Origin of the sequence: Gulosibacter molinativorax (assembly GCF_003010915.2) — a bacterium.
In the GTDB taxonomy this organism is placed as follows: Bacteria; Actinomycetota; Actinomycetes; order Actinomycetales; family Microbacteriaceae; genus Gulosibacter; species Gulosibacter molinativorax.
Window position 1 is genome coordinate 1,894,206 of sequence record NZ_CP028426.1, and the last position, 57,671, is coordinate 1,951,876.

The window sequence follows — 57,671 nt, forward strand, 5'->3', positions numbered from 1 at the left end:
CATGTACCCGAGCGCCCGACTCAGCGCCGGACCGGCGGCGTGCAGAATTGCGCCCACGCGCATCCTCTCGCCGATTGGCTCGATCTTCCGCGTCGCACCAACGTGCGAAGACACGAGCGCGAACCGCTCGAGGTGCTGCACCCCGTACCCGAGCGTGAGGGCGTGCCCGCCAATGCTGTGACCGATCGCCGTGATCGGCAGGCCCCGAAACTCCCGACGGGTCCACTCGGCGACGTGCGGCACGTCGATGCCCATCCAGTCGCGCATTCTCACGTTGCGAAACGCTCGCGGGCTGCCGGATGCACCGGTCCCCCGATAGTCATAGGTCACGGCCGCGAGTCCGCGACTCGCGATATAGGCGGCGAGCGCACCGTAATAGCGCTCCGGAGTCGCGGTGGCCGGATGCATGATGACGACACCCGACGGCTCCCCTTCCGGCAACGTAATGGTGCCCGCGATCGCGTCGGAGCTCACGGGAATGGAGACTCGCTGGGTATTCGAAACGACATTGTTCGAGGATGCGTCGGCATGCATGCGATCGATCATAGAAAGAACACGTAATGCGTTTCACATCGTTGTCGAAGGCGGACAAGTTCGGGTTCGCATCCGTGGGCGTTAGATTGAGCTATTAGTCCGCCTGCGGCTCAGTCGTTGGCGACGCTTTGGCAAAGGAGCCAATGATGAGCGTTCGAATTCCACCACCAGTGCTCATGGTCGCGGCCGGAGTGGCGCAGCACCTGCTGGCAGGCAAGCGCAAACCCTCGGGCGCATCCGTCGCGGGCGCCGTCGTGCTCGGTGGTATTGGCGCGTGGCTCGATTTCTCCGCGCTCGCGCAGTTCCGCCGCCACCGCACCACGTTCAACCCCGTCGAGGTGGAGAACGCGAGCGACCTCGTCACGACCGGACCGTATGCCGTCACTCGCAACCCGATGTACCTCGGGGCCGCACTGGAAATGGGCGCCTACGCCACGTACCGCCGGTCCGCGACGGCGCTGCTCCCGGTAGCGCTGTTCGTGGTGCTCATCGATCGTCTGCAGATTCCCGCCGAGGAGGCCGCGCTCGCGCGCAAATTCGGCGCGAAGTACCGGAAATATCAGTCGAGGGTGCCACGATGGGTCGGGACGGCCTCCTTCCGCCCCACCGGGAAAGGATGAGGCGCGACGAGTGATTGAGACGAGGTAATGCCAGAGACAACTCGAGCAACCTCGCGCCCCGCGCCGTCGCCAGGCGCGACGGCCACCAACGGCGTCATCGTCGCGGCTGCGGTGATCGCGGTGCTCACGCTGCCCGTGAGCGCGGTCACGCTCGTGCAGGGCACGACTGAGCCGCTCGCTCCGGGCACCATCGTGGTGATCAGCGTCGCGCTCGTCGCGCTGCAGGCGACGGCCGTCCTGTGCAAGTGGTTCCCTAAAGCAGCGTTCGTGGCGGCCTGTGCGCTCATGATCCTCCTCGCATTCATCCAGGTGCCGGGCATCGCGAGCGCCGCGATGTTCCCCGCATCCCTCGCGTTTCTCGTGCCGCTGTGGCGACTCGCCGCGGGCGACGATCGGGCGTGGTCGTACGGCGCGCTCGGCACGGGCCTCGCCGGGGCGGTGCTAATCACGGCTTCGGATGCGGTCGCGAGCAGCGCATCCGAACCACTCCTGCTCCTCGCCGAGGCCGGCACCCTCATCGCCGCGATTCTCGCCGCGTGGTCGCTCGGTGCGCTCTCGCGCCAGCGACGCCTCGCCGAACAGCAGCGGCTGGATGCGCGCACCCGCCAAGCAGTGTCGGAGGAACGGACCCGAATTGGTCGCGATTTGCACGACATCGTCTCGCATTCCCTGACGGTGATGATCGCGCAGGCCGAGGCGGCGCGCGTCACTGTGGATGACCCGGATGCCGATCGCGCGCTCGAGCAGGTCGCTGAAACGGGCCGCACCGCGATGGGCGGGCTGCGGCGGATGCTCAGCGTGCTCGACGATGCCGCGAACGAGCCGCTCGAACCCGCGCCCGATATCGATGCGATCGCGACGCTCGCCGAGCGGGCCCACACCGACGACCATCACATCCAGCTAACCGAGACCGGCACGCCGAAGCCGCTCGCGCCGGATGCGACGCTCGCCGCCTATCGGATGGTGCAGGAGTGTATTACCAATGCGATTCGGCACGTGCTGCCGCCCGTCGAGATCGAGGTGTCGATTCAGTGGAACACAGAATCCGTGCTGATCACGGTGGAGGACGACGGCGGCCAGGGTGTTCGTCCCCGCTCTGGCTCGGCGCCGGGTACCGGGTTGATTGGCGTTGCCGAACGAGTCGAGCGCGCGGGCGGCCGGTGGGATGAGCGCCAAGGCCGGGGCTGGCGGCTGCGGGCCGAGCTCCCGGTACTGACCGACGCGGATCGGGAGGTGGCGTCGTGAACGAGCCCATCGCGGTGCTCCTCGCCGACGACCAAGACCTGTTGCGCGCGTCGCTCGCGACGGTCATCGGGGCGGATGCGCGCATCCGCGTCGCGGGTGAGGTCGGCGACGGTGACGCTGCGGTCGAGTTCGTCCGCTCGCACCGGGTCGACGTCGTGCTCATGGATATCCGGATGCCCGGTATGGATGGCATCGCGGCGACCGCCGAGGTGCTGCGGCTGCGGCCCGAAACCCGGGTGCTCATCCTGACGACTTTCGACCTCGACGAGAACGTGTTTGCGGCGGTGCGTGCGGGTGCCAGCGGTTTCCTCACGAAGGACATGCGCCCCGCCGAGCTGATCGACGCCATCTGCAAGGTCGCCGATGGCGACGCGGCGGTGTCGCCGCGCGCGACCGCATCCCTGCTGCGGCACGTCCGCCACCAGGTGTTTCCGCAGGGCGATCCGCTCGAGGCCCTGACCCCGCGCGAGCGCGACGTGTTCCGGCTGCTCGCGCGGGGCGCATCCAACGCCGAGATCGGGGCGCGGCTGTACCTCACCGAGAACACCGTGAAGTCGCACGTGCGGTCGGTGCTCGCGGGGCTGCAGCTGCCCGACCGCATCCAGGTCGTGATCTGGGCCTACGAGAACGGACTGATCCGGCCGGGCGAGGCCGGCGATGCGCCGCCGGGCGCCTAGCGCACACGGTCGTTGGGTGAATCGCGAAGCGATTCGTATCGAAACGACCGACCAACACCGACAACTTCACCCGCCCGGGTGGCCCGCTCCCGCCCACGCGGGTGAGGCATCGCGAGCGCCAACGCGGGACCGTTGAGGCATGAATACGCAACGCACTCAACTCAGCAATTTTGCCTCCATCCACCGGATGCGCGCGCTCGCACGGGCGGGCACCGCGCTCGCCCTCGCCGTGCTCGCGAGCGCACTCGTGTGGCTCGTCTGGCCCGAGACCGGGCCGTACGTGCAATTCCCGCTGCCGCTGCAGCAACTCTTCGGCGACGGTGCCGCCGCGGCGCAGGTCGTCGCCCTCGTTCAGGCGCTCATTGGCGCCGCCGCGGCCAGCGCGGGCTTCGGCATCCTGACCGGCCGCCCCGCGGCGGCACAGCCCCTCGCGATCGTGAGCCTCGTATGCGGCGCTCTCCTCGCAATCGGCTTTGTCGGCTTTTCCGGAATCGCGGTGGCCGGCTACCTCATGGCAGCAGCGCTGCCGATTCTCGCGCTCGTTGTCGGGCTCATGGTCGCCAAGCGGCCGCAAACACGGGTCCTCGTGGTCGTGGCTTTCGCGGCCCTCATCGTCATCGCGCTGCTCAGCCCGATCCCGTTCGCGGAGTTTTATGAGCGCCTCGGCGCGAACTTCGCGACTGACCATTTCCGCACTTCGGCCACGGTGCTTTTCATCGGTGCCGCGGGCGTCTGGCTCCTCAGCGGGATGGGCGTCGTCGCGCGCGAACCCGGCCGGCTCGGGGCGTTCGCGCTCCGCCGCCGACGCGCGCTCACGATCGCGGCCGCCGCATGCGCGCTCCCTTACGTGATCGCACGCGCGACGTGGCTCACCCCGTGGCCGCTCTTCGGTGGCGATCAGATCGAGAAAGTCGGCCCCGAGGTGCTCGCAACCGGCCTGTTGCTCGGCGGCGCGATGCTTGTCGGCGCTGTGCTCACCCTCGGCCTCATCATGACGTGGGGTTCGCGCTTCCCTAAGTGGGTCCCCCGCATCGGCAGCAAGCCCGTGCCCGTCGCACTCGCCGTGGTCCCCGCATCCATCGTGGCCGCGCTGTTCACGGCGGGCGGCATCGAGACGCTGATCACACTGTTTGCCGGAATCGGCGTGGCCCCGGTTTCGCAATGGATCCTCGTGATCGCTCTGCCGTTCTGGCTCTGGGGACCGCTGCTTGGGCTCGCGACCTGGGGGTACGCGCAGGCGCGAGCGCTCGAGCCGGATGCACCGGTTAATTCTCGGGGCGGCGTCGTCGCGGCAGCGTGACCTACACGCAGATAGGCCCGACACGTCGAACGTGTCGGACCCATCCGTGCGAGTGGCTGCGGTCCACGAATGACCGCAAGACCGGATACGACGAAAATCTACGCCGAAGCGCTCACTGCCTCGTGTCCCTGCAGCGCCGAAACGACGAGGTTGCTCTTCTCGAGTGCGGCGCCGTCCACGACGGCCGATGCCCACGCATCCGTCGTCGCCACTGCGGCCCAGTTCGAGTGCAGGAGCGCCATGAGGGTTTCGTGCACCTGCTGGGCGGATGCACTGCCCGCCTCATTCGCGATATTGATCGCGCCGGTCGCATCCGACAGCACCTCGACGTTCAAGCCGAGCGGTTCGGCGCCCGCGGCCGATGCGAGCACGCAGTTGTTCGTCATGAATCCGACGAGCGTGACCGTGTCGATCTCGTGGTCGCGTAGCCACGCCACCAGGGCGTCGTCGTTGAAGACGCTGGCGAGCGCCTTCACCGAGTGGAATGCGGCATCGCCCGAACGCTCGGCGATCTCCGGCTGCAGTTGGACGCCCTCTGAGCCCGCGGCAAACACGGGCGCACCCTCGGGGTACTCGTGCTGCACCGTGATGACGGGAATCTCCGCGGCAATCGCGGCGTCGATTGCGCGCACGGCATTCGCGACGGCCGCCTCCCGCGGCGGGTACTGAATCTCGAGCGGCCCGTTCGCGTACTCGTTCTGCACGTCGATCACGATGACGGCGCGTCGTGGCTGAGTCATTGATACTCCTCATTGCTGTGTCGGATTTCGTCGCGTCCTCGCAACGATGCCCCTAGTTTGGCCGTGCGGGGCAGCGTAATGTGAGTGGCAGAAAGGCACAGTATCGATGAGATTGGGACAAGATGCGGATCGTGATCTATGCGTTCGATGGGATCACGACGTTTCATCTCTCGGCTCCACTGCTGACGTTCGGCGAGGTGAGCAAGCGAGGACTCGCGGCTGACTGGGACACCACCGTCTGGACCGCGACAGGCTCGACCGTGAGCACTTCCGAGGGACTCAAGATCGACGATCTGGCCGGGATCGAGGCCGCGGCCGACGCCGACATGCTTGTCTTCCCTTCCTGGCCAGCCGACCTCCCCGAGCCAGACTCGAGCATCCTCGGGCTCATCCGGAACGCCCACGCGCGTGGCGTGCCGATCGCCGGTTTCTGCCTGGGCGCGCTCCCGGTAGTCGCGAGCGGCATTCTCGACGGTCGCAGCGCGGCAACGCACTGGGCCGCGACGGATTCACTCGCGACGCGATATGCATCCGTCGAGATGCGCGACGATGCGCTCTACATCGACCACGGCGACGTGATCACCTCCGCAGGCACGGCCTCAGCGCTGGATGCGTGCCTTCACATCGTGCGCGAGCGGCTCGGCACCGAGGCCGCGACGCAGATCGCGCGGCACATCGTCATCGCGCCCCACCGCGACGGCGATCAGGCCCAGTTCATCGATCGCCCCGTGCCGGATGCGCCGGATAGTCCCCTGGGGCAGACGATCGAGTGGGCACTCGCGAACCTCGACAAGCCGCTGTCGGTCGAGGATCTCGCGGGCCGCGCATCCATGAGCCCGCGAAACTTCTCGCGTCGCTTTCGCGAGCTCACCGGCTCGAGCCCGGCGAAGTGGCTGCAGGCGAAGCGGCTCGCCGAGGCCCGCCGACTCCTCGAGGGCACGACGTGGAGCATCGCGCGCGTCGCGGAAACCTGCGGCTTCAACTCCCCGGTGACCTTCCGCCAGAACTTTCTCGCGCGGTACTCGACGACGCCGACGTCGTACCGGCACCGGTTCGCGGTGTCAGCCTCGCTTGCAACCCGATGAGACGAGTAATGCTGCTATTCCCGATGAATGGACCAGTCCCTTACCGCCCTCGGCAGTTACCTGCTCTGGCGACGCCGGGCCTCAACGCGCAGCACTCTTGGGGAAATCGGCAACAATGCCCGGGGAAATCCGCAGCGACTCCTGGGTAAATCGGCAGCATCACCCGGGCAAATCGGCAGAATTAGCCGGGCAAATCGGCAATGACGGCCGGGGAAATCGGCAACGCTGCCGTAAGATCTGACTTATGAGCAACAACATTCTTCCGCGCAACGTGACACCACTCGCGTTAGAAACACTCTCGGACACGCCAATCACGGTGATCAGTGGAGCTCGACAGGTCGGTAAGAGCACGCTCATGCGAGAGCTGCTCAGCAAGTTCGATGCTCGGGTCTTCAACCTCGATGACCTTTCAGTGCGCGCCGCGGCGGAAGCCGATCCAGACGAGTTTGCCAACCAGTTCCCGCAGGGCCTCCTTGCGATAGACGAGATACAACGTGTCCCGCAATTGCTCACTTCGCTCAAGGCATCCGTCGATCGAGATCGCCGCCCGGGACGTTTTCTCGTGACGGGTTCGGCCGATCTTCTGTCTCTTCGTGGGTCGCAAGATTCGCTCGCTGGTCGAGCCGAGACAATTCGGCTTGAGGGCTTCAGCCAGGATGAAGTTGCAGGGCGCTCTGCCGACTTCGCTTCCTTCGTGTGGTCGCTTCCTGACGGACGCGAAACATCAGACTACGAAGGATTCTCCCGCCGAAAATACCTCGAGATCATCACCACTCCGGGGTTTCCGGAGGCTCGAGCACGCAGCGGTCGCGCGCGCGAGCGTTGGCTAGCCAACTACGTTGAACGACTACTTGCAAAAGATTCAACCGACATCACCGGGATCCAGTATCCCGATCGACTTCGTCAGCTACTCAGCGTCGTTGCTGCCCGGAACTCAGGCGAGTTCGTCGCGTCACGAATCGGTCGAGAAATAGATGTGCCAGCTCGATCCATCCCTGCCTATCTTGACGCACTCCGGAGTGTATTCCTCGTTAGATCGATCGCAGGTTGGTCTAACAATGTCGCTTATCGCGCCGTCGCCACACCGAAAGTCATGATTGCGGACACCGGTCTTGCTGCATTCCTGGCCGACGTAGACGCCGAAGGGCTCGAGAAGCCCGTCTCCGCCACCATTGCGGGAGGACTTGTCGAGGGTTTCGTGGTCGCGGAGCTTGAGCGTCAGCGCGCGTGGAGCGCGAAACCAACCCGCATGTATCACTATCGCGATCACCACAATCGGGAAGTTGACATCATTCTGGAGGATCGTCGCCGGGACGTTGTCGGTATCGAGGTCAAATCGACTTCAAATCCGAGACAAGACGACTTCAAGGGCCTCCATTATCTCCGGGAAAGATTATCGGATCGATTCATTGCAGGGGTGGTGGTTCATACCGGTGAACGGGCATTGTCGTTTGGAGATCGGCTTTGGGCTTTGCCGATTGCGACGTTATGGAACGTATAAGGGGCAGCCACGCGCGTGATTCGAGCATGATGGCATCGCTGGGATGCTTCGGAGTCGCTCACCCATATCGTGGACAATGGCTCGCGTCGAAGGAGTCGCATGCAAAAGGTCGTAGCAAGGCAGCTCCGCTCCCAATTGGACGCGGAGTGGCTCCCAACGCTGCCGTCTGACTGGCAACGGGCCACGCTGTTTAGATGCGCGACGATGCGCTCTACATCGACCACGGCGACGTGATCACCTCCGCAGGCACGGCCTCAGCGCTGGATGCGTGCCTCCACATCGTGCGCGAGCGGCTCGGCACCGAGGCCGCGACGCAGATCGCGCGGCACATCGTCATCGCGCCCCACCGCGACGACGATCAGGCCCAGTTCATCGATCGCCCCGTGCCGGATGCGCCGGATAGTCCCCTGGGGCAGACGATCGAGTGGGCACTCGCGAACCTCGACAAGCCGCTGTCGGTCGAGGATCTCGCGGGCCGCGCATCCATGAGCCCGCGAAACTTCTCGCGTCGCTTTCGCGAGCTCACCGGCTCGAGCCCGGCGAAGTGGCTGCAGGCGAAGCGGCTCGCCGAGGCCCGCCGACTCCTCGAGGGCACGACGTGGAGCATCGCGCGCATTGCGGAAACCTGCGGCTTCAACTCCCCGGTGACCTTCCGCCAGAACTTTCTCGCGCGGTACTCGACGACGCCGACGTCGTACCGGCACCGGTTCGCGGTGCCGTCCACGACGCGACGAGATCACATAATTTCCCGTTAGCGTCCGAGCCAGCTCGGGTCCACCTCAGTTCGTGTCCACGTCAGCTCGCGTTCGTGTCATAGCACCGAATACCAGCGCGGCCACTATCCCTGCGAGGAGCTCGGCGACCACATAGACGGGCCATTCCGCCCAGTTCACCTCGCCACCAAGCAGTGCCTGAACGATCATCGGCCCGGTGTTACGCGCCGGGTTGATGGATCCTCCAGTGGTTGAACCGATCACGATGATGATCGCGAACACGGCAAAGCCGATCGAGACTCCAGCCATGCTCGGGGGCGCCTTCCGGTGAATCGCCCCGAATACGACCAGCACGAGAATGAACGTCCCGATGAACTCCGCAGCAAACGATTGCCACATTGGGATGCCGCCCGACGACGCAATGCCAAGCCCCGCCTCACTCGCAAACATGCCGAGTGAGGCAATGATGGCAAACGCGCCAATGACCGCGCCGATGACTTGGGCCACGATGTACCCCGGCACTTGCTTCCAAGGAAACTTTCCCCCGGCCGCGAGGCCGACCGTCACCGCCGGATTAATGTGACTTCCCGACACGAATCCGAAAATGTAGACGACGATCATCACGATCGCGCCGAATGCAAGCGCGATAAATCCAAGGGTTGCCGCGTTAAACGCTTCGTCGCCCTGCGCCAGGATGAGCGCCGGGATCGACCCGACACCGATGTAAACCAGCAACGCTGTTCCGACCAATTCGGCCACTAGGCGCCGCCAAAATGCGTACTCGTCCATGAGACTCCTTTTTGTACTAAATGGACGAGTCGCGCCCGAGCTGAATGGTCGGGCGCGACTCCAAGTGGTGTGTTCGCCTCGCCGAGACGAACACACCTATTGGTTGCGGCGGCTGGCTAGGCCTTGATGTAGCCGTTCGGGTTCAGCACGAACTTCTTCGCAGCGCCCTTGTCGAAGTCTGCGTAACCCTGGGGTGCTTCGTCGAGCGAGATGGCTGTGGCATTCACTGCCTTCGCAATCTGCACCTTGTCATGCAAAATCGCCTGCATCAGCCCGCGATGGTACTTCATGACGGGGCACTGACCAGTCGTGAACGACAGCGACTTCGCCCAACCGAGTCCGAGGCGAATCGACAGCGAGCCCTCCTTCGCAGCGTCGTCGACGCCACCCGGATCGCCCGTCACATAAAGTCCGGGAATGCCAAGGGCGCCGCCCGCTTCGGTGAGGTTCATGAGTGAGTTCAGTACCGTCGCGGGTGCCTCATGGCTCGAGTCGGAACCGTGCCCACGGGCCTCGAAGCCCACCGCATCCACGCCACATTCAACCTCAGGGACGCCGAGGATCTGTTCGATCTGATCGCGTGGGTCTCCCTTCGACACATCAACGGTCTCGCAGCCGAAGGAGCGCGCTTGCGCGAGGCGATCCTCCTGTAAATCACCGACGATGACGACGGCCGCCCCAAGCAGCTGCGCGCCCACTGCTGCCGCCAGTCCCACTGGCCCTGCGCCCGCGATGTACACGGTCGACCCCGGACCGACACCGGCGGTGTATGCGCCGTGGAATCCGGTCGGGAAGATGTCGGACAGCATGGTGAGGTCGAGGATCTTCTCAAGGGCCTGGTCCCGATCAGGGAACTTCAATAAGTTCCAGTCGGCGTATGGCACAAGCACGTATTCTGCCTGGCCACCGACCCAACCGCCCATGTCGACGTACCCGTAGGCGCTACCGGGCCGATCCGGGTTCACATTGAGACAGATACCAGTCTTGCGTTCCTTACAGTTCCGACACCGTCCACACGCAATGTTGAACGGCACCGAGACAATGTCACCGACCTTGATGAACTCAACGTCACGGCCCACTTCGACGACTTCACCCGTGATCTCGTGGCCGAGTACGAGCCCCTCGGGGCGGTGGTGCGGCCACGAACCATGTGCTGGTCGGAACCACAAATATTCGTTGCGACGGTGCGAAGAATCACCCCGTGTGGGACTTTTCGACCGACATTCGCGGGGTTAACGCCCGGCCCGTCTTTGAGTTCGAATTCTGGGTAATCGGTGTCGATAACTTCGACGACTCCGGGACCCTTGTATGCCACTGCTCTATTTCCAGACATCGTTGTCCTTTCAGCGAATATGGCGGGTTGCCATGCCCTGAGCATCCCCTTGAAAACGCATAGAATCAATCACACGAGGGCATTGCGAAAACTACCCGTTTGGGTAGGTACTGTCTCTTGCATGAACAATGGTGTTCCCCCGATTGGATTATTCCGACGCCTTGCTGACACGCTTTCCGAGCCACTCGCTTCCGTCCCCGCGAGCCTTTCTGGTGTGCTCACACCCATGGTTTCGCACACCGCACTCGTCATGCTCACGGCAGATGCGAGTGGTGGCAGGGTGCAGGGATTCGGCGATCCCCAGTTCACTCGAGACCTCCAGGGTCTTGACTTGGATGCGCTTCGGCGAGCCGCAACCGGGGTGGAAACGGTTCAACGTGCGCCAATTCGAGTAGGCGGCACGATGTGGCCCACCCTCCAAGCGATCGCACGAAATGGGGCTTTGCTCATTCTCGCTAGACCAGGCGCGTGTCCGAGCGACGGCGCCGTCCTCGATCTCTGGACGATTGTGTCGACTCTGGTTCAGGAGCGCGCCGACTCCGCGACGCCCGATTATCTTTGGCAAGCACGTGCGGCCTCCGGAGCCAGACTCACGGCCGTCAGTGAGCTCGAAGACGAGTTCCGGACATTGCTCGAACGGCTCCTCGTCACGCTTCGCTCAAGGCGGCTTTCGGATGCGGAAGCCCGGGAAATTGCCATTGCTCGCGCTTCCGCCGCAATCGCGAACCTCAATCGCATTACGAACGCCGCTCGCGAGCTCACTGAAGTGCCCGTCGCGACTGCCTTTGCGCGGCTTAAATCCGATCTGAGCACCATCTTGGAGCAACGGGAAATCCAAGTGCAATTCGTTGACCCGCCCGCAGACGGGCGACCTCTCCCCGACGAAGTGGCACGCGGAGCGCGTGCAGTGGTGCTCCGCTGCGTGCTCAGTCTGATCGTGACACCCGAGATCCGCCGAGTGCTCGTGCAATGGGACTGTGACGGCACGAACTTGCTTGCCTACGTTCGAACCGATGGGCCAGGCCGCAAGGAAGATGCTGCGCCACTCGACGCGACGCTTGAGCGGCGCGTTCAGGCTCTCGGGGCACGGATGTCGGTCGACACCACCCCTGGGTGGGCCACCGATATTTCGGTGGTCTTCCCTCTCGACCCACCCCGCACAAACCGCGCTAACGCGGCTGTCGCGGAGCTTCGCCCGCGCGAGGTCCAGGTCGTCGACTTTTTGTTAGCCGGCTATCGCAACCGGGCGATAGCCGAGGCATTGGGCATTAGCGAGAACACCGTGAAGTTCCATGTTTCGAGAATTCTGAGCACGCTCGGCGCGGCTTCGCGCAGCGAGGCGATTGCGATGCTGCTAGTCGAGAACTAAGTCGCCGCCTGCGCCACGACAACAGGATGCCCTGCTCGACCACAGCCGCGTATCCGGCAGAGCTCCATGAGGCTGCACTCAATGTGGGAGAATCTCATGTTCGCTTCAGCGGTCGGGCCTGCTCAATTGAATCCGGCGGCCCAATCGCAGCATCATCGTGCCGCGAGGACGGAGACGTTATTCGCCAGCCCCATTCCGCCCATATTGTGGAGTGCTGCAATATTGGCGTTCGGAAGCTGCGCAGCGCCAGCTGTACCGGTGAGCTGCATCGCGGCCATCACGTGTTGCGACACACCTGTGGCGCCCACAGGGTGGCCTTTGGCTTTCAGACCACCCGAGACGTTGACTGGTAACTCACCATCGCGATGAAACCTTCCTGCCTCCAGAGTGGAGGTCGCGTGACCCTCTGCGGCCAGGCCTAGTGCCTCGTAGAGCACGAGTTCGGCGATCGTGAAGCAGTCATGGAGCTCGACGAACGACAGATCGCGCACGCCCACGCCCGCGCTTTCCAAAGCCCGATCCCACGCCAGTCTCGAGCCGGCAAGCGCCAGCGGATCGCGCTGCTCGGCACGAACATAATCGTTTGCCTGGCCCGATCCGATGACGGCCACGCCATCGGTGGATGCGCTCCCCGACCTGTCACTGGTACGCGAGAGCACGACTGCGGCGGCACCGTCAGACACCGGCGAGCAATCCGTTCTTCGCAAGGATCCTGCAACGATCGGGTTTTTCTCTGAGACCGCCTGGCAGAACTCCAACGAGAGCTCCTTCTGCAGATGGGCTAGCGGGTTTAGCAATCCGTTGGAGTGATTCTTGTGGGAGATTGCAGCCATAGCGTCATCAGGCGAGCCTTTCCGTTCTCGGTATCGCTCCGCAACTTGGGCGAAGAGCTCGGCGAAGCCGGTCACCGAGTCTTCGCCCGCCCTGTCGAAGTCTGCGCTCATCAGAGCGCGTCCCACCGTTTCAACACTCGCCGAGGTCATTTTCTCGGCACCGATCACCAGGACTTGGCGTGCCATTCCTGATTTCACGGCTCGCAAGCCCGCATGAAACGCACTGGATCCGGATGCGCACGCATTCTCAACGTGCGTGACGGGGACGCCCCAGAAATCGTTATCAGCGCCCAGTGCGAGGGATGCCGGCGCAGAGAACTCCTGCAGGCCGGCGTTGAAATTCCCAAACCAGATCTCATCGATATCGGAAGCTTCGACGCCTGCCGTCGCCAGCGCATCCTGCACCGCTTCAGTGATGAGCCCTTCGAGACCAAGCGGGCTTCGCCCGAACTTCGTATGCCCCCACCCTGTGATGAGCACGCTGTCCCCGTCACGACCGTTCATCGTTGCATCGATACCTTCGACTCGTTGTTCTCTTGCGCGGCCACGACCTGCTCGACGCTCTGATCAATGCTCTGCTCCTGCTCGTACTCCGAGCGAAGGTCCGGCGGCATGTGCCCCGGGGAGACCGCAACGACGCGAGCGAAGTCAGACTTCTTCAGGATGAGGAGCGAGATCAGTGACACGATGCCCGTCCCGACGAAGAAGTACCAGGGAGCGGTGATGTCGCCATTGATCGAGATCAGCCACGTTGCGATGAGGGGTGCACTTCCACCAAAGATCGCGACCGGCAAGTTGTAGCCCAACGCGATTCCAGTCGACCGGATGTGGGTCGGGAGCAACTCGGTCATGAGTGCGTACGTCGAAGAGGCGTAGAGACCGAACGTGAGCGCGCAGGCCATGAGCGGCCAGATAAACGTCAGTGGCGTCGCCCCGGGTGCCGCCAGGAAGAACCACAGCATTGATACCGTCGCCAGGACACCAATAACAAGGAGGAACGGCTTGCGACCGAAGCGGTCGGTGAATGCTCCGCCGAGCGGCATGACGACGGCGGACACGATTCCGGCGGCCAGGACGTACCAGAACTTCACGGTCGCGTCGAAGCCAAGGTGCGCGCTCATGAAGGTGGACGCAAAGGTAAGCACCAGATAGAAGATCGACGAGTGCAGTGTAATGATGCCGAAGACGAGCGCGATAGCACGCAACCACGAACCCGACTCACGAAGCGGCGATTTGACCTTCTCGCCGCGTTCCGAGATGGCCTCGAATTCGGGAGTGTCCTCAAGCTTAAGCCGAATGAACAGCGCCACCGCACCGAGCGGGCCCGCGATGAGGAACGGGATGCGCCAGCCCCAAGCGAGCATGGTCTCCTCGCCGAGGGCAACGATCAGTCCGTTGGCGATCAGGCTGCCGAGCACGAGACCCATGACTGCGGTGAACATCAGCCATGCGGTGGAGTAGCCGCGTCGGCCTGGTCCCGCATATTCAGCGATGAAGGCTGTCACGGTACCGATCTCCCCTCCCGCGGAGAGGCCCTGGATGCACCTGAGCAGCACGAGGAGGATGGGCGCGAGGACTCCGACGGCACCGTAAGTTGGCAGCAGACCGATAAGGAATGTCGCTCCGGACATCATGATCATGACGGAGACGAGCGTGCCTTTTCGGCCAAGTCGGTCAGCCATCGGGCCGAACACGAGTCCACCGATGGGCCGCATAAAGAAGCTCAGCGCAAACACGGCGAAGCTGCTCATGAGCGCGACGATGGGTTCGTCGGCCGTGAAGAAGAGCTGGCCAACAAACACAGCCAAGAACCCATAGACGCCGTAGTCGTACCACTCAATGGCGTGGCCTGAGATTGCGCCAGCAAACGCGCGCCTGCGACGTGTGCGCTCCTGTCGCGGTGATTCCCCAGCGACTGGGGTTGCAGTGGTTTCAGTCATGGCAATACTCCTTTGTAAATGGTGCGAACGTGCTCGACGCTGAGCCGACGCGGTTGCTGGTTGGTAGCTGGCACCGCCAAATCTCGGGCGGTGCGCAGAGAAGGGGGTTGTTAGCGGACGATTGCGGATCGACGAATCTTCCCGACGCTCGTGCGCGGCAGTTCATCGATGAGATGCCATTCACGCGGCCGCGACGCGGGCGCAAGATTGGTGAGCGCCCAGCATTCGAGGTCTGCGACCGCAGGCGGGTTCGCATGGTCACGGGGCACCACGTAAGCGACTGGAACCACGTCTCGAACCGGATCCGGGATTGTGACCACCGCCACCTCGAGGACGCCCTGAGCCTGAGCAATCGCCGCCTCGACTTCGGTGAGGCTGACGTTTTCGCCCGAGACTTTGACGACGTCATCCACCCGGCCGACAAACCGCCAGGTGCCGTCATCGTTGGTGACGGCCAGGTCGCCCGTCGAGAACCACTCGACACCGGCATCGTCCGTGCGGAATGACCGCGCGGTTGTGTCCGGGTCATCGAGATAGCCGCGGAAGAGGTCAATCCCCCGCACGCCGTGGACGGAAATTATGCCCTTCTCGCCGGCGGCTACCGGTGACTCGTTGTCGACGTCGAACAGGCTCACCGCCCGCCCCGGCGTCACCGTGCCAATCGATTCGGATCCGGGCTGGTTGCTGCTGTCGTACGTGACTACCGCGATCGTCTCGGTCATTCCGTACAGTTGGCGTGGTGCGGTGCCAACGAGCTCGCCGAATTGGCGGTGGTGTGCCGGCGCGAGGTTCTGCGCGAACCACACGTGCTCGAGTTGCAGGGGTGGTGTATCGGCGGGGGTTCGCGCCAGGATCATCCGAATCGGGGCGGCGAAGAGTGAGGCGTGAGTTGCATCAAGTTCCCGACCGATCTCTATCCACTTGCTCGCCGAGAACGTCGCAGCCAGGCCCACGCTCGCGCCGACCGCAATCGCGGAAGCGAAGCAGTAATACTGGGCGTTTGCGTGGAAAAGTGGCAGCGACACGTACCAGCGGTGATCGGCAGAGAGCCGAGCTGCGCTTGCCATGACGTTGCCCACCGTCGCGTAATTCGCCTGGGTGACGTCCACACCCTTCGGTTCGGACGTCGTACCGGAGGTAAACATGATGGCGAGGCGGTCAAGAGGCTCGGGGAGCGGTCGCTCGGCCGGAGACAAGGGTTCTCCGGCCAACGCCCCACCCGCGATAACGTCGACGGCCGTCTCGGTGAGTTCGATAACCGGCATGTTGGCGCCGGCGGCACCCTCCCGATAGACAGAGGCACGTTCAGCCGATGCAAACCCGAGCATAGGACGAACCCGCTCAAGGTGACGTTCAATATCACGCGAGGCTGCACCGGGATCGGCAGGTACCATCCAGGCTCCGAGCCTCGACGTTGCCAGCCAAAGGGCAATGAACGCGGGTGAGTTGCGCAAGCACAGGTGCACGGAGTCCCCCGCTCCTACACCGTACTCCCGCATTTTGCCCGCAGCACGATCGACGATTGCATCGAACTCGGAGTAGGTCCAGTTCGACGTGGTGCCGTCGACGTCACGGAAAACTAGGAATGAACGACCCCCGTGGTCGTTGACGGCCTGATCCCACATTTGCGAAAAGGTGATCACTTGGTCTGCAAGGTTTTCAGTCATCTCGTGCCTTCGAGTGATGCTCAACTTTGAGCATGGTCCGGTCGCTCCACATCGAGCGCTTTGTTGACTTCAAAATTACGAGTCATGTCGCGGTCGAGCCACGGAGCCATATCCGTGATTGGGATTCAAAAACTAGAGAAAACTCCAAAGTGCTGCAAATGCGTGACGGTCGCAGCTACTCGGCAAGCACCAGCGCCAGATTAATGATTACGTCAGTCTCCCTCAGCGACGCACCGGTAAGTTCTTCGAACCGATCGAGGCGATACCGAACTGTGTTCTGATGTACCGTCATTGCTTCCGCTGTTCGGCGAACATTTCGTCCCTCGGTCAGGAACGTCTCCAGGGTCTGCACGATTTCAGACCCGCCAGCCGATTCAGGATGAAGCGGCTCGAGATATGCCTCCACCAGTGCTTCCCGTGTTAACGGATCTAGCGGCAGCGTCAGCCGCCAACCACGATTTGCCGCAGAAAACACTCCGACGACATCCGGCGGCAGGCTTCGGAGAATTCTTCCCGCGAGGACTGTCGATTCGTGCAGACGGTGCAAGGGGCGCAGCGGACCAACGGCCCACCGCCCAGCTTCCCCGAACTCGGTCGTGTCAATGTCGGCGTGTTCGGGCCACACCAACACCGTGCGCCCGTCAATGTCTGCACTCAAGCTTGCCTGTGGGCGCGGAAAATTGGCAGCGCGCATTGAATCTGCAAGCTCGTTGTCGAGGTGATCTCGCATTACGACTCGATACGAGAGATCAAGGTCTACGCCGACGTCGCGCAGTCGATCCTCGAGTCCACTCGGCCAGTCGTCCCCACCAGTGACTTGACGCACAACTTCCGCGTGTTCCAGCGCTTTCCGAACCGCGACATGGGCAGCGTTGTATCTGTACTCTGCCGCGGCTCCAGCGGTAAACCAATCACCGAGCTGCCATAGCAGATGTGATGCCTCGAGGATTTCCGAGGGCGACAGTTGGGAGGCTTCGGCCAACGACAAGAATTCTTCATAGATGACCGTGAGCGAAATCCGATAACCACGGATGATATCCGCCATCGGAACCCCCGAGTCCATGCGCTTCCGAGTGGTGTCCCGGTTCTCAGCATCCTCCTCGAACGGCACCGAGCCGCTCAATAGCGTCCCGGCGCTGCGTTCCAGGTTCAGTCGTACCGATGCGATGACGTCGTCCCTCGCGACAGACTGGTAGGACTGCAGCTCTCGAGCGATCCAATCAGCGGCACGGCGCGCAACATCACCCTGATTCGCTCGGAGCTGCCGAACCACGTTCTCGATCCTGCGGCGATAATCCGTTTGGCTTGCCATCTCTCTTTCCACGTAGGTCACCCTGGTCGAAATCTTGTCAGTGCGTCAAACTCAGTTCGAATTCGTGGACAGCGTCGACACATACGCATCAAACACCGGCGCGAACTCTTCCTCGGTTACGACAGGGATCCCATATTTAAGGGCGTTCTTCCCCTTGCCCGATTGAGTGGTCGGATCCTCCGCGACGAGGACGGCCGTCTTCTTCGTGACCGTGCCTGTCGTGAGCCCGGCCGCGACGAGCCGCTGCGCCCACTCCTCACGCGGGCAACTCATGGTGCCTGTGAACACGACTCGGCAGCCTGGGCTGAGAGAGAACGCTGCGCCAGTTGCGGGAGCAGCGTCATCGACGACGGCTGGCCGACCGACCAGCGATGCGCGACCTACGGCTGACACGTCGGACGACGCCCGACGAAGGTCCGGAAACGGTAGATCGAGTACCAGCGCAATTTGTACCAATTGCTCTCGCTCCGCGTCCGAAATCGATCCATCCGCGAGTGCTTCTGCGGTTGCCGCCTCGAGATACTTCGCGTGAAGTTCCGGCAGCCGGCCCTCATCGAAACCAGCGACTTCCGCAATGGAACGAAGCCGCTCATGCTCCGTTACCGAGATGAATCCGTCGTCCAAGACATCGGCGAGGAGTTCGAGGTAGACGCACGCCGCGACGTCTCCCGCGGGCAGCGGAACCGTGACGCGCTGCCATAACGGCGGTTCGGCAGCCTCCGGAATGGGGGAACCGGTTGCGGCGACGTCGCGCGCGGTCAGCCTACCGGCCGCGTGAGTGATCGAGCGCTCGATCGGGAAGACTCCACGAGCCACGTCACGTGCCCAATCCCGATCGCGACCAGCAACCTCGTTCAATGCCCGAAGAAGATTTGCCGTGGCCTTCGCATCGCCAAGTGCCGAGTGCGCATCCGTGAGATCGATACCCAGCGCGGCGCACACATCCGCAAGCTTCGCCGCGCCGAATCGCCGTCGAGACCACACCATCGTGCAGAGCGCCGAATATGAATCGGGGATCACAAACCCGTGCAGCGACAGCTCCGCGCGGAGGAACCTCGTGTCGAACGCCTGGTTGTGGGCAACAATCGTGCGCCCCGCGAGGAGGTCGACGACGTCGGCCGCGACATCACCAAACAGTGGCGCATCCACGACGTCGCGCGCGCGGATGCCATGAACATGCGTGGCGCCAATGTGTCGCTGCGGGTTGACCAGCGTGGTCCACTCCTGCTCGACCGCTCCCCCGTCATCGAGGAGCACCACTCCCAACTCAACGATCCGATCACCGCGTGCTGGCGAAAATCCCGTCGTCTCCAGATCGACCACTGCAAAGGACACGGCGCCTCCATTTTCTATCGGCCCATCAGCCGATTCGACATCTCGCAGTACCTTCACTGGAATGTGTAGCGCAGACTACAGCCAGCCAGCGACATGATCGGTAACCGCTAGAACGCAGCCGGCACCCCAAGCTCCTCAAGTTTCGCGCGCACGCCCTCACTGTGGAACGCATCCACCAGCGCCGAGGTCGCCTCTGAGTCAGCATCCTCCTCACGGGTGACGAGGCTCACTGCAAACGCCTCATCCTGCTCAAGTGCGAGCGCATCCTCCTCCGGCGTCAGCTCGAGCTGGCGCGCGAAGGTCGGGTGCAGGAACACCGCATCCGCCTCGGGGTATGCCGACACGAGCGACATGATGTCGATCTCGGTGAACGTGAGGTTCTTCGGGTTCTCGAGCACGTCATCCACCGTCACCACCGTCTCCTCGACCGCCGGGTCGATCGTGATGAGTCCCGCCGCCTGCACCATCAGCAGCGCGCGAGCCTGGTTCGACGCATCCTGCGGAATCACGATCTGCCCGTCCTCGGGCACGTCGTCGAAGCTGCCGTGCTTCGACGAGTACATGCCGACCTGCGTGAGATACACGGGCTCAACGGCGACGAGGGTCGCGTCGTTTGCGGCGTTGTACTCCGCCATGAACGGCGGGTGCTGCACGAAGTTCGCGTCGAGCTCGCCGTGCTGCAGCATCGAGTTCGGCTGCACATAGTCGGCGACTTCGACCATCTCGATCTCGTACGGCGCCTCGATCACCTCGGCCGCGGCCTGGACGACGTCGGTCATCGGGGTCGTGGTCGCCGCGACCTTGAGGGTGATGGTCTCGCCCTCGGCGGCATCGTCGGTGGATGCGGCGCAACCAGTGAGTGCGAGCGTCACGGCCGCTGCTGCAGCGGCCATCACGGCGAGCGGTCGGCGTTTCGTTGAGATGAAGCGAGTCATGCGGGGTCCTTTATCTATGGGGTGGGATGCGATTTAGCGCTTGTCGAGCGCGCGGGAAATGCGGGTGCCGAGGCTCTGCAACAGCAGCACGGCGATGATGATGAGCGCGATCACGGTGTACATGAGCACGAAGTCGTACTTGTGGTAGCCGTAGCGCATCGCGAAGTCGCCGACGCCGCCACCACCCACGACGCCGAGCACCGCCGAATACGACACGAAACTGATCATCGCCGAGGTCAGGGCATAAACGAGCCCCGAGCGCGCATCGACGAGCAAGAATCGCATCACGGTCTGCGGCACGGTGGCGCCCATCGATGCGGCGGCCTGCAGCAGCCCGCTCGGGAGCTCGAGCAGAATCTGCTCGGTGAAGCGCGCGTAGATCGCGATTGCGACGAAGGCGAGCGGGAATGTCGCCGCGACGGTGCCGAAGCTCGTGCCGAACACCATCCGCGTGAACGGGATCATGAACACTACAAACAGCAGGAACGGGAATGACCGCACGACGGTGACATAGAAATTCGCGACGTTCCACAGGATACGGTTGGACGTCAGCCCGCCCTCGCGGGTGAGGTAGATCAAGACGCCGAGCGGCAGCCCGAACAGCACCGCGACAACGAGCGAGACGCCAACCATGTACCCGGTCTCGGCCAGGGCGACGCCGATTTCTTCGCCGTATTCGCCGACGATTCGCTGCAGTTCATCGAGGATGTTCATTGGCCGAGTACCGTCCGCACGTGGTCGAGGTACGTCTCACCTTTGTCGGTTTGCACGGCATTCACCGCGACGATGTCTCGGAGCCGACCGACTTCGAAAATCGCTGCCTGATCGCAGATCGCTTTCACCGCATCCAGCTCGTGGGTGACGAGCACGATCGTCGTGCCGAAGCGTTCGCGCGTCGTGCGCAGGAGTTCGAGGATCTCGCCGGTGGTGTGGGTATCGAGCGCCGATGTCGGCTCGTCGCAGAGCAGCAGGAGCGGATCGGTAACGAGGGACCGCGCGATCGCGACCCGCTGCTTCTCGCCGCCCGAAAGCTGCGCGGGATAGTGCTTCGTGCGATGCCCGAGGCCCACGAACTCGAGCATCGCGGCGACTTTGGCCGTGTCCTTCCGCTTTTGCAGCCGCAGCGGCATCGCAACGTTTTGCTCGACGGTGAGGTTGCCCACGAGATTGAACGATTGAAAGACGACGCCGATCTGGTGCCGCATCTGGTTCAGTTGCTTCCGCGCCAGGCTCGCGAGATCAGTTCCATTTACGAGCACTTGCCCGTTCGTTGGGTGATCGAGCCCGTTCATGAGCCGCAGGAGCGTGGACTTGCCGGCGCCGCTCTCGCCGAGGACGCCGAAGATTGAGCCGCGCGGGATGGCGAAGTCGACGTTGTCGAGCGCCGTCACGGTGTGTGCGCTGTCTCCAAACGTGCGAGTTACTTCGCGAAACTCGACGGCGCTCTGGCCGATCGTGTTCGATGGATGCATGTGGTGTGGCGCTCGCAGGCTCGTAGCGGATGTGAGTGAGAATCCGGTGAACGGATTCTTAGACGCAGTCGAATATATGCTGTGCGAGGCGCGAAGGCAACCAAAGGGGTGGATGCATGACCGATAGCGAGTACGGACCGTCGATTTTCACGGCGGTCGCCGAGAATCGCGGTGGCGCGAACGGCGAGAGCTGGATCGAGGGTGGCCTCCGAGTCGACGTGCGCTCGCCGATTGGCCCCGAGCAAAGCCAGGGAACGAACCCCGAAGAGCTACTCGCCCTCGCATGGGCGACGTGCCTCAGCGAATCGGGTCGGATCGTCGCGGGCCCCAGCTACCCCGTCCAAGTGCGCACGCGCATCACGCTGCACAAGCGCCACGACGGCAGCTCCTTCGAGTTCCGCGGCCGCGCCGAGCTCCACTTCGAGGGCAAAGACATGGATGCGGCGACTCACCTCGCCGAGGCTGCCCACGCCCGCTGCCCGGTCTCGCGGATGCTGAGCGGGCAGTCGGAGGTTACTATTGTGGCGGTTTAGCTGCGGAGTTTCATAGTGCGGGGCTGCCGGTTCCGCGGTGAAGCTGGCTTCTGCGGACATCGGCCAACACGATTTGGGCTCCTCGCTCGGTAACTCAAAATGCGGGTTAAGAGATCGGGTAGGTCGACACGAATTCAGCCAGATCTCGGGAATCGCGATGCTGATCATAGGCCCGAAGAAGTTCAATGTATCGGCCCTTGTCAATCTGCCAGTCGTATGCCTCGATAATTTCTGTGTCTTGAGCAGCTGCAAATACAAGATCCGCGAAGAGCCTGGTGCTGCGCCCGTTGCCGTCGACAAACGGGTGAATTCGAACGCACTCTGCATGCACCGCTATGCCCAGTTCCCGCGGAGTCCAGTCGCTCGTGTTTTCCCACCTGTACCGAATGTTGTCTAAGGCCCCTCGCATCTCCGTTGGAATCGCGTGCCAGTCGATACCGATGTTAAAGTCATGGCGTCGGTAACGACCAGCCCAACTCCAAATGTCTCGGTAAAGGAGTCCGTGTAGCTCACGCAAGTACGCGTCACTAAGAAGTTCTTCGAGCTGCAGTTCGCCTTCGAAAGCTGCCATCAGGAGTTCCTCTTTGACCGTAGCCTCCACTGCCTGTTCAAGATCATAGACAGCCGCCCTCGTTATCGGCTCTGGCAGCGAAGCTCTTGCTTCGGGTAGAAGCGCATCCAATTCGTCGAATGGGACCGGCGTTTCCCCGTAACCCGGGTCGAATGACATCAGCCCAGACGGCGGCGCTCAGCGAGGTATCGCTCAGTCTTTTCCGAACGAACGAAAGTAACCGGGACGTCGCGCCGTTCCAACGATGCGGAAGCGCGGGTTGAACGAAGCGCGGCACGTCTAACGGCTTCTTTATCGACAAGTCGCTTTTTCACGTCTGCCACCTCCTGGCATCCTTGCATTGTGTCCGAAAATTCAAGTTTACCAACGCACTTCTCGGATATCTCGAGCACAAATTTCCTCAGCACGGTAACGACCTGCTGGGTCAGCCACTTCCATCCACCTATCGGGTGCAACGCGGGTAGCTCGCTCACGAGACACCAAGGCTCCATCGACGACTTCACGGATCCGCCAAAGAACTAGCAGCCGCATACGCGATGACAACGAGTATGTCCTCTCGCTCTAGTTCTTCATAGCCGCTCAGAATCTCGTCGTGGGACATGCCTGAGTGAAGCAGGTCGAGCAAGTCCTGAACGCGAACACGCATGCCACGGATCGTGGGATCCCTGTGGCATATCGCCGAATTGACTGTGACCCGATCGAGGCGACTCATAGGTGGACACTACGATCGCTATATCGGGAAAGTCAGAGACTGCGGATACCCAACTGACACCACCCGAACCTAACCCGCACGCTCCCGCAAATACTCATACAACCCGGCATCGAGTAACATATTCACAACGCGATCGATCGGCATCTCTCGGATCGCTTCGGCGACACTATTCTGTGCCTCGTCGTACTGCCAGCGCGCGTCATCCACGACCACATTGAGTTTCGGCGAGAAGCGGAAGTCCGTTTCTACGTTGTTTACGGACTGGGTCAGCAGGTCTTCGCTCTTCGCAGTCTCCGCCAAGAGCTTCCCCACCATGTCGACCTTGTACTCATCCGAGACGTCGAGATCGCCGAAGTACTTGTTCACGGCCTCGATCAGCTCCGACTTCGCCGACCGCTCCTGCTCGCGCACCTTCGCGAGCCCGGCCTCGGTCATCCCGCGCAGTCCCTCACCGGCTCCAGACTCCAGCCGCAGGTCCTCGTCGCGCACCTTCTCGAGCTTGTAGTGCGTCAAAACCACATCTGTCACGTCAACGTTCGCGGCGTTGGCCTCCCCCGCGCGGAACTCCCGGAGCTTGCGCGCGAGCAGATCGGCAAACACCGACAGCTTCTCGAAATAGGGCTCGCCGTAATCCAAAATCTGCGAAAAGAACGCGTACGCCTTCACGTACTGCGCGAGCGTGGAACGAAAGTCTTCGAGCTGCTCACGTGCCTCGTCATCGCCTTCCACCACGGCGTCGTGCCACCGCACCGAGAATCGATCGACCGGCGCGTGAAACGCCGAATCGAGCGCCGAATGCTTCGACCGCGTCTCAGTCCAGATGTCCCACACATGCTGCACCTCTGAACGCGTGAAGATCTTCTGCTGCTCGAGTTTCGCGGACAGATCCAGCACGAGGTCGGGATCAGATTCCGTCTGAATCTCCGCATCCTCGTAGTAGGTCAGAAACGCCTGCCGGACGTCCTCGCCGTCGTTCACGAAGTCGAGCACATACGTATTGTCTTTGCCGTCCGCGCGACGATTTAACCGCGACAGCGTCTGCACGGCGGTGATGCCCGAGAGCTTCTTATCGACATACATGCCAACGAGCAGCGGCTGGTCAAATCCGGTCTGGTACTTATTCGCCACGATCAGGATGTTCTGGTCCTCTCGCGCAAACACCTTCGCGAGATCTCCCCCGCGAAGTTCGGGGTTCATGGATGCCTCGGTCACGGTCGGCACCTCGATCCCGGGCAGTGCGGTGACATCAGGGTCAGGCACCTCCCCCGAAAACGCCACGAGGGTCTTGAGCGGCAGTCCGTCGCGTTCGATCGCCTTCTCGAACGCCCGCGCGTACTTCACCGCAGCCGCACGGGATGCGGTGACCACCATGGCTTTCGCACGGCCACCGAGTTCCTTCTGCACGGTCTCGCGGTAGTGGCGCAGGATCACGTCGACCTTTGACGCGACGTTGGTCGGATGCAGTTCGACGAACCCGATGTAAGCTCGCGTGCCCTTGCGCACGTCGACTTCCTCGGACTCACCCTCCTCGGCGCGCAGCGCGATGCGCGCCGCAAATTCGTAGGTCGTGTAGTTCTTCAGCACGTCGAGGATGAACCCCTCCTCGATCGCCTGCTTCATCGAGTACAGATCGAACGGTTTCGGTTCGCCGCCCTCCTCGGTCCGCCCGAATTTCTCGAGCGTCTTCGCCTTGGGAGTCGCGGTAAACGCGAAAAAGCTGAGCCGCTTGTCGCTGTCAGCTCGGGCTGCCATCGCGACCAGCGCATCCTGGTCGGCGCCGATCTCATCTCCTTCGATGGATGCGGGAACCTCGCCCTGGTAGAGCAGCTCGCGGAGCGAGGCGGCCGATTCTCCAGTCTGGGATGAGTGGGCCTCGTCGGCGATGACCGCGAAGCGCTTGCCCGCGAGCTCGCCACCCTCGTCGCGAATCCTCTTGAGCGCGTGCGGGAAGGTCTGCAGCGTCACACCAATGATGAGCACTTGGGCGCGCAGTGCCTCGAGCAACTGCTCGGTCTTTGACCCCTCGCTCCCCCTCGTGACGGGCAGAAAGGTGCCCGTCTTGCTCACGAGTTGGTCGACCGCATCCTGCAGCTGCCGATCGAGAATGTCTCGGTCGGCGACGACAATCACGCCATCGAAGACCTTCTTGCCGTAGGGAGTGTGGAGCGTCGCCATGCGGTGGGCGGTCCACGCGATCGAGTCGGTCTTGCCCGAGCCCGCCGAGTGCTGAATGAGATAATTCTGCCCCGAGCCATGTTCGTGGGCGTGCTGGGTGAGCTTCGTCACCGCGCGCCACTGGTGATAGCGCGGGAATCGCACGCTCGCCTTTTCGGTGATCTCGCCGGTGACGGGGTTCACCTTGGTCTGGTGGTTCACGTAGATGAACTTCGCCAGGATGCTCAGCCAGGTATCGCGCTCGAATACCTCTTCCCAGAGGTACGACGTGCGGTGCTTGCCTTCGACTGGCGGATTGCCCGCCCCATTGTTGTAGCCACGGTTGAAGGGCAGGAACGTCGTCGACTTCCCCTCGAGCTTTGTGGTCATCTGGACTTCGTTGTCGGTGACCGCGAAGTGCACGAGGGCGCCGCGGAATTCGGTGAGGAGCGGTTCGCCCTTCGGATTTCGGTCTTTGCGGTATTGCGTGACCGCGTCGTTCACCGACTGCGTGAACGTTGTCTTGAGTTCGAGCGTCGCAACCGGGATGCCGTTCACAAACAGCACGAGGTCGATGCGATCGGCCTTCTTCATCGAGTAGACAACCTCGGGCACGACCCGGAGTCGATTCTTGGCGTATCGCTCGATCAGGTTCGGATTGCGGCCGTCGGCCGGCGGCATCTGCAGGAGGTCGAAGTGCCGTGCACCGGTGACGTCAAAGCCATTCCTGAGCGTGGCGAGCGTGCCGCCGCCGTGCGCCTCGTCGTTGGCGAGCTTCTTCACGACCCGGTCGAGGATGCGCCGCTCACCTTTCGCTTTCGCCTCGGGTGTGGCGTTGGTCGGCACGATCTTCGCGTAGTTCTTGGGATCGATGTCCTCGAGCCAGCCGAGGAGGTCTTCGGGATAGAGCGCGCGTTCCTTGTCGTAACCCGCGGAGTTTTCCGAGCGGAGCCACCCGTGGTCCCCGAGGTAGTCGGCGATCTCGTCCTGAAACGCGCGCTCCCGATACGTGTTCATCGCGCCTCCGCGAGCTCGGCTTCGATCTGTTCTGCGACGGGAGCGTGCTTTTCAGTGACGTTGATCTGGCCGGTGACAGCGGCGGAGATTAGGGCGGAGCGGCGTTCCTTGGCCAACGCGACGGCATCCTGCACCATGGTCTTGGACTCCACAGCATCCTCGAAAATCTTCTGGGCCGAATCCGCGATTCTAGTTTGCGTGTCGCGGTCTGGGACAGGTAATTCAATACTCAAGAAATCCTCGTAGCTAAGATTTTGCATTGAAGCGCTCGCGCCGACACTACGAAGAGAAACTTGATCTCGATAAATGCGAGAATTCCGCACATAATACATAAATTCATTGTTTGCATTGAAATCTATCTGCCAAAGTTTGTCCGACAAGAATAGATTCGGATATTCATTACTAACGTATGCAGTCGAGCCGACCAATTCTGGGGTATTCGCACGATTAATGAGGATTCGATCCGCCTTCAAGGGAGTCGTCAGCCGTGCGATTTCACTAACTTCTACTACGGCCTTATTTTCGGCAACATCCAAGTATCCTTTCGATGCGGCTCCGGTCTTCAGAACGCCAGGCTGCCCTTCCTGTGCCTGCCAACTCGCACCGTTGACACTGACGCCCGTTTCCCGCTGAGGATTTAGGTGACGTATTTGAACAAAATCATGCCCGAGAAACTTTCTCTCAACGGCCGCGGACTGCCGTTCGCCAACTAGATCCGACAGAGAGGAAAGTTCGTCAATGAGCGCATCAATTTCGGCGGTTTCGCGGTCGAGGTAGTCCGCGATCCGCCGTTGTTCTTCGAGTCCTGGATACGGAATCCTCGATGCCAGGAGCTGCTGCTGATTCAGTATGGGAGCCCCGTAGATATTCCGAGAAGCACTTGCTTCGAAGGCAAGCGGTAATACCCACCGTGCGAATCCTAAGTCAATGCGACTCGTTGATTTCACCGTCGCGATCGCCTCATTGGTTACTAGCCTGGAATGAACGAATGCAGTCTTACCAATACTCAGCTTAAAGCTGTAGAGCAACTCGCCAGGTTCGCTCCAAGGAATGCCTGCAGCCCGCACTCCTTCTTCACTCAAAAAGCGTTCCCCAGTTTGCACTTGACCACCGGCCATATCGGCGATCGTAACCCACGGCACGTTACCCTCGAAATAATCCGCTCGACTCGTAGGAGGGGTACCGCCTACCGTCAAATGCAAAATATGAGATGCCTTTCGGATACTCCAATGATCTGGGATATCCGATAACCAGTCTCGTCGTTCGGCGTTCACGCCTTCACCTGCTCTAGTCGGGCGCGGATTCGGCCGAGAACCTCATCGAGGTCGGCGTCGATTTCTTCTAGGGAGCGCGGCGGGACGTAATTGTAGAAGTGGCGCGTGAACTGAATCTCCGCGCCCTCCCTCGACTTGGATTCGTCGATCCAGGCGTCTGGGACGAACGGCTTTACCTCGCGTTCGAGGTACTCGTCGATGTCTTCGTTCCACGGCACGTTCTCGGTGTCGCGCAGCGCGGCGTCGGCGACAGGCCTGCCCGCTTTCGTCAACAACTCGCCATCGTCGTCGTGCTCGCTCAGCTCATCCACGAGCATTTTCACGAGCGCCGGTTTCAGCGCGACGCCCTTACCGTTCGCCGCGGCCATCAGCTGCTTCTGGAACTCCGTGCGGCTGAACGACAGCTCTCCCCCAGCATCCACCCCCGCAGCCTCGAGCACCTCGAGGAGGCGACCCTGCGCATCCTCATCGAGCTTCGTGACCGGCTTCGCCGCCATCGCGCGCTCGATGCGTTCGGGGGTGAACCCGTAGTTGCGTTTCATCGGGCGTTCGAGCGTGATCGTGCGGTACATGAAGTCGGTCACGTCGAAGATCTTCGAGACATCGGACTCTTCGAATTGCTCGTAAAGCTTCGTGATCTCGACGATGTGATCGTCACTCAATTCCTTGCGCTTTGAACCGACGCTCTTGCGCATCTTTACGAACATCTCCGTCGCGTCGATGAGCTGCACCTTGTTGCGCCGCTCCGCGGGCTTGTCCTTATTGAGGATCCAGACGTAGGTGCTGATGCCGGTGTTGTAGAACATGTCGGTCGGCAAGCCGACGATGGTCTCGAGGTAGTCGTTGTCGAGGATCCACTTGCGAATGTTCGATTCGCCCGAGCCAGCACCCCCGGTAAAGAGCGGCGAGCCATTAAGGACGATCGCGCCCTTGCCTCCGCCAGAGCTGTCGCTCGGCTCGCGCAGCTTCGAGATGAGATGCATGAGAAAGAGCATCGAGCCGTCGGAGACTCGAGGCAGGCCCGCGCCGAATCGTCCGTCGAACCCGGCGATCTCATGTTCGGAAGTGACCGCTTCGCGTTGCTTTTGCCAATTGACGCCGAACGGCGGATTCGAGAGCCCGTAGTGGAAGGTGCGGTTCTTAAACGCGGGGTTCATGAGGGTGTCGCCGTTCACGATGTTGTCGATCGGCTGGCCCTTCACCACCATGTCGGCCTTGCAGATCGCGTAAGAGGCACCGTTGAGCTCCTGTCCAAGCAGGTTCACTTGGGCCGAGCCATTCATGGCCTTGATCTCGTCATCGGCGACCGAGAGCATCCCACCCGTACCCGCCGTCGGATCATAGACATCGCGGACAATGCCGGGGGTCATGAGATCTTCTTCGTTGGCGAGCAGAATCGAGACCATGAGCTTCACGACCTCCCGCGGCGTGAAGTGCTCACCTGCAGTCTCGTTCGAGGCCTCGGCAAACTTACGAATGAGCTCCTCAAAGATGTGGCCCATTTTCTCGTTGTCGACAGCCTTTGGGTGCAGATCGACTTTGGCGAAGTGCTGGAGAATCTGCAGCAAGAGGTCGTTCTGCGCGAGGTCCACAATCGTGTCTTCGAACTTGTACTTCTCGAAGATGTCGCGCACGTTCGACGAAAACGAGTTCACATAGTCGCGAAGGTTTTGCTCGAGATTATCGGGGTCGCCTTGCAGCGACTTCAGGTCGTGATTCGAGCGATTCGAAAACGAGTAGGTGTGGCCAGCCTTCGCACGGAGCATGCCGGGTGACGGGTCGACGTCCGGGTCGAGACCCTTCGTCGCTTCGAGCACGGCCTGCTTCGTCGGCGCGAGCACCGCATCCAATCGCGAAAGAACCGTGAACGGCAGGATGATGTCGCCGTACTGATGCTGCTTGTAGGTGCCTCGAAGCAGGTCGGCCGCCGACCAGATGAACGACGCGTGATTGAAGTTGCTAGACACCCGAATTAACCCCTGAAAAGCCGAATATGTTCGATTTGTCGAGCCTAGTCGAGGGCACCGACCCTCCAGGCGGGCGGGCAGACTTGAACTCTGAAGAAACGGGATGTCTAGCTTGTGACCGGCCACACAGTGACGATTTGTTCGTACTCGATGCTTGGGCTCCGATTGAGCTCACCAAGCACGGCTACTCCTTGAGTCGCGTATAACACCCGTCTTACACTGAAGCATGTGGTGCACATCGGATGGCGTCCCGAAGTGGTGGCGATATGCGGACCGATGACGAAGACTCTCGACTCGGGGCGGAAGAGAAACCTTGAATGCCATGACCCCTAATAACCGCATCCCTCCAGAAATCGCCGCGGCGATCGAGAAGGAGATCGACGCCGATAGCCCTCAGTATCGAGACGATCTCTCCGAGGGCAACTGGACAAAAGCGAACCGCGTGCCATCGCCATTATTGACCCTTCGCATCCCCGCCGACGCGCTTACCGAGCTTCAAGACCTAGCCCGAGAGAATGGGGTCGCGGTGTCGACTCTCGCACGCGGCTTCATCCTTGACGGTATCGCCCAGCACAAGAGCGAAGACCTCCGCGGCGCCCTCGAACGGTTAGAGCGTGATCTGGCTGCGGTCAAGGCCCGGGCGCTCACAAGTTAGGGAGTCCAGACGTGTTGGATACACCACTCGGGACTCGACTCCGGAAGGCTTCGCCGCGCGTCAAACAGCTCATCGCCGACGCGGGCGGCAGCAACGTGCGGGTCTTCGGATCGGTAGCAACTGGACGTGAACACTCGAAATCCGACGTCGACCTGATCTTTACGATGAACAAACCGTTGAGCCTCATGGCGCTCGGCAAACTTGAACAGCTGATCGCCGATGAAGTGGGAGCACCCGTCGATCTCGTCCCGGACACGTCGCTTCGCCCCGCCTTTCGGGATCGAATCCTCAACGAGGCGGTGCCACTTTGAGCCCTTCTAATTCCATGGCCTGGTGTGTGCTCGATCGTCAGGACATCCGGCGCGTCCGTCAGACGATCAACGCGGATTTGAAGACGGATAGGTAATTACGAAACTGTCGGAGTCTAGTCTTCGTCAGCCGCCGCGAGCTCAACGACCCGCTCCGCGGTCCCCCACGACAGCGTCACGCCAGCGCCACCGTGACCGTACGCAGTGATCACCGGAACGCCGTCGACGGTCAGGCGTTCGAGGCTGATCGATGGCCGAGCGGGTCGCAGCCCACACGCGCGGCCAACCAACGGTTGATTCGCCAGTTCGGGAACTAGCTTCAGTGCACGCTCCAAGATCGCCGCCTCAGTCGCCGGATCAATTTCGGTATCCCACGATCCCTCGTCGGCCGTGCCACCAACGATGACGTCGTGTTCGCGGGGGAAGATGTAGGTGAGGCCGTCGGGATTACCCTCATCGGTCATCCACTCTTCGAGCCCAGGATTCGCGAGCCGCACGATCTGCCCACGGACCGGGTAGACGCTTTCGTCGCCGCCGAGGAGCTCGCCACCGCGATCACGACGAGGTCGCTCTCGTTCGCGAGCTCCTTGATGGATGCGACGGTGCGGTACTCGAACGTGATGCCAAGCGACTGCACCCGTGCTTTGAGCCAGGGCAGGTATCGCGGAATCTCAATGAACGGCAGCGCGGCTCGTACACCGGAGGTGGTGCCTTCCGGGAGTTGCGCGGCGGATGCTTCCTCGAACTGGGCAAGGTGGGACGTCCACGAGCGATCCGGGTCGGCCAAGCGCTCGACGACGGTTCCCGTGCGCATCCTGACTACCGCATCCGACTCGGCCGTAAGCGCGACAAATCGCTCGAGCGATCGGGCCAGCAGCTGGTCGGCCAGCTCGGATCGCTCGCTGCGGAATGGGAACCAGAGTGCTGCGGATACCGACGACACGGTCTCCATCGTGTCTTGGTCCGCGACTACCGTGACCTCGTCACCGTTGGATGCGAACTCGTGTGCGACGGAGAGACCGATCACGCCTGCTCCGATTACCGTTACGCGCCTTGCCATCGTTCCATTCTTGACCATCTAAGCCCCAAGGCAAGCGCGGAGACTGACGCATCGGCATCAAGTGGGACCGCCTGAGTGCTCGCCAACTAGCGCCCAATCGCCTCTAGGAAAGCGACCGTCTCTTCTTCAGTGAGACCCGGCACTCCACCCCGTGCAGGCCCCGGTGCGCCCGCAAGGAGTTCTTCGAGAGGGACTGCCTTGCGTACACCAGGCGAGACTGGCAGTGGTGGTGCCTGCTGAATGATTGCCGCACCTATTTGCGAGATGCGCCCATCGGAGTCCCGCTCCGGGATCCCGACGGCAGAGACGTACTGTTCGATCAAGGCACGGCACTCATCATCGTTCTCCACATTGGGGAGCGGGATCGTGTTGCCGAAATCATCCGTCACCTGCAGGCGATGGGTATCGAGCTTGACCGACTGCAACTTGCCCACAACCGTTGCTTCTTGGGACTCGAAACCCTCGTCGAGCGCTGCAGCAACTCCCTTTGACGCTGATGATTCATCGCTGCTCGTCAATTTTCCCACCGCCCTGAACTCCGGTGATTCTACGAAACCGAAATCTCCTGCTCATGCCATCTAATTTGCAAGGAACTCACTTCATTCAAGTATTCTCAGCATGCGTCAGTTACTCCCCGTCGACGTACATCTCGACCAGTTCATGCACCCCGGAAATGATCTCGTCGGGGCGGAATGGGAACCTCTCAACCGCATCATGGGTACTGATCCCGGAGAGCACGAGAATCGTGTGCAGTCCCGCCTCCATGCCGGCAACAATGTCGGTGTCCATTCGGTCGCCGATCATCACCGTCGACTCAGAATGCGCACCAATCTGATTGAGCGCCGAGCGGAACATCATGGGATTCGGTTTCCCGACCACGTACGGCTTGCGCCCGGTGGCCGCGGTGATGAGCGCATTGATCGCGCCCGTTGCCGGAACGACGCCGTCTGCCGTCGGGCCGGTCGGATCCGGGTTCGTCGAGATGAAGCGAGCCCCGCCAACAATCAGTCGAATCGCCTTGGTGATCGCCTCGAACGAGTAATTGCGCGTCTCGCCAACAACGACAAAGTCGGGATCAACATCCGTCATCACGAAGCCGGCGTCGTGGAGGGCCGTGGTCAGCCCAACTTCACCGACGACGAACGCGCTACCATCTGGCTTCTGACTCTCAAGGAATGACGCGGTCGCCATCGCTGACGTCCAGATCGCCGTCTCGGGCACCTCGATCCCGTTCGCGCTGAGGCGAGCGCTGAGATCGCGAGGCGTGTACGTCGAGTTATTGGTCAGGACGAGATACTTCGTCCCGGTCCGCTGCCAGTGCGAGAGCAACTCGCGCGCACCCGGCAGTACCTGCCCTTCGGCGACTAGCACCCCGTCCATGTCTGTGAGCCAAGACTCGATGGTTCGATTACCGCGCGTAATTGACATAACCCCACCTTTCGCGCCAAGTGTAGGTGTGCCGAGTGAAGCTTTCCTCACTCGATTGCGGACTGCGTACACATAGCGCTACCGGCCCAGCGCATCCAGCACCCAGTCCCAGTCGATGCGCTCCTGCTCGAGCCGAAGTCGCGGTGCGTAGCGGTCACTGACCAGATCGTTGAACAAGGAAGCCTCAGTGTCGGTCAGGTTCGGTAGCATGGCGCTGGTCGGTGACGGCTCGGTGCCCCAACGCTCTTCGTGAGCGAGCAGAGTCGAGCGGTCCATGAGCACCGAGCGCACGCCCGGCAGCTGCGCACGCACGCGATTGAGTATCGCGAAGCCATGCGTGTCGAGATCACCCCAATAGCGCACCTCGCCACGAGCCGCGGCAGCACCCAACCACGCCAGCGACGCCGGAGCCACCGCGTCGAACCCGCGCCCCCACAGCACCACACCGCGCTCCGGGATCGGCGCGCTGAGGTAGCTGATCTCGTTCTCGACGATCAACGCACGCTCAACCGGCGGCTGGAGTCTCGTCAACTCCTGCACGCGGAACGACGCCTCGCTGAGTTCAACCGGGAGCCCAAACAACGACGGGTCGAAGCGCATCCGCACCATCACGGGCTTCCGCCCGAGGCCGAGCCCGGTGAGAAACTCCTCCGCCCGCCCCGACACCCCGAGCATCTCGGCAAGCACGCCCCGGCGCCGCTCGACCAGTTTGGTGTCAACACCAGGAGCGTCGATTTCGCGGAGAAACTTGCCCGTGCCACGATTCCACTCGAGCCAATCGCGCGCGGCCAAAATCGCGGGCCATTCGTCGGCGAGTTCAATCGCCTTGAGCGGATGCGCAATCACCCAGTCGCGCGCGGCCGGGATCAGGGCCGAACGGCGCAACACGTCGTCGAAGCGCTCCACGTCGCCGTCCCGCCCGGCCACTCCGAGCATCCGCCACGCCTGTTCGTAACTCTCGATCAGCGCCCGGCCGGGCAGTTGCGTGCGGCCGAGCGAACGACCGCCAACGTGCTTCTCGACCAGCCGAAACCCGGCCCCTCCCTCGGCCGCACGCTCGAGACCCGACACCCATCGGCGCGCCTCATCGAGATGCTCGGTCAGGTCGGCGCTGGATGGGCCGCGAAGCGGCACGTCGATGGTCGCGAACGGCGCCCCCGCGGCGTGGTTTCGGAGCAGCTCGCCGCTGTCCCACCGGCGCCCGATGCGCTTCTCAATGTCGGCGGGTGTGGTCCATGAAGCTGGACCCTGCTGGCGCCCGGTACTCACGAATTCATCGCCCGCCGCTCCCGGAACTCCTCCACCGTGAGCGTGTGCACCCTCGACGCCGCTCCATCGGGGTTATCGACGAAGCCGATCGAGCTCACATACGGCTCGATGACGTGCACCTTCTGCAGCGGCGTCACGATCAGCAGCTGCAGGCCGAGCTTCTCGAACAGCTCGAGCGCATAGCGCGTGGACTGATCCGAGCCGCGACCAAAGGCCTCGTCGATGACGGCGAAGCGGAAGTCCTTCGACTTCTCGACGCCCCACTCGAGCCCAAACTGGTACGCGAGCGACGCGGCGAGGATCGTATAGGCGAGCTTCTCTTTCTGCCCACCCGATTTGCCGTCCGAGTCGGTGTAGTGCTCGTGCTCCACCCCGGTCTCGCGATCGCGCTCGGAGGCCGCGAACGTGTACCAGTTGCGCACATCCGTCACGCGCGCAGTCCAGGCTTTGTCTGCCTCGGTGCGACCCTCGCGGCCTTTAAACCGTTCGACCAGCAATCGCACTCGCTCGAATCGCTGTTCCGGATCCTCATCCCCGCCGATGAGGTCGCCCGTCGCGGCCTTCATCTCCGCGCGAAACGCCCTGACCTCTGAGTTCGGCGAGAGTTCGGCGACGAGCGTAATCACGCGACCCGGGTTGTAGTCGATGGCGCCGAGGGCCTCGTTGATGGTCGCCACTCGCTCACGAATCTCGTCCGCCTGGCGCTGCAGCCAGAAGTTGAAGCTCGCGAGGTCCTTGATCGACTCCGTGTTGAGTTGCCGCTTGAACTCGGCCTCGAACCTCGGCAGATCATCCTCTTTCACCTGCCCGTGCAGGCGACGAAACTCACCGATCGAGCCGACGTTCGCATCCATCTCGGTCGCGAGCTCCGGCCAGCGGCGCAGGATCTCCCCCATCTGCTGCTGCACGCTCGTGATGTAACCGTTCATCTCGCGCTGCGCCGCATCCGAATCGCGCACGAGCTCGTCGTGGATCTTGCCGCGCAGCGTGTCGCAGTCGTCGACCGTGCTCGGCTGCCGCTTCCCGACGCGGTGCCGCAATGCGGGGAAGACCGCCCGAGCACTCTCGACGCTGACCGCCGGTAGCGATTCGAGCAGCTCCCGCTCCTTCGCGTGCCGCGAGCGCAGCCGCTCGAGTTCGTGCTCGATGCCGCCGAGTCGTTTCGCGATGTCATTGCTCTCGCTCTCGAGCTGGCGCTGGGCCTCGGCGAGTTCCGCGAGCTGTCGATCGATCTCGGCAAGCCGCGTCGAGCCCGCCAGGATGCGCTGCCGCTCGTCCTCGAGGTCGCGCACTTTTGTCTCGGCGTCCGCGACGTCGATCTCCGCGAAGCTCGAGTATTCCTCGAGCCGGGAGAGCGCGTCGATCGCGCGACCGAGCGCATCCGATTGCTTCTCGAGCGCTGCAAGCTCACGTTCGGCGACGTCGATCGCCTCGCGCAGTTCCTGCACCTCGCTCGTGAGCGCCGCGATCTTCCGCTCGCTGCTGCGGCCGAGCACCCAGCGTCGCGCATCCGAAACCCTGAAGCGGTCGTCCTTCTCGTGCCGCTCCCGATCCTTGACGAGCCCCTCGCGGGTGACGGCCCGGTCTTCGCGCTGCAACGCTGCGGCGTCGGCCACGAGCGCGTGCTCCGCACGGCGCGCGAGTTCGCCCTTGAGGTAGTCCGCGAAGGGGCCGGGCTCGACCTCGAGCGCGTCGACAAGTCGCGGCCCGCCGTGCGCATCCATTGGCCGGGTGGGAACGCGGCGCTCCGGCACGCGCAGATACACAAGGCGGGTGCCAAGGTGCCGCTCATTGACCCAGGACGAGACTCGCGCGTACTGCGCCTGCGGCACAAGCAGGCTCAGCGCGAACGGCCGCAGCACTCGCTCGGCCGCGCCCTGCCATTCGGCGTAATCCTCGCGCACCTCGATGAGCTCACCCGCGAACGGCAACTCGGTTTCGGCGAGGCCCAGTCCGGCACACATGGACTCGCGCAGCCTCGCAAGTTCGCTCGGCAGGTTGTTGCGCCGCGCCTCGAGGCTCGCGATCTCGGCATCGATTTCGGCGGCACGCTTCTTGTCGTTGCCATGTTGCAGGGTGAGCGGATGCCGTTCCTCGGCCACGCGGGCCCGCTCCCCTTCCGCATCCGCTCGCGCTTGCGCAACCGCGGCCAGCCGCATCCGGAAGTCGGTGTCGTCGTTGACTGGCTCAAGGCCGGCACGCTCGAGGTGATCGGCGAACCGCGCGCGCTTGCTCGTGACCTCGGCGAGCTTGGTAGTCGCGGCAGGAATCTCGGCGTCGATGATGCTGAGCCGATCGCCGCCCGCGCTGCTGCGTTCGGCCTGCAGCAGCTCCCGCTGCTGGGTGTTGGCTTCGCGCGCCGCGCCAATCCGTTCCTGTTCCTCCTGCGCATCCGCGAGTTGCGCATCCGTCTGGCCGATTGCGGTGTCGAGCACCTCGGTCACGAGCTCCGCCGCGAACACCACCAAGGCCTCGCGTTCGGCGCGGTATCCCGCGTGCCGTTCCACCGCTGCCTCGTACTTGTCCGCGCTTTCGACGAGCGGCGACAGCAGCTCAAGCTGGGCGGTCGCCCGCTGCACCGCCTCGTAGGAGCGCGTGAGGTTCTCGAAGTGGTTGACGATGTCGGTAATTCTGCCGCTCGCGTCTGACGGCTCGAGCATGTGGCTGCGCACGAAGTCGTTCAGGTTCCCGACCGACTTCATCGACACCGTCTGGTGAAACAGCTCCATCGCCTGCTCCGACGCGATGCCGAGGAGGCGGCGCATCCGGCGGGCGTAATCGGGGAACGTGTTGTCGAGGTCGACGCCGCTGCCGCGCAATCGCTTTCGCAGCTGCTTCAGGTCGCTGCCGAAGTCGCTGAAGTCGGTCGCGATGCTCAGCCCGCGATCCGCCGTCGCGTAAAACCGCTCGGGCTGCCCGGTGCGATCTCGCTGGTGAAACACCTGCGCGAGCGACACCGTCTGCGAGTAGCCTTCGTTCTCGAACACCCCGAGCAGCACGGAGTACGAGTGCTCGTCGCGCAGCGCGACCGGCCGGGAGGTTCCGGTCGTCTCATTGCGTTCGGATCGATAGTGCCCCTCGACGTAGCTGCGAAGGTTGCGTTCCTTCGTGGTCGCGCCCGCCGCCTTGTTATACGAGATCTTGTGGGCCGGGAGCAGCAGCGTCGTGATCGCGTCAACGAGCGTCGACTTGCCGCTACCGATATCGCCCGTTAGCAGCGAGGTGTTCCCGTCGGGCTGCAACGACCACACGCGGCGATCGAAGGTGCCCCAGTTGTAGACCTCGAGCCTGGCGAGCCGGTAGCCGGTGCGCTTGGTTTCCGGGGTCTCGATCTCCAGCGCGGAAAACAGGGCGTCACTCATGGTCGGGTTCCTCCAATAGCGAGAGTTCGGCGGCGGATGCGTCGGGGCCAGTTTCGGGTTCGGCTGCGGATGCGTCGGCGCCGGTTTCGGCGTCCGGGCCCGCTTCCGACTGGGCGTAGGCCTCGAGCTTGCCGGCGAAGTCGGCCATGGTTTCCACATCCACGTAGGCCTTGAGGATGCGCCGCACTTCCCACGCGCCCCGGCCCTGGCTGCCGCGCAATTTGTGCAGGAATCCGAGTTCGACAACCTTGGTGATCGTCTGGTCGACCTGTTTGAGTATCCTGGCCTCATTCGTCGAATCGCGCAGGAAGATCCGCAGCATCTCGACGATCTGATCCCGCTCGAGGACGAGCTTGCCTTCGTCACCGCCGGCCTCGAACTCGGCCAGCCGCTTGCGTAAGAGCAACAGCAGCAGACTCACCGGATAGGTCAGAGCCCGTCGCTTCACGAGTCGCGGCAGCGGTTCCTCGTCGTCGCTCGGCTCGACCGTTTTGAGGTAGGCATAGCCCTCGGTCTGGTCGACGATCATGCGGATGCCGATCGTCGCGAAGTGATCCTGCACTCGCGCCTCGTGCCGCTCGATGGTGCGCCAGTCATCCTCGTGCACCTCGCGATAGACGACACCCTGCATGAGTTTGACAATCACCGTTGAAATCGCGTGCTGCTCCGTGCTTGTCATCGCCGCGCCACCGACACCTTCGGTAACGTCACTCGCTTCGGCATTCCGGCAAGATCGGTGTAGTCGATGACCGTGGTGACCTCATCGTCGAGCGCAATATCGATATCGTCCTCCGACAGCGCAAGGTACCCGAGAATCTCCGCGATGCCCTCTTCCACGGGATACAGCTCGATGATGTCCGAAAGCTCCGCGACCGACCGCCGCGGCACGATGGAGCGGATGTTTTCGACCAGCCGAGCCGAGTCAACGAACCGCTGCCCGAATAGCGCGTCGTAATCGCCCTCCGAGTCTTCCTCGGGTGCGATGAGGCTGTCGATGACGCTGTCGGGCTGCGGGCTGTAGAGCGGGCGCTCGAACGGCAGCTCGATGGTGAGCCCCGGCTCATCGATAACAATGCCGAGCTCCTCCGGCGGATTGCTGCGCACGCGAATCGCGGCTTGTTCGACCGTGCGCACGAGGTCGAGGACTCTGCGGTTCTCGAGCCAGACTTGGTCTTCGAGGAAGCGGCGCAGCTGTTCCGACAGGCTGCGCACCGTCTGCTGCGTCCGCTCCGCGGCTTCCGCCCAGTCGTGGTGCACGAGCCGGAGTCTACGATCGGCGTGGACCGCCGGCATCGACTGGACCGACTCGATCAGGTCCGTGAGCTCGAGTTGTCGCTGCTCGGAGAGCAAGAAATCGTAGAACGCTTGAAAGCTGCGGCCCTGATCCGACGAGGAAATGTCGGTACGGCTACTGACGAGTTCGCCGAGCAGTTCCCCTTTACTCCCATCCCAACCCGCGATTCGCTCGCGCGCCGAGCGGTCGAGTCCGCGGAAGTTTTCCTCGACCTCGCGAAAGTCGGAGAGGAGTTCGCGCGCGGTGGATGCGAACAGCTGATAGCGATCGCGCACCGAGGTCTCGTCAAGCAACACGGCACGATTCTCGCGCACCGCTTCGATTTCCTCATCGATCTGCGAGCGGCGCCGCTCGAGTTCCGCGATCCGCGCATCCGGATCGGTTTCGGTGCCGTGCACGATCTGTCGCAGGAGCTCGATCAGCGTGTGCAGGCGTGATTCCGTGCCGACAAAACTGCGCTGCTGCAGGCTCTGCACCCACTGGACGGCCTTTTCGATCGCCGGCGTCGCGTCGTAGTGCACCTCATCGGAGTCCACTGGATAGAACTTCCGCAGCCATCCCTGCTGCGGGTCGGCCCAATCGTCGAGATAGTTCTCGGGGTCGCGCGGATAGGCCTCCGGGTCTGACTGGCGAATCTTGTAGAGGTGCTCGTCGAGCGCATCCACCAACCGCCCCATCGGAATCGCCCCTTGATTCTGCTCGACGAACTGCTCCCCCAAAAACGACAGCACGAGCGGGGCGTTTTGGGCGCGCAACAGCCGCCATGCCGGATGCTGGTCCCGGAGCGTCGTGAGGTCCTCAATCTCCATCCCACGAGCGTACTTAATGCCTCCGACATTCTCGGCTTCCTCGAGGCTGGAGGCCGAGGCGGTTACCCCGAAGACTAGGACGCGGACTCTTCCTCAAGCTCCTCGAGCACCTCGAACGGTGACTCGACGTCCCCTCGCCACGCCTCGATGCCCTCTCGAACGGCGAGCACTGCGACGAACAGCGCGGCAACTGAGTCCGCCCACCACCAGCCGAACAGGCTGTTTAAGACAAGCCCGAGGAACACGGCACCAGAAAGGTAGATGCACAAGAGCAGCTGCTTCGCATCGGCCATCACGCTCTTCGAGCCGAGTTCACGACCAGTGCGCGATTCAATCCACGCGAGCAGCGGCATGATCACGAGACTGAGCGCGGTGATGCCGATGCCGAGCGGGCTCTCGTCAGGGCCCTCCTGCGTCACGAGTGCGGAAATCGCGTCGAACGTGACATACGCCGCGAGCGCGAAGAAGGCGATGCCGATTGCCCGCACAGCGGGCTTCTCCCACCGCTCCGGATCACGCCGACTGAACTGCCACGCGATTACCGCAGCCGAGAGCACCTCCACGACCGAGTCGAGACCGAAGCCGATCAGCGCCGCCGATGACGCGAGCGAACCCGCGAACATCGCGACGACCGCCTCGATCACGTTGTAGGTGATCGTGAACGCCACGATCCACTGCACGCGCCGGTTCAGAACGGCGCGACGCTCATCCGAAATCACCGTGCTCATGCCGTGACCTTCTCAGTCGGCTCGGCCACCGCATCCGCCCCGCAGCATCCCGGCACCGTGCAGGCGTCGTCGATGCAAGGCGCGTCCTCGTCGACCGCGAGCGTCACGTCCAGCAGCGCCGTCAGCGCGGCCGCGAGGTGGCCGTCGGCAATCTCATACCGCGTCTGCCGGCCCTCAGGCTCGGCAACGACGATGCCGCAGTCGCGCAGGCACGTGAGGTGATTCGACACATTCGAGCGAGTGAGCTCGAGCGAGCGCGCGAGCACAGCCGGGTAGTTGGGCGCTTCGAGCAGCGAAAGCAGGATGCGCGAGCGGGTCGGGTCGGCCATCGCCCGGCCCAGTCGGTTCATAACGTCAAGACGCGAAGTATTAGTCAGCACTCAATGACTATACAGTGTTTGCTGAACTCAACGGCCGTCGCGGCCGTCCGCGATTACCTCCGCGTGTACGACAAGTGAGAACCCGCTGCGAACACCTCAGTTTCTATTGGCTACACCTGTCGGCTTGACTACCGTGAGTGGCACCGAGCGCATAACGGAGCGCGCCGTCATACAAAGGAGCAGCAATGGCTGGACTACTCGAAGGCAAAGTCGCAATCGTCACTGGAGGTTCGAGCGGAATCGGACTCGCATCCGTTGAGCGCTTCATCGCAGAAGGCGCCAAAGTAACCATCGCCGATATTCAGGATGAGCTTGGCGGGCAAATTGCGGAGCGACTCGGTGAATCGGCACTGTATGTACACACCGACGTGACCGATGAAGCCAGCATCCAACAGGTCGTCACAACAACGGTCGACAAGTTCGGCAAGCTCGACGTCATGTACAACAACGCGGGCGCACAGGGTGACCCGTCGCCGCTCCTCGAGATCGGCTCTGAAGGATTCGACAAGACCATCGCCCTACTCACTCGAAGTGTCGTCCTCGGGCACAAATACGCCGCACTGCAATTCCAGGCGCAAGGCACGGGCGGCTCGATCATCTCGACAGCGTCGGCCGCGGGCCTTCAGGGCGGTTGGTCCGCGCTGGGTTACACGACCGCGAAGCACGCGATCGTCGGCGTCGTTCGCCAGGCAGTCGCAGAACTCGGAACCCTCGGCATCCGCTCGAACGCCATCGCACCGGGAATCATCATGACGCCGATCATGGCGAAGACGTTCGGCGTGCCGGTCGAGGAATCGGAAGGCTTCGTTCAGTTCCTCGCGGACCGCCTCGGGCACACCCAGCCCAGTGGCCGCGTCGGCTTCCCCGACGACATCGCGAAGGTCGCAACCTTCCTCGCGAGCGACCTCTCAGAGTACGTTTCCGGTGTCACCATCCCCGTCGACGGCGGCGCAACCGCGATTACGCAGGGGACCTTCGCCACCGAGGTCGTGAAGGCAGCGCAAGAATACGCGGCATAGTCGCGCCCAAGCGGCGTGGATGCAGGCCTCGAGTCATGCATCCACGCCGCTTTTTTCGTGCGATTCTTCACGTTCTCGGAATAGCGTGAAGTCGCATCGTGTTTTCAAGTATAGATACCCCCATGGGGTATTAAGCTAAGAAGTAGACGCAGGCAGGTCGCTACCAGGGAGGAACTAATGAGTCATCCACATAACCCGAAGGAACCGCGAGAAGGCCAGCATCGACACGACGAGTCCGCCGGGCACGGGCATTCTGGCCACGATGAGCATGCCGGGCACGACATGCATGCTGGGCACGAAGACCATTCTGGACACGACATGCATGGTGGCCACGGCGATCACGTCGGCCAGTTCCGCCGACTGTTCTGGATCATGCTCGTGCTCGCAATCCCGACGGTCCTCCTGTCGCCGATGTTCGCATCCATCGTGGGCTACACACTTCCGGATATCCCCTGGCTGCAATGGGTCTCGCCGATTCTCGGCACGGTGATGTACGTCTGGGGTGGCAGACCGTTCCTCGAGGGCGCCCTCTCGGAGATCCGCTCGCGCAAGCCGGGCATGATGCTCCTCATTGCCCTCGCGATCACCGTCGCGTTCTTCGCATCCTGGGGTGCGAGCCTCGGCTTCCTCGACCATGAGCTCGACTTTTGGTGGGAGCTCGCGCTCCTGGTCGTGATCATGCTGCTCGGCCACTGGATCGAGATGCGCTCGCTCGCGCAGACCACCTCGGCCCTGGACTCGCTGGCAGCACTCCTGCCCGACGAGGCGGAGCGGCTCGAGGGCGACCAGGTTGTCACGGTCTCCCCCAGCGACCTGCAGGTCGGCGACATCGTCATTGTCCGCCCCGGTGGCACCGTCCCCGCAGACGGCACCGTGGTCGACGGCCGTGCCGCCATGGACGAGTCGATGGTCACCGGGGAATCTCGCACCGTGACTCGCGAGGTCGACGACCAAGTCACCGCCGGTACCGTCGCAACCGACTCAGGCCTGCGCATCCAAGTGACCGCGACCGGCGACAACACTGCCCTCGCGGGCATCCAGCGGCTGGTCGCGGATGCCCAAAACTCCACTTCGCGCGCGCAACTCCTCGCCGACAAGGCCGCAGGCTGGCTGTTCTGGTTCGCCGTCGGCGCGGCCATCATTACCGCGATCGTCTGGACGGCGATCGGCTTACCCGACGACGCGGTTGTGCGCACCATCACGGTGCTCGTCATCGCGTGTCCTCACGCGCTCGGGCTCGCGATTCCGCTGGTCGTTTCAATCGCGACCGAGCGCGCGGCCCGCGGCGGAGTCCTAATCAAGGACCGCCACGCCCTCGAGGGCATGCGCACCGTTGACACCGTTCTCTTCGACAAGACCGGCACGCTCACCAAGGGTGAGCCGACTGTTATCGAAATCTCACCAGCCGACGGTCACGAGGCAAGCCACGTCCTCACTCTCGCAGCAGGAGCGGAAGCCGCCAGCGAGCATCCGCTCGCCAAGGCGATCATGCGCGGCGCCGAACAGCAGGGCGTCACCGTTCCCGCGAGCCGCGACTTCACTTCATCCCCGGCGGTCGGCGTCACCGCGACGATTGACGATTCAATCGTCCGCGTCGGTGGCCCGAAGATGCTGGAGGAGGAAGGTCTCGCTGAGCTCGCAGTGGTGGATGTGTGGCGTAAGGACGGCGCGATCATCCTGCACGTGGTGCAGGACGGCAAGGTCATCGGCGCGCTCAAGCTTGCCGATGAAATCCGTCCGGAGTCGCGCGAAGCAGTCGAGGCCCTTCACAAGCTCGGCATCCAGGTCGTGATGATCACGGGTGACGCCGAGGCCGTCGCGAACTCGGTCGCGCGCGAACTTGGCATCGACCGAGTCTTCGCTGGCGTACGACCCGAGGACAAGGCTGCGAAGGTCAAGGAACTCCAGGAGGAAGGCCGCAACGTCGCGATGGTCGGTGACGGCGTGAATGACGCCCCGGCGCTCGCCCAATCGGATGTTGGCCTCGCGATCGGTGCGGGAACTGACGTTGCGATCGCCTCAGCCGGTGTGATTCTCGTGAGCGACGACCCGCGGTCGGTGCTCTCGGTGATCGAGCTCTCGCACGCCTCCTACCGGAAGATGACACAGAACCTGTGGTGGGCCGCCGGCTACAACCTCATCTCGGTGCCACTCGCCGCTGGCGTGCTCGCCCCGATCGGCTTCGTGCTGCCGATGTCGGTCGGCGCGATTCTGATGTCGCTGTCCACGATCATCGTGGCGCTCAACGCCCAGCTGCTGCGCCGCATTGACCTCCGCCCCGAGGTCGTGACGCGGAAGGTTCTGGAGCGATAAACGGGCGAGACGCAATTGCCGGCACGGGGAGCTCATCAAGAGGTGTCATTCACCTCGAAGGGAGCTCCCCGTGCCGCATTTTGCAGGTCGCGCAGCGAAAACGAAGAACCCCCAACTCGCGTGAGCTGAGGGTCCTTATTCGCTGGGGTACCTGGACTCGAACCAAGAATGGCGGTACCAGAAACCGCTGTGTTGCCAATTACACCATACCCCAGTGCTTTACGGCACCAGGATAGCTTAGACCAGCATTTCGGCCCGCGCAAATCAGGCCGGGAGCGCTGCCTCTGGACCATCCGCACCCAGGCGCTCGAAGCGCGCATCCACCTCACTCACCGGCTCAACGAGTAGGGATGAAGGAACACACACTCCACCTCGACCACAGGAGCCCAAGATGGCCTCCCCCACCTCGCGCGTTCGCGTGCACAACTTCACCATCTCGCTCGATGGCTTCGGCACTGGCGCAGATCAGACGCTGAAAGAACCGTTCGGCCACGCAGGGACCCGTCTCATGTCCTGGGCCTTCCCAACCCGCACCTTCCAGAACATGGGCATACACGCCGATGTACCGCCAAGCGTCGGCATCGACGACGCCTTCGCCCGGCATTGGGGCGAAAACATCGGCGTCGAGATCATGGGCCGCAACAAGTTTGCCCCGAAGGCCGGACCCTGGCCGAACAACGGCTGGCAGGGTTGGTGGGGCCCGAACCCGCCGTTCCACACACCGGTCGTCGTGCTCACGAGTCACCCGCGCGAGCCGCTGCACATGGAGGGCGGCAACAGCTTCTACTTCTTCAACGGCACTCCCGCCGAGGCACTCGCATACGCACGCGAACTCGCACCCGGCACCGATGTGCGAATCGGTGGCGGCGCCACCACACTGCGTGAGTTCCTCGCGGCCGACCTTGTTGACGAGATGCACCTTGTTGTCGCGCCGATCATTCTCGGCCGCGGTGAGCGGTTATGGGACGGACTCGAGAAGCTCGAAGAGCGCTTCACGATCGAATCGGCGACCTCGCCGAGCGGGGTCATCCACATGATGTTCGCGCGGAGGGGATAGCGAGACGTGGGCCTGCGTGCCGCACCGTTCGATACACGGCTTCGCCGCTACTCACGGAGCTTGGGGCGCGGCTTCGCCACTACTCACGGAGCGGGGTTCGTGTCAGCACTCTCTCGCCGCAGCAGCTCTTTCCGATAGGCCGACGGTGTCGTCCCGACCCGGGCGTGAAACTGCTGCGTGAAATGGGATGCGCTCGAGAAACCACACTCCCGCGCGATGGTCGCGAGCGGGGTGTCGTGGTACCGCTCCTGGCGAAGCATCCTGGATGCGGCACCCACCTTGGCCGCGACGACCAGACCCCGGAATGTCCGGCCATACTCGGCGAACACCGCCTGCAGCTGACGCGGCGACACGAAGCACTCCTCTGCGAGCGCCGCGAGCGTGAAGCCACGCTCGACCGCCCGCTCGGCGACGATGTCGACCGCGCGGTCATAGAGCTCACGACGATTCGCGCTGTGGGGCTCCTCGGAACCCGGCACGTCGAACGCACCGCGGACCGTTGTCTCGAACAGCGAGATCGCGCCCTCGAGCGCAATTGCACGGCGCCGCGACTCATCCGCAGGGATCTCCTCCAGGAGCCGCAGATATTCCGCGAATCCACGCGCGATCGGATCGTCGCCATCGATTTTTCGGGCCACGACGGTCGCAAGCCAGCCGGCGTCAAACGATAGCCGTCGCTCCGGGATGATCGTGATCATCCCCACGGTGTCGGTCAAGAAACGGATGCGAACCGGCTCGGAAGCCCGATAGAACGTGAAGTCTCCCGGCAACAGCTCGACCTCGCGACCGGACTGCGCCACCGTCGATCGGCCGGTGACCTGCTGGCACACGATCACGGCTGGCTCGGCCGTCGCCGTGAGTTGCTTGCCTCGCCAGGCGTCATGCGTACCGGCCTCGAATCGCGCCATCCGCACATCCGAGGCCCGCCCCGAGTGAACGGTAAATGCCACGTCGCTCTCTGCGGCATCGCGCATCCGAAACGGCAGCAGCTGCGCAGCAAACTCGGCCTGCCAAGCCGCAAAACCGGAATCATCTGGCTCTTCACGGCCAACCTCACCCGACTCACGCATCCTCAACACCCCTCAGCCAACAGTTGTAGGCGAAACCTCGCGCACTATCGATAATGCCATGCGCATTTTCGACAGTCCCGTAAACAGCCCAGGAATAGCGTGGATAGCACTTCCCCCAATGACGTAAGGAATTCATATCAATGCCGAACAGCAATGATTCAGTCGCGGCGGGCTCGCGCGTCGAACTCTTCCACGAGGACGACAACCGCCTCATTATTCCGGGCGCGGACCCGGTTTCTGTCCAGGTGCCCTGGGGCTCGGACCTCGAAGGCGTGTACTTCGACGGCTACCCGCAGCTGATCAAGGACCCTGAGCTTGAAGCCAAGCCCACGTACGAACTCCGCAAGGAAAAGGATGTGCCGATCGTCCTGCGCGACGGCATCACGATCTACGGCGACGTCTACCGTCCCGACACTGACGACGAGGACTCCAAATTCCCAGTCATCCTCTCCTACGGGATTTGGGGCAAGGACGCCCAGGAAGCCGTCGCGTGGAACAAGGACAAGCCGCAGCCCTACCTCAAGAGCGCGTTCTGGGACGGCTCGATGGAGGCCGGTGACTACACCTACGCCGTGCCCCGCGGCTACGTGCACCTCATCGTTGACCCGCGAGGAACCGGTAACTCCGAGGGCGCCTACGCGACCCAGGGTTCGGTGCACAGCCCCGACGACATCCACGACGTGATCCGCTGGGCCGCGAAGCAGCCTTGGAGCAACGGCAAGGTCGGCATGATGGGCCCGTCGTCATACTGGCTCTCGCAGGCCGTCGCCGCGAGCGCGAACCCGCCCGAGGAACTCGTCGCGATCCACCCGGATGAGCTGCCCTGGTGGGCCAACGACAACCACCACGGCATCTTCGACGCGCTGTTCTACCACATCGAATTCGGTGTGCACGGCAACGACTCGACGCTCCCCCGCCCGAACCGCGAACTCGCGAAGCCGCTGCCGGAAGCGATGTCGCGTTACTCGGAGGAAGAGCTCAAGGAGCGCGTTGACGAAATCCTCGCGCACCCCGACATCCGCTACAACACGAAGTGGTACTCGGGCATGAAGTACCCGATGAAGTCGCCGAACTTCTTCGACACGATGCTCAGCACCTTCCGCCCCGAGCCGATGCCGGACCCGAGCGAGAACATCACCGTACCGATGTACCTCGGTGTGCCGTGGGGCGTTCGCCTCTACGCGTGGGGCACCTTCCACGTGTGGCGCCGTGCGCAGACCCCCGAGGGTCAGCGCAAGCTCATCGTCTACCCGGCGGGATACACCCCGCGCCCCTACGTCGACTTCCACGACGAGACCATTCGCTGGTACGACTACTGGGCCAAGGGCATCGACAACGGCATCATGGACGAGCCGCCGATCAAGCTCTTCGTCATGGGTAAGAACAAGTGGCGCTTCGAGAGCGAGTGGCCGCTCTCCCGCACCGAGTGGTCGAAGTACTACCTCCAGCCCGGCGGTGGCCTGTCGGATGCGCAGCCCAGCCAGGATGCGGAGCCCGAGGTTCTCGACTCTCCCGCGGCTTACGAGACGGGTGATGTGCACTGCCTGCGCTACACGACCGAGCCGTTCGAACAGGAGATGGAAGTCACCGGCCCCGTGTCGCTCCACCTCCAGGCAGCGATCGACCAGGAAGACACCAACTGGATCGTCGACCTCGTTGACATCCACCCGGACGGCACCCGCCAGACCCTGACGCAGGGCTTCCTCAAGGCCGCGTTCCGTGCGCTCGATGAAGAAGAGTCACGTCCTGGTGAGCCCGTCCACCCGCGTCAGGCTCCCGAGCCCGTCACTCCGGGCAAGGTCGAAGACTACGAGATCCGCTTCATGCCGACCTCGAACGTCTTCCTGCCGGGCCACCGCCTCGAACTCACCGTCCGCAACCAAGACGACGTGCTCAGCCAGCTCGGTAGCTGGGGCGTCTACATGCTCCCGACCATGACGGCCGTGAAGCACGACATCCACTTCGGTGAGTCCTACCTGAACCTGCCGATCATCCCCGCCAAGTCTGCCGAGTAGTCGGCGCCGTTCGATACGCGGCTGCCGCCACTACTCACGGAGCGACCGCTCGCCGAGTAGCGGCGCAGCCGCGTATCGAGGCGGAACTCAAACCCAAGGAGAATAATGAGCAGCATCGACACTTTTGAAGGCCGCGTCGCGGTTGTCACGGGCGGCGCATCCGGCATCGGCCGAGGCATCGCCGAAGCACTCATCGACACTGGCGCGACCGTCGTCATCGCCGATGTCAATGAGGATGGCGCGAAAGCCACCGCCACCGAGATTGGCGCGATCGCGCGCAGCGTGGACGTCACCAACATCGAAAGCGTCGAGGCTCTCGCTCAGTCGGTACTCGACGAGCTCGGCCGCGTCGACATTGTCGTAAACAATGCCGGCGTCGGCCCACTCATCGAGTTCGAGGAAGTCACGCTCAAGGACTTCCGCTGGGTCATGGACATCAACTTCTGGGGCGTCGTCAACGGCATGAAGACGTTCCTCCCGACGCTGAAGGCGAACGACAACGGCGGCTACATCGTGAACACGGCGTCGCTCGCCGCGGTCGTTCCCGGCCCCGGAACCGCCGCCTACGGCGCATCCAAGGCCGCGATTCTCTCGGTCAGCGACACAGTCGCGATCGAGCTCGAGGCTGACGGCACCGACAACATCGGCATCTCGGTGCTGATGCCGGCCATGGTGAAGAGCAACATCACCGAGAACGCGCGCAAGCGCCCCGGATTCGATGCGAAGACCGACGACACGGAGTCGTTCCAGGTCGAATCGCGTGTCCTTGAGGCGCGCGAGGTCGGTGACATGGTCGTGGACGCGATCCGCTCGGGTAACCGGTACATCTTCACCCACCCCGAGACGCGCGAGGCCGTTGCCGCGCACCAGGCCGACATCCTTGCCGGCTTCGACCAGCAGTAAACCCCAGAAGGTCGGTGAGTAGCGCGCGAAGCGCGCGTATCGAGGCGCCGCTGCGCACCTATCCGGCACTTGTCGCGCCCCGAACACTTCACTTCCCCATCCGTCCGCAACTACCAAAACCAAGGCTCAACCCACACGAGCAGCCGCTCAACGACGAGAGGAACCATCACCATGTCCGAAATCAACCGTCCCATCCCACCTGGCGTCTCCGAACAAGACCTCGACGCCGCCCTCGCGGCCTTCGCCTCCGCCATCGGCGACGACAAAGTAACCGTCGACCCGACCGCACTCGCCGACTTCGTCGACCCCTATCAGGTCGCCGGCGAATCGACCCTGCTTCCTTCCGCCGCGACCATGCCCGCGACGACGGAGGACGTGCAGGAGATCGTCCGCATCGCGAACGAGTACAAGGTACCGCTATGGCCCATCAGTCGTGGCAAGAACAACGGCTATGGCGGAGCGGCACCCTGGGTGCGCGGTGCCGTGATGGTCGATTTCCGCGGGATGCAGGGCATCGAAATCAACGAGGAGCTCGGCTACGCGATGGTCGAGCCTGGTGTGAGCTGGTCCGATCTCCACGCCGCCATCAAGGCTGGGGATCACAACCTCGTCGCATCCATCGTCGACATCGGCTGGGGCGGCGTCGTCTCGAACACCCTCGACCACGGCCTCACGTACATGCCCTACGCGATCGACCAGGCCTCGCACTGTGGCTTCGAGGTCGTGCTGCCGAGTGGCGAGGTGTATCGCACGGGCTCGGGTGGCATGGAGAACAACGAGTCCTGGCCGCTGTACAAGCGCGGCTTCGGCCCCACCACGACCGAGCTCTTCATGCAGTCGAACTACGGCATCGTCACGAAGATGGGCTACTGGCTCATGCCGAAACCCGAGGTCTACATGCCGCTGTGGCTGCAGGCCTGGGACGACGCGCAGATGCCCGCGATCATCGACGCGCTGCGTGAGCTCATGCTCGACGGCACGATCGAGATGCGTCCCCAGCTCGGCAACACGCTCGCCATCGCCTCGAACATCACTTCGCGCGCCGAGTGGTACGACGGCGTGGGCACGATGCCCGAGGAGATCATCGAAAAGATCGCGAAGGAATTCAACATCGGTCGTTGGATGATGCGCTTCGCGCTGTACGGCGACGAGGCCGTAGTGGACCACAATTTTGCGAAGCTCAAGAAGCGCTTCGAGTCGATCCCGTCGGTCGGCGTCATGGGCAATAAGTACGGCGCGGATGAGTGGGAGACACTCCCCGACCCGCACGAGCGCGTGCAGATCGGCGTGCCGAGCCTCGACCTCTACAAAATGGCTGGCTGGGCCGGTGGCGACGACGGCGGCCACGTCGACTTCGCTCCGGTGATTCCGATGACCTCGCGGAAGGTCGCCGAGGCTCAGACGCTCATGCGCGGCATGTGTGAGGATGCGGGGCTCGACTATCTCGGAGGATTCATGCCGATCAACGCGCGCTCGACGACGTTCGTCAATCTGATTCCATTCGACAACCGCAATGCCGATCAGGTGCACACCGCTTATGCGACCGCGAAGAACATGGTCGTCGAGGCTGGTCGCCGCGGGTTTGGCGAGTACCGTGCCCACTACGCCCTAAGCGAGGCTGTGGTCGACCAGTTCGGCTTCAACAACCACATCCAGCGCCGCTTCAACGAGCAACTCAAGGATGCGATCGATCCGAACGGCATTATCGCACCCGGCAAGTCCGGTATCTGGGGCTCGCGCCTGCGCGGCGAGGGGTACCCGCTGGCCTAAGGCCAGCTGCATCGCGAAGCCGCGTATCGAGGTCACCGCACCGTTCGATACGCGGCTTCGCCGCTACTCACGAAGCGTCCGGTCCCGTGTAGTCGCGGAGCGGCTTCGCCGCTCCGCGCGGCGCGTAGGCTGGGATGCGCATCCTGACCCCCGACTTCGCGCCGCCGAGGAGAGCTCCATGTTCAATCGACCAACCGAACGGTTCGGGCTTCGGGCTGATCTTCGCCGACGCAGCGAGCGTCGTGTGCAGCCCGCCGAGGCAAACCCGGGGCGACCAAACTCGATTCTGAATGAGAGCGCCGAGAAAGAGACCGCGCATCCGATCATCCGCCTCGTGAGCCACGGCGTCGCTTCCAAGCCGCCCGCGGGCACGACGATCGAGGACGCGCTCGAGTTCGCGGACCAAGACACCGAACACCTGGCGATGCTGTTCTATCCCGAGCCAGATCCAGAACAGATCGCCGAGCTCGGCACCGCGTGGTCGCTCCACCCCGTGATGCTCGAGGACATCCTGTTGGCCGGGCAGCGGCCCAAGATCGAGCGGTACGGGGATGTGCTGTTCCTCGTGGTTCGCTCGGCCCGCTACGTCGACGAACTTGAGGAAGTGCAGTTCGCCGAGTTCCACATCCTCGTGCGCCGCGGCGCGGTCGCGGTGATCTGTCAGGATAGCCAGTGGCTCGACGGCACCGAGACTCCGGACCTCGACGAAGAGCATCCGTTCGAGACGATGCAGCACGACAACTCGATACTCGCAAACGTGAACCTGCTCACGCTCGGTGTCGAGGCGGTCGTCTACCGCGTGATTGACGAGATCGTGGACCGCTACGAACCGGTGCTGCGAGGCCTCGAGATCGACAAGGAACAGGTCGAGCGCCAGGTATTCGGCGGCGACACGGCAGTAGCCGAACGCATCTACCGCCTGAGCCAAGAGGTGGTCGACATGCAGCAGACGGTCTCGTCAATGAGCGAGGTGCTGACTGCACTCAAGGGCGGTCACGAGAAGTACCAGATTCCGCCTGAGCTGCAGAAGTACCTCGACGACGTTGCCGACCACCTCGCGAAGGCCGCGACGCACTCGCGCGACCTCCGAGAGGAACTCGCGCAGATCCTCACCGTGAACTCGACGCTCGTCGCGCAGCGACAGAACGAGGACATGAAGAAGATCTCCGGCTGGGCCGCAATCCTCTTCGCGCCCACGCTCGTGGGCGCGATCTACGGGATGAACTTCGACGTCATGCCCGAACTCCATTGGGCGTTTGGCTACCCCATGGCGCTCGGGCTGATGCTCGTGCTGACGGTCGGGCTCTACATCATCTTCAAGCGTTCGAAGTGGATGTGACCGGGAACGCGTGCGGGGTATCCGCCGCGGACGTCCCGACGTACACCGTGTAATCGCCCTCGACGTCGACGAAGGCGTGCGCTCGATAATCCCACACGCCGAACGGGTGGTTGCTCGATTCCGGGTCGATCACGATCGACACCGTTTGCTGCTCGCACGGCTCGAGGTGCACCTTCCGGAACCCGACGAGCCGCTTCGGCGGCTGCCCGTCCGCCGGAATGCCGACATACACCTGCACGACCTCGGCGCCGGCACGGTCGCCTGTGTTGGTGACCGTCGCCGTCACCGTGACCCGCGAGCGCACCCCGCCCAGCGCATCCACCTTGACATTAGCGACGTCGAAGGTCGTGTACGAGAGCCCATAGCCGAAGCCAAACAGCGGCTCGATACCCTGCGACTGGAACCAGCGGTAGCCCATGCCTAGGCCCTCGGTGTAGCGGATGACGGGGTAGCCGTCGCCCTCGTCGGTGCCCGGGTAACGCTCGGGATGCGCGGCATGTAGCGTGTCTTTGGCGTCGCGCGGGTAGGTGGTCGGCAGTTTGCCGGATGGGGTGACGACGCCAAAGACGAGGTCGGCGACGACGTGGCCATCCTCGGTGCCCTGATTCCAGACCTCGAGCACGGCCCGCGCATCGTCGATCCATGGCAACAGCACCGGGTTGCTGTCCTTGAGCACCACGACGGTCGCCGGATTCGCGGTCAGCAGCTCGGCAACCATGCGGTTCTGGTTGTTCGGGAGGAGCGGCTCGGCCATGTCCTCGCCCTCGCTCGCGACGACGCCGGCCATGATGACCACTGCGTCCGCGCCCGAGGCGACCATTCGCGCATCCTCGAGGTTCGAGAGGTCATCGGCGACGGTGAAGAGCTCGACCTTGGCCTCCGACCCGAGCCCCGCGAGCACATCCTGCATGCCTTCGAGCGGCGGGACGGTGTAGAGCGGGTCCACCTTCGACGAGCCGCCGCCGCCGAGGCACGCCTCGGCCGCAAACTTTTGCTGGCCGATGATCGCGATGGTGGGCATATTCGGGTCGAGCGGCAGGAGTCCGTCGTTCCTGAGCAGCACGGCCGTCTGCGCGCCGATCTCGCGGGCCCGCGCGCCGTGGGCCTTAGCGTCAATCTCGCCGGGGGCATAGGTCCGCTCGAACTGTCCGAAGCGGAACATCTGCGTGAAGCGGCGCACGAGTGCGCGGTCCACCGTCTCGATCTCGAGGCTCGTGTCCTCGAGCGCGCGGAGGATGTTCTCCTCGTTGTACCAGTTCGCATCCGGCATCTCGTGGTCGAGTCCGGCGTTGAGCGACGGCGCGGCCGAGCGCGCCGACCAGAAGTCCGACTGCACGTAGCCCTCGAAGCCCCATTCACCCCGCAGGATGTCCGTGAGGGTGTGGCGATACTCGCTCGCGTACACGCTGCGGATGCGGTTGTACGCGCTCATCATCGCGGCGAGATCCGCGTCCTTCACGACCATCTCGAACGGCAGAAGATAGAGCTCTCGCAGGACGTGTTCGTCGATCTCGACGCTCGTGCGGAAGCGCTCGAGCTCTTGATCGTTTAGCACGAAGTGCTTCGCCATCGCGATGATGTCGTGCGCCTGGATTGCCTTCGTGACCTCGATGCCCATGATGCCGCTCAGATACGGGTCCTCCGAGAAATACTCGAAGTTTCGCCCAGCCGTGATCGTGCGGTGGAGGCACAGGCCGGGGCCCTCGAGCACGTGCTGGCCGAGCGTCGCGGTCTCTGAGCCGATGATGTCGCCGTACTCGTGGGCAAGCTTTGGATCGAACCCGGCCGCGAGCGCGATCGTCATCGGGAGCGACGTCGCGCTCGGGCTCGGGTAGCCATCGCCCATCCCGACGCCGACCGGGCCGTTCGTGATCCGGAATCGCGGGATGCCGAGCTCCTCGATACCCGCGACGTGGCGCTGCACCCGGAACTGATCGGCAGCCTCGCTGAGATCCTCCGGCAGCTCGATGTTGTAAATGTTGATGGTTTCCATCGCGCCATGCAGCTGCGCGATCTTCTGCTCGATCGTCATCGCCCCGACGAGCAGCTCCGCGCGCTCGCGCGGGGCGCGGCTCGTGTCGCGCCAGGGTTGCTCGGAATTGCCGTTCGTGTTCGGTTGTTCGGCCTGCTCGGCTCGGTCTTCGGTCATCCTCGATCTCCTCGCGTTGTCGCTCGTCGTGATCGTGCATCGGTTGGATGCGTCGACCACGCCGTTCTATCACCGCGAGGTTCGTGGGAGCTTGGGTTTTCCTGCAGCTGTCGGCTTCCTCTCGATACGCCGCGTTATCGCTCCTCGAGTAGGCCGCAGGCCGTATCGAGAGGCCCGGTCGGTTCGATACAAATCGCTTCGCGATTTACTCACCGACCGTGTTCCGCAACACCGCGATCACGCGATCGTTCGTCGCGGCGTCCGCTAGCGTCACGCGGATCCCGTCTTCCGGGAAGACTCGCGTGAGGATGCCAGCGTCGTCAAACGCCTGACTCAACGCGGCATTGCGTTCGCCGGAGGCGCGAATCCACACGAAGTTCGCCTGGCTCGGCAGCACACCCCAGTCGGTGTCGGCGAGCGCCGCGACGACGCGGTCCCGCTCCCCCGCGATCTCCGCGGCCCGCGCTGCCAGCTCGTGGTCCGCATCCAGCGATGCGATCGCGGCGCGCTGCGCGAGCGAGTTCACGCTAAACGTGAGCACCGCTTTACGAACCGACGCGATGATCTCGGGCGTCGAGATTGCATAGCCGACGCGCAGGCCCGCGAGGCCGTACGCCTTCGAGAAAGTGCGCAACGCGAGCACGTTCAGGCGCGCGGCAATCAGCGCGAGCGAATCCACCGCATCCTCGCTCGTCTCGTACTCGACGTAGGCCTCGTCGATCACGACGAGCACGCGCTCCGGAACGGTGTCGAGGAAGCGCACGACGTCGTGGTGGCTCAGGCTCACGCCGGTCGGGTTGTTCGGGGTGCACAGCAGCACGATGCGCGTGCGGTCGGTGATGGATGCGGCAATCGCGTCGAGATCGTGGCTCTCGTCCGCGCGTAGCGGCACCATGACGGGCTGCCCGCCCGCTATCTCAACCAGCAGCGGGTACGCCTCGAACGAGCGCCACGCGAACACAACCTCGTCGCCGGGCGCGCAATACGTCTCAAGCAGCTGCTGCAGCACGCCAATGCTGCCAGGGCCGGTGACAACTTGATCCGCGCCGACGCCAAACTTCTCGGCGAGCTTCGCGTGCAGGTTCGTGACTGCCGCATCCGGGTAGCGGTTGATGCGCAGCGCCTCTTCGGCGATCGCCTCGAGCACCGAGGGCAGCGGCTCGTGGTGGCTCTCGTTGGAGGCGAGCGGGGCGATCTCGACGCCGGTCGCGCGACGCCCGGGCTTGTACGCGGGGATGCGCTCGAATACGTCGCGGGGCTGCGGGCCGAAAGTGGTGATCGTCGTCATTGTGCTCCTACCGTGGGCGACCGCGAGTGGGTCGGAATCGTGGCCAGCGCCCTCGTTGGCACGGCTTAGGAGCATTGATACGGGGTGCGTGCCCCGGTGTGCAATGATCACGGAAAAGAGCAGACAAATTGCCTCGAATAAGGCGCTAATCATGACAAAGTGACCTCGCTACGACGGTAAGTGCAGACACTCATGCTGCCGAGACGGTGGCCGCACGTCGGACACCACCGCAATCACCGTCGCTCGTTCGCTCGCGAGAGCTCCCCCTACCCGCTCGGCGCCGCCTTGCGCCCCCTCGACGCGAGATAGGCCCCGAGCAGCACCAGCACGATGCCGCTGAGCGACTCGGGATGCAGCGCCTCGCCCGCCACGAGCGTCCCCAACAGCATGGCGACGATCGGGATGAGATAGGTCGCGATGGATGCGCGGGCCGGGCCGACGCGACCGATCAGGATCGTGAAGCAGATGAACGCGAAGCCCGTGCACACGACCCCGAGAACAGTGACGGCACCGAAACTCACCGGGGCGAAGGTCGTGTTTCCGAGACCGATCAGGCCCGTCGGCGTCGTCATGACCGCGGCGATGCCGAGCGCGCGCCAGATCACCGCGAGCGCGCCGTTGCGCAACTGAAGCGCTCCCGAGAGATTAAACGCCGCGCCATACGACACCGTCACGCCGAGCATGAGTAACACACCGACCACGCTGATGCTGCCGGTCATGGTTGGCATGAGCACGGCGACGATGCCCACGAACCCGATGATCAGGCCAACCGCTAGGGTCTTCGAGGGCTGCTGCCGAAACCACAGCAGCGCGACGAGCGCGGTAAACAGCGGCGCCGCGCCATTGATCATGCCCGCGAGAGCCGAGTCGATCGTCAGCTGCGCGAAGCCGAGAAGCGTGAAGGGCAGCGCCATCCACACGAAACCGAGGAGTGCCACGAGCCACCAGTCGCTGCGCCTGTCAAGCGGCTTCCAGGATGCGGGAAACAGGGTGAGCACGGCCGCACCGAACACGATGCGCAACCAGGCAATCGTCATCGGGTCGATGTCCACGAGCGCCGCGCGCACGAAGAGGAACGACGAGCCCCACATCGTGCCGGTGGCGAGCAGCAATAGCCAGTCGATAACCCCAAAAGACCTGTTGCGAGTCGGGTTCTGTGTGGTATTCATTAGTGCTCAGTCTGCCCCACCGCGGGCCCGGTCGGAGCACAGTTCGCGCACCGTGTTCGGCACTTCGCGCCGCTAGAACCCGGTCGCGTCGCGGTGCGCGGCGATCGCGGTGCGCGCGCCCTTGCCGGCCGAGATGATGAGCACCTCGGGTCCGGGAGCGGTGAGCTCGCCGGTCGCGTAGAGGTTTTGGATGCGCGTGCGACCGAAATTGTCTGCCGCGACGAACCCCTCGTCGGTGAGATCGGGCCTAATGTCCTCGTCGAGGTAGCTCAGTTGGGCCTCGAAGCTCGGCAGCACGAAGGCCGCGTCGACCGGCACCACGTCGCCGCCGACCACGCGCATCCCGGTCAGCGTCGCCTTCTCGCCCACCGCATCCTCGAGTTCGCGACGATCGATCTCGACGCCGAGCTCGCGAAGTCGCTGCGCATCCACCTCGGGCACCTGCTCCTCGGACGCGAACAGCGTGACGTGCGAACCGATGCGTGCGAGCTGCGCCGCGCGGTAGGCGAGAGTCTTCGCCTCGGGCACGCCGAACACGGCGAGGCGTGAGTCGCGCTTGCCCCACGCGTCGCACACGACGCACGAGTGGATGTGTGTGCCGTAGAACGCGCGCAGCATCGGCAGATCGGGGAAATGCTCCTTGAGGCCGGTCGCGAGG

49 protein-coding genes, 1 tRNA gene and 1 pseudogene (2 of these 51 cut by a window edge) are annotated in these 57,671 nt (G+C 63.2%); 18 read left to right on the forward strand and 33 right to left on the reverse strand.

Translation table 11 applies throughout. The features are described 5' to 3' along the window. Positions 1–534: the 5' portion of an alpha/beta hydrolase family protein gene (locus GMOLON4_RS08930; protein WP_035733065.1), read on the reverse strand. Its footprint begins 354 nt before the window's first position; only the first 534 of its 888 coding nucleotides appear in the window; the start codon lies at positions 532–534; its stop codon lies off the left edge, out of view. A gap of 146 nt (positions 535–680) precedes the next feature. Between GMOLON4_RS08930 and GMOLON4_RS08935 the strand changes: the two genes are divergently transcribed. From GMOLON4_RS08935 to GMOLON4_RS08950, 4 genes are all read left to right on the forward strand, one after another. Beyond that, positions 681–1,154, forward strand: coding sequence for a methyltransferase family protein (locus GMOLON4_RS08935; protein WP_211222699.1), 474 nt, complete (start codon positions 681–683; stop codon positions 1,152–1,154). Between the two features lie 27 nt (positions 1,155–1,181). After that, on the forward strand, positions 1,182–2,399 hold the full coding sequence (locus tag GMOLON4_RS08940; protein WP_051267001.1) for a sensor histidine kinase: 1,218 nt from the start codon (positions 1,182–1,184) through the stop codon (positions 2,397–2,399). After that, a complete protein-coding gene (locus tag GMOLON4_RS08945; RefSeq protein WP_026937237.1) occupies positions 2,396–3,076 on the forward strand; it encodes a response regulator in 681 nt (226 codons plus the stop codon). Before GMOLON4_RS08940 ends, GMOLON4_RS08945 begins: the two co-directional genes overlap by 4 nt. A gap of 139 nt (positions 3,077–3,215) precedes the next feature. Then, on the forward strand, positions 3,216–4,376 hold the full coding sequence (locus GMOLON4_RS08950) for a hypothetical protein (protein ID WP_146137466.1): 1,161 nt from the start codon (positions 3,216–3,218) through the stop codon (positions 4,374–4,376). 98 nt (positions 4,377–4,474) lie between these two features. Here GMOLON4_RS08950 and GMOLON4_RS08955 read toward each other — a convergent pair whose 3' ends face one another. Continuing rightward, positions 4,475–5,116: an isochorismatase family protein gene (locus GMOLON4_RS08955; RefSeq protein WP_026937235.1), complete on the reverse strand. Its 642-nt coding sequence runs from the start codon at positions 5,114–5,116 to the stop codon at positions 4,475–4,477. A 122-nt stretch (positions 5,117–5,238) separates the two neighbouring features. Here GMOLON4_RS08955 and GMOLON4_RS08960 point away from each other — a divergent pair, with 122 nt between their 5' ends. The 3 genes from GMOLON4_RS08960 (at position 5,239) to GMOLON4_RS08970 (ending at position 8,457) form a co-directional block, all read left to right on the forward strand. After that, positions 5,239–6,201 carry a GlxA family transcriptional regulator gene (locus tag GMOLON4_RS08960; protein ID WP_106486603.1) on the forward strand — a complete coding sequence of 321 codons (963 nt, stop codon included), beginning with the start codon at positions 5,239–5,241 and terminating at the stop codon, positions 6,199–6,201. Between the two features lie 244 nt (positions 6,202–6,445). Beyond that, positions 6,446–7,702, forward strand: a complete 1,257-nt coding sequence (locus GMOLON4_RS08965) for an ATP-binding protein (protein ID WP_026937866.1) — start codon at positions 6,446–6,448, stop codon at positions 7,700–7,702. Between the two features lie 194 nt (positions 7,703–7,896). Further along, positions 7,897–8,457 (forward strand): helix-turn-helix domain-containing protein, encoded by a 561-nt coding sequence (locus GMOLON4_RS08970; protein WP_106486604.1) that lies wholly within the window; start codon positions 7,897–7,899, stop codon positions 8,455–8,457. A gap of 24 nt (positions 8,458–8,481) precedes the next feature. Here GMOLON4_RS08970 and GMOLON4_RS08975 read toward each other — a convergent pair whose 3' ends face one another. Together GMOLON4_RS08975 and fdhA are read right to left on the reverse strand one after the other, a co-directional pair. Next, the gene (locus GMOLON4_RS08975) at positions 8,482–9,204 is read right to left on the reverse strand and encodes an MIP/aquaporin family protein (protein ID WP_035733033.1); all 723 of its coding nucleotides are present in this window, start codon (positions 9,202–9,204) and stop codon (positions 8,482–8,484) included. A gap of 116 nt (positions 9,205–9,320) precedes the next feature. Beyond that, positions 9,321–10,537, reverse strand: a pseudogene (gene fdhA / locus GMOLON4_RS08980) (formaldehyde dehydrogenase, glutathione-independent). Positions 10,538–10,751: 214 nt separating this feature from the next. Between fdhA and GMOLON4_RS08985 the strand changes: the two are divergent. After that, positions 10,752–11,906 carry a helix-turn-helix transcriptional regulator gene (locus GMOLON4_RS08985; RefSeq protein ID WP_265576746.1) on the forward strand — a complete coding sequence of 385 codons (1,155 nt, stop codon included), beginning with the start codon at positions 10,752–10,754 and terminating at the stop codon, positions 11,904–11,906. 152 nt (positions 11,907–12,058) lie between these two features. Here GMOLON4_RS08985 and GMOLON4_RS08990 read toward each other — a convergent pair whose 3' ends face one another. The 8 genes from GMOLON4_RS08990 to GMOLON4_RS09025 form a co-directional block, all read right to left on the reverse strand. Then, positions 12,059–13,243: a thiolase domain-containing protein gene (locus GMOLON4_RS08990; protein ID WP_026937231.1), complete on the reverse strand. Its 1,185-nt coding sequence runs from the start codon at positions 13,241–13,243 to the stop codon at positions 12,059–12,061. Next, positions 13,240–14,679 carry an MFS transporter gene (locus GMOLON4_RS08995; RefSeq protein ID WP_084147561.1) on the reverse strand — a complete coding sequence of 480 codons (1,440 nt, stop codon included), beginning with the start codon at positions 14,677–14,679 and terminating at the stop codon, positions 13,240–13,242. Before GMOLON4_RS08995 ends, GMOLON4_RS08990 begins: the two co-directional genes overlap by 4 nt. 110 nt (positions 14,680–14,789) lie before the next feature. After that, positions 14,790–16,346, reverse strand: coding sequence for a class I adenylate-forming enzyme family protein (locus GMOLON4_RS09000; protein WP_026937230.1), 1,557 nt, complete (start codon positions 16,344–16,346; stop codon positions 14,790–14,792). Positions 16,347–16,521: 175 nt separating this feature from the next. Next, on the reverse strand, positions 16,522–17,391 hold the full coding sequence (locus tag GMOLON4_RS09005) for a PucR family transcriptional regulator (protein ID WP_181244102.1): 870 nt from the start codon (positions 17,389–17,391) through the stop codon (positions 16,522–16,524). 318 nt (positions 17,392–17,709) lie between these two features. Beyond that, a complete protein-coding gene (locus GMOLON4_RS09010) occupies positions 17,710–18,993 on the reverse strand; it encodes an exonuclease domain-containing protein (RefSeq protein WP_051266998.1) in 1,284 nt (427 codons plus the stop codon). A 107-nt stretch (positions 18,994–19,100) separates the two neighbouring features. Next, positions 19,101–19,928, reverse strand: a complete 828-nt coding sequence (locus tag GMOLON4_RS09015; RefSeq protein WP_035733030.1) for a MetQ/NlpA family ABC transporter substrate-binding protein — start codon at positions 19,926–19,928, stop codon at positions 19,101–19,103. Between the two features lie 33 nt (positions 19,929–19,961). Continuing rightward, positions 19,962–20,642: a methionine ABC transporter permease gene (locus GMOLON4_RS09020; RefSeq protein WP_035733028.1), complete on the reverse strand. Its 681-nt coding sequence runs from the start codon at positions 20,640–20,642 to the stop codon at positions 19,962–19,964. Beyond that, positions 20,639–21,400: a methionine ABC transporter ATP-binding protein gene (locus GMOLON4_RS09025; protein WP_026937226.1), complete on the reverse strand. Its 762-nt coding sequence runs from the start codon at positions 21,398–21,400 to the stop codon at positions 20,639–20,641. Before GMOLON4_RS09025 ends, GMOLON4_RS09020 begins: the two co-directional genes overlap by 4 nt. Before the next feature lie 116 nt (positions 21,401–21,516). Here GMOLON4_RS09025 and GMOLON4_RS09030 point away from each other — a divergent pair, with 116 nt between their 5' ends. Continuing rightward, on the forward strand, positions 21,517–21,933 hold the full coding sequence (locus tag GMOLON4_RS09030; RefSeq protein ID WP_026937225.1) for an OsmC family protein: 417 nt from the start codon (positions 21,517–21,519) through the stop codon (positions 21,931–21,933). Positions 21,934–22,039: 106 nt separating this feature from the next. On the opposite strand, the gene GMOLON4_RS09035 is transcribed toward GMOLON4_RS09030, so the two are convergent. The 5 genes from GMOLON4_RS09035 to GMOLON4_RS09055 all read right to left on the reverse strand — a co-directional run bounded on the left by GMOLON4_RS09035 (position 22,040) and on the right by GMOLON4_RS09055 (position 29,628). Beyond that, positions 22,040–22,663 (reverse strand): Fic family protein, encoded by a 624-nt coding sequence (locus tag GMOLON4_RS09035; protein WP_026937224.1) that lies wholly within the window; start codon positions 22,661–22,663, stop codon positions 22,040–22,042. 340 nt (positions 22,664–23,003) lie between these two features. Continuing rightward, positions 23,004–23,216 (reverse strand): DUF433 domain-containing protein, encoded by a 213-nt coding sequence (locus tag GMOLON4_RS09040; RefSeq protein WP_026937222.1) that lies wholly within the window; start codon positions 23,214–23,216, stop codon positions 23,004–23,006. Positions 23,217–23,285: 69 nt separating this feature from the next. Next, positions 23,286–26,387, reverse strand: coding sequence for a type I restriction endonuclease subunit R (locus GMOLON4_RS09045; RefSeq protein ID WP_026937221.1), 3,102 nt, complete (start codon positions 26,385–26,387; stop codon positions 23,286–23,288). Continuing rightward, on the reverse strand, positions 26,384–27,661 hold the full coding sequence (locus tag GMOLON4_RS09050) for a restriction endonuclease subunit S (RefSeq protein ID WP_084147559.1): 1,278 nt from the start codon (positions 27,659–27,661) through the stop codon (positions 26,384–26,386). The genes GMOLON4_RS09045 and GMOLON4_RS09050 overlap by 4 nt, the downstream gene beginning before the upstream one ends. Continuing rightward, positions 27,658–29,628 (reverse strand): type I restriction-modification system subunit M, encoded by a 1,971-nt coding sequence (locus GMOLON4_RS09055; protein WP_026937219.1) that lies wholly within the window; start codon positions 29,626–29,628, stop codon positions 27,658–27,660. Before GMOLON4_RS09055 ends, GMOLON4_RS09050 begins: the two co-directional genes overlap by 4 nt. A gap of 322 nt (positions 29,629–29,950) precedes the next feature. On the opposite strand from GMOLON4_RS09055, the gene GMOLON4_RS09060 reads away from it, so the two are divergent. Continuing rightward, on the forward strand, positions 29,951–30,283 hold the full coding sequence (locus GMOLON4_RS09060; RefSeq protein ID WP_026937218.1) for a hypothetical protein: 333 nt from the start codon (positions 29,951–29,953) through the stop codon (positions 30,281–30,283). 11 nt (positions 30,284–30,294) lie between these two features. After that, positions 30,295–30,594 carry a nucleotidyltransferase family protein gene (locus GMOLON4_RS09065; protein ID WP_084147558.1) on the forward strand — a complete coding sequence of 100 codons (300 nt, stop codon included), beginning with the start codon at positions 30,295–30,297 and terminating at the stop codon, positions 30,592–30,594. 113 nt (positions 30,595–30,707) lie between these two features. On the opposite strand, the gene GMOLON4_RS09070 is transcribed toward GMOLON4_RS09065, so the two are convergent. From GMOLON4_RS09070 to cmtR, 10 genes are all read right to left on the reverse strand, one after another. Next, a complete protein-coding gene (locus tag GMOLON4_RS09070; RefSeq protein ID WP_211222698.1) occupies positions 30,708–31,088 on the reverse strand; it encodes an FAD-dependent oxidoreductase in 381 nt (126 codons plus the stop codon). Beyond that, a complete protein-coding gene (locus tag GMOLON4_RS09075; RefSeq protein WP_211222697.1) occupies positions 31,052–31,651 on the reverse strand; it encodes an FAD-dependent oxidoreductase in 600 nt (199 codons plus the stop codon). Before GMOLON4_RS09075 ends, GMOLON4_RS09070 begins: the two co-directional genes overlap by 37 nt. 86 nt (positions 31,652–31,737) lie before the next feature. Then, entirely contained in the window at positions 31,738–32,085 is a 348-nt protein-coding gene (locus GMOLON4_RS09080) for a hypothetical protein (RefSeq protein ID WP_156892048.1), read from the reverse strand. A gap of 193 nt (positions 32,086–32,278) precedes the next feature. Beyond that, positions 32,279–33,079 carry an HAD-IIA family hydrolase gene (locus GMOLON4_RS09085; RefSeq protein ID WP_035733026.1) on the reverse strand — a complete coding sequence of 267 codons (801 nt, stop codon included), beginning with the start codon at positions 33,077–33,079 and terminating at the stop codon, positions 32,279–32,281. 78 nt (positions 33,080–33,157) lie between these two features. Continuing rightward, a complete protein-coding gene (locus GMOLON4_RS09090) occupies positions 33,158–34,348 on the reverse strand; it encodes a Wadjet anti-phage system protein JetD domain-containing protein (RefSeq protein WP_026937215.1) in 1,191 nt (396 codons plus the stop codon). Next, positions 34,345–37,710 carry an ATP-binding protein gene (locus GMOLON4_RS09095; protein WP_026937214.1) on the reverse strand — a complete coding sequence of 1,122 codons (3,366 nt, stop codon included), beginning with the start codon at positions 37,708–37,710 and terminating at the stop codon, positions 34,345–34,347. Before GMOLON4_RS09095 ends, GMOLON4_RS09090 begins: the two co-directional genes overlap by 4 nt. Next, the gene (locus tag GMOLON4_RS09100) at positions 37,703–38,389 is read right to left on the reverse strand and encodes a DUF4194 domain-containing protein (protein WP_084147557.1); all 687 of its coding nucleotides are present in this window, start codon (positions 38,387–38,389) and stop codon (positions 37,703–37,705) included. The genes GMOLON4_RS09095 and GMOLON4_RS09100 overlap by 8 nt, the downstream gene beginning before the upstream one ends. After that, entirely contained in the window at positions 38,386–39,813 is a 1,428-nt protein-coding gene (locus tag GMOLON4_RS09105; protein ID WP_026937213.1) for a DUF3375 domain-containing protein, read from the reverse strand. The genes GMOLON4_RS09100 and GMOLON4_RS09105 overlap by 4 nt, the downstream gene beginning before the upstream one ends. Before the next feature lie 74 nt (positions 39,814–39,887). Further along, positions 39,888–40,541 (reverse strand): cation diffusion facilitator family transporter, encoded by a 654-nt coding sequence (locus GMOLON4_RS09110; RefSeq protein ID WP_026937212.1) that lies wholly within the window; start codon positions 40,539–40,541, stop codon positions 39,888–39,890. After that, complete coding sequence (cmtR, locus tag GMOLON4_RS09115) at positions 40,538–40,921, reverse strand: Cd(II)/Pb(II)-sensing metalloregulatory transcriptional regulator CmtR (RefSeq protein ID WP_026937211.1); 384 nt, start codon at positions 40,919–40,921, stop codon at positions 40,538–40,540. Before cmtR ends, GMOLON4_RS09110 begins: the two co-directional genes overlap by 4 nt. 185 nt (positions 40,922–41,106) lie before the next feature. On the opposite strand from cmtR, the gene GMOLON4_RS09120 reads away from it, so the two are divergent. Together GMOLON4_RS09120 and GMOLON4_RS09125 are read left to right on the forward strand one after the other, a co-directional pair. Then, positions 41,107–41,940, forward strand: coding sequence for an SDR family NAD(P)-dependent oxidoreductase (locus GMOLON4_RS09120; RefSeq protein ID WP_026937210.1), 834 nt, complete (start codon positions 41,107–41,109; stop codon positions 41,938–41,940). A 177-nt stretch (positions 41,941–42,117) separates the two neighbouring features. Next, a complete protein-coding gene (locus GMOLON4_RS09125; RefSeq protein WP_026937209.1) occupies positions 42,118–44,253 on the forward strand; it encodes a heavy metal translocating P-type ATPase in 2,136 nt (711 codons plus the stop codon). A 142-nt stretch (positions 44,254–44,395) separates the two neighbouring features. Here GMOLON4_RS09125 and GMOLON4_RS09130 read toward each other — a convergent pair. Continuing rightward, positions 44,396–44,467, reverse strand: a tRNA-Gln gene (locus tag GMOLON4_RS09130). Positions 44,468–44,644: 177 nt separating this feature from the next. Between GMOLON4_RS09130 and GMOLON4_RS09135 the strand changes: the two genes are divergently transcribed. Further along, positions 44,645–45,310 carry a dihydrofolate reductase family protein gene (locus GMOLON4_RS09135; RefSeq protein WP_026937208.1) on the forward strand — a complete coding sequence of 222 codons (666 nt, stop codon included), beginning with the start codon at positions 44,645–44,647 and terminating at the stop codon, positions 45,308–45,310. Between the two features lie 83 nt (positions 45,311–45,393). Here the strand turns inward: GMOLON4_RS09135 and GMOLON4_RS09140 are convergent, their stop codons facing one another. After that, positions 45,394–46,380 (reverse strand): AraC family transcriptional regulator, encoded by a 987-nt coding sequence (locus GMOLON4_RS09140; protein WP_026937207.1) that lies wholly within the window; start codon positions 46,378–46,380, stop codon positions 45,394–45,396. A 140-nt stretch (positions 46,381–46,520) separates the two neighbouring features. Here GMOLON4_RS09140 and GMOLON4_RS09145 point away from each other — a divergent pair, with 140 nt between their 5' ends. The 4 genes from GMOLON4_RS09145 to GMOLON4_RS09160 all read left to right on the forward strand — a co-directional run bounded on the left by GMOLON4_RS09145 (position 46,521) and on the right by GMOLON4_RS09160 (position 52,407). Continuing rightward, positions 46,521–48,395, forward strand: coding sequence for a CocE/NonD family hydrolase (locus GMOLON4_RS09145; RefSeq protein WP_026937206.1), 1,875 nt, complete (start codon positions 46,521–46,523; stop codon positions 48,393–48,395). A 105-nt stretch (positions 48,396–48,500) separates the two neighbouring features. Beyond that, the gene (locus GMOLON4_RS09150) at positions 48,501–49,298 is read left to right on the forward strand and encodes an SDR family oxidoreductase (protein ID WP_035733024.1); all 798 of its coding nucleotides are present in this window, start codon (positions 48,501–48,503) and stop codon (positions 49,296–49,298) included. 171 nt (positions 49,299–49,469) lie between these two features. Further along, complete coding sequence (locus GMOLON4_RS09155; protein WP_051266993.1) at positions 49,470–51,068, forward strand: FAD-binding oxidoreductase; 1,599 nt, start codon at positions 49,470–49,472, stop codon at positions 51,066–51,068. Positions 51,069–51,246: 178 nt separating this feature from the next. Next, complete coding sequence (locus GMOLON4_RS09160; RefSeq protein ID WP_084147556.1) at positions 51,247–52,407, forward strand: magnesium and cobalt transport protein CorA; 1,161 nt, start codon at positions 51,247–51,249, stop codon at positions 52,405–52,407. Here GMOLON4_RS09160 and GMOLON4_RS09165 read toward each other — a convergent pair. The 4 genes from GMOLON4_RS09165 to GMOLON4_RS09180 form a co-directional block, all read right to left on the reverse strand. Next, positions 52,385–54,556: a beta-glucosidase gene (locus GMOLON4_RS09165; RefSeq protein ID WP_051266992.1), complete on the reverse strand. Its 2,172-nt coding sequence runs from the start codon at positions 54,554–54,556 to the stop codon at positions 52,385–52,387. The two genes, GMOLON4_RS09160 and GMOLON4_RS09165, sit on opposite strands and share 23 nt — an antisense overlap. A gap of 205 nt (positions 54,557–54,761) precedes the next feature. Then, positions 54,762–55,844 carry a histidinol-phosphate transaminase gene (gene hisC, locus GMOLON4_RS09170; RefSeq protein WP_051266991.1) on the reverse strand — a complete coding sequence of 361 codons (1,083 nt, stop codon included), beginning with the start codon at positions 55,842–55,844 and terminating at the stop codon, positions 54,762–54,764. Positions 55,845–56,110: 266 nt separating this feature from the next. After that, the gene (locus GMOLON4_RS09175) at positions 56,111–57,013 is read right to left on the reverse strand and encodes a DMT family transporter (protein WP_035733023.1); all 903 of its coding nucleotides are present in this window, start codon (positions 57,011–57,013) and stop codon (positions 56,111–56,113) included. Positions 57,014–57,085: 72 nt separating this feature from the next. Continuing rightward, a protein-coding gene (locus GMOLON4_RS09180) for an NAD(P)/FAD-dependent oxidoreductase (RefSeq protein WP_051266989.1) crosses the window boundary here: on the reverse strand, positions 57,086–57,671 show its 3' portion. Its footprint extends 404 nt past the window's final position; 586 of the gene's 990 nt are visible here — the last part of the coding sequence; its start codon lies off the right edge, out of view; the stop codon is at positions 57,086–57,088.

What these genes read in the sequence shown, in the direction of transcription:
- GMOLON4_RS09000 (WP_026937230.1), bottom strand. Translation starts at nt 16,346, where the DNA reads ATGACTGAAAACCTTGCAGACCAAGTGATCACCTTTTCGCAAATGTGG.
- GMOLON4_RS08935 (WP_211222699.1), top strand. Translation starts at nt 681, where the DNA reads ATGAGCGTTCGAATTCCACCACCAGTGCTCATGGTCGCGGCCGGAGTG.
- GMOLON4_RS09060 (WP_026937218.1), top strand. Translation starts at nt 29,951, where the DNA reads ATGACCCCTAATAACCGCATCCCTCCAGAAATCGCCGCGGCGATCGAG.
- GMOLON4_RS08940 (WP_051267001.1), top strand. Translation starts at nt 1,182, where the DNA reads ATGCCAGAGACAACTCGAGCAACCTCGCGCCCCGCGCCGTCGCCAGGC.
- GMOLON4_RS09005 (WP_181244102.1), bottom strand. Translation starts at nt 17,391, where the DNA reads ATGGCGGATATCATCCGTGGTTATCGGATTTCGCTCACGGTCATCTAT.
- GMOLON4_RS09160 (WP_084147556.1), top strand. Translation starts at nt 51,247, where the DNA reads ATGTTCAATCGACCAACCGAACGGTTCGGGCTTCGGGCTGATCTTCGC.
- GMOLON4_RS09150 (WP_035733024.1), top strand. Translation starts at nt 48,501, where the DNA reads ATGAGCAGCATCGACACTTTTGAAGGCCGCGTCGCGGTTGTCACGGGC.
- GMOLON4_RS09020 (WP_035733028.1), bottom strand. Translation starts at nt 20,642, where the DNA reads ATGAACATCCTCGATGAACTGCAGCGAATCGTCGGCGAATACGGCGAA.
- hisC (WP_051266991.1), bottom strand. Translation starts at nt 55,844, where the DNA reads ATGACGACGATCACCACTTTCGGCCCGCAGCCCCGCGACGTATTCGAG.
- GMOLON4_RS09100 (WP_084147557.1), bottom strand. Translation starts at nt 38,389, where the DNA reads ATGACAAGCACGGAGCAGCACGCGATTTCAACGGTGATTGTCAAACTC.
- GMOLON4_RS09030 (WP_026937225.1), top strand. Translation starts at nt 21,517, where the DNA reads ATGACCGATAGCGAGTACGGACCGTCGATTTTCACGGCGGTCGCCGAG.
- GMOLON4_RS08975 (WP_035733033.1), bottom strand. Translation starts at nt 9,204, where the DNA reads ATGGACGAGTACGCATTTTGGCGGCGCCTAGTGGCCGAATTGGTCGGA.
- GMOLON4_RS09015 (WP_035733030.1), bottom strand. Translation starts at nt 19,928, where the DNA reads ATGACTCGCTTCATCTCAACGAAACGCCGACCGCTCGCCGTGATGGCC.
- GMOLON4_RS09075 (WP_211222697.1), bottom strand. Translation starts at nt 31,651, where the DNA reads ATGGCAAGGCGCGTAACGGTAATCGGAGCAGGCGTGATCGGTCTCTCC.
- GMOLON4_RS09085 (WP_035733026.1), bottom strand. Translation starts at nt 33,079, where the DNA reads ATGTCAATTACGCGCGGTAATCGAACCATCGAGTCTTGGCTCACAGAC.
- GMOLON4_RS09120 (WP_026937210.1), top strand. Translation starts at nt 41,107, where the DNA reads ATGGCTGGACTACTCGAAGGCAAAGTCGCAATCGTCACTGGAGGTTCG.
- GMOLON4_RS09105 (WP_026937213.1), bottom strand. Translation starts at nt 39,813, where the DNA reads ATGGAGATTGAGGACCTCACGACGCTCCGGGACCAGCATCCGGCATGG.
- GMOLON4_RS09175 (WP_035733023.1), bottom strand. Translation starts at nt 57,013, where the DNA reads ATGAATACCACACAGAACCCGACTCGCAACAGGTCTTTTGGGGTTATC.
- GMOLON4_RS09155 (WP_051266993.1), top strand. Translation starts at nt 49,470, where the DNA reads ATGTCCGAAATCAACCGTCCCATCCCACCTGGCGTCTCCGAACAAGAC.
- GMOLON4_RS09110 (WP_026937212.1), bottom strand. Translation starts at nt 40,541, where the DNA reads ATGAGCACGGTGATTTCGGATGAGCGTCGCGCCGTTCTGAACCGGCGC.
- GMOLON4_RS09145 (WP_026937206.1), top strand. Translation starts at nt 46,521, where the DNA reads ATGCCGAACAGCAATGATTCAGTCGCGGCGGGCTCGCGCGTCGAACTC.
- GMOLON4_RS09140 (WP_026937207.1), bottom strand. Translation starts at nt 46,380, where the DNA reads ATGCGTGAGTCGGGTGAGGTTGGCCGTGAAGAGCCAGATGATTCCGGT.
- GMOLON4_RS09035 (WP_026937224.1), bottom strand. Translation starts at nt 22,663, where the DNA reads ATGTCATTCGACCCGGGTTACGGGGAAACGCCGGTCCCATTCGACGAA.
- GMOLON4_RS09040 (WP_026937222.1), bottom strand. Translation starts at nt 23,216, where the DNA reads ATGAGTCGCCTCGATCGGGTCACAGTCAATTCGGCGATATGCCACAGG.
- GMOLON4_RS09025 (WP_026937226.1), bottom strand. Translation starts at nt 21,400, where the DNA reads ATGCATCCATCGAACACGATCGGCCAGAGCGCCGTCGAGTTTCGCGAA.
- GMOLON4_RS08965 (WP_026937866.1), top strand. Translation starts at nt 6,446, where the DNA reads ATGAGCAACAACATTCTTCCGCGCAACGTGACACCACTCGCGTTAGAA.
- GMOLON4_RS09095 (WP_026937214.1), bottom strand. Translation starts at nt 37,710, where the DNA reads ATGAGTGACGCCCTGTTTTCCGCGCTGGAGATCGAGACCCCGGAAACC.
- GMOLON4_RS09135 (WP_026937208.1), top strand. Translation starts at nt 44,645, where the DNA reads ATGGCCTCCCCCACCTCGCGCGTTCGCGTGCACAACTTCACCATCTCG.
- GMOLON4_RS08950 (WP_146137466.1), top strand. Translation starts at nt 3,216, where the DNA reads ATGAATACGCAACGCACTCAACTCAGCAATTTTGCCTCCATCCACCGG.
- GMOLON4_RS08995 (WP_084147561.1), bottom strand. Translation starts at nt 14,679, where the DNA reads ATGACTGAAACCACTGCAACCCCAGTCGCTGGGGAATCACCGCGACAG.
- GMOLON4_RS09045 (WP_026937221.1), bottom strand. Translation starts at nt 26,387, where the DNA reads ATGAACACGTATCGGGAGCGCGCGTTTCAGGACGAGATCGCCGACTAC.
- GMOLON4_RS09125 (WP_026937209.1), top strand. Translation starts at nt 42,118, where the DNA reads ATGAGTCATCCACATAACCCGAAGGAACCGCGAGAAGGCCAGCATCGA.
- GMOLON4_RS08960 (WP_106486603.1), top strand. Translation starts at nt 5,239, where the DNA reads ATGCGGATCGTGATCTATGCGTTCGATGGGATCACGACGTTTCATCTC.
- GMOLON4_RS08970 (WP_106486604.1), top strand. Translation starts at nt 7,897, where the DNA reads ATGCGCGACGATGCGCTCTACATCGACCACGGCGACGTGATCACCTCC.
- GMOLON4_RS09165 (WP_051266992.1), bottom strand. Translation starts at nt 54,556, where the DNA reads ATGACCGAAGACCGAGCCGAGCAGGCCGAACAACCGAACACGAACGGC.
- GMOLON4_RS08990 (WP_026937231.1), bottom strand. Translation starts at nt 13,243, where the DNA reads ATGAACGGTCGTGACGGGGACAGCGTGCTCATCACAGGGTGGGGGCAT.
- GMOLON4_RS08955 (WP_026937235.1), bottom strand. Translation starts at nt 5,116, where the DNA reads ATGACTCAGCCACGACGCGCCGTCATCGTGATCGACGTGCAGAACGAG.